The sequence below is a fragment of the Parasaccharibacter apium genome, from assembly GCF_002917995.1.
Taxonomy (GTDB): Bacteria; Pseudomonadota; Alphaproteobacteria; order Acetobacterales; family Acetobacteraceae; genus Bombella; species Bombella apis.
Genome location: NZ_LMYH01000002.1, coordinates 1 through 56,132, shown reverse-complemented (window position 1 = coordinate 56,132; position 56,132 = coordinate 1). Strand labels below are relative to the sequence as shown.

48 protein-coding genes, 1 rRNA gene, 1 other RNA gene and 2 pseudogenes are annotated in these 56,132 nt (G+C 59.5%); 24 read left to right on the top strand and 28 right to left on the bottom strand.

Annotated features, from left to right (window positions below; genetic code table 11):
- The first annotated feature begins 37 nt into the window (after positions 1 to 37).
- The 7 genes and pseudogenes from ASO19_RS00685 (at position 38) to ASO19_RS09200 (ending at position 11,392) form a co-directional block, all read left to right on the top strand.
- A complete protein-coding gene (locus ASO19_RS00685; protein WP_219811878.1) occupies positions 38 to 8,758 on the top strand; it encodes a hemagglutinin repeat-containing protein in 8,721 nt (2,906 codons plus the stop codon).
- A gap of 51 nt (positions 8,759 to 8,809) precedes the next feature.
- Positions 8,810 to 9,118, top strand: a complete 309-nt coding sequence (locus tag ASO19_RS00680) for a hypothetical protein (protein ID WP_081563278.1) — start codon at positions 8,810 to 8,812, stop codon at positions 9,116 to 9,118.
- A 42-nt stretch (positions 9,119 to 9,160) separates the two neighbouring features.
- The gene (locus tag ASO19_RS09035; RefSeq protein WP_146046895.1) at positions 9,161 to 9,472 is read left to right on the top strand and encodes a hypothetical protein; all 312 of its coding nucleotides are present in this window, start codon (positions 9,161 to 9,163) and stop codon (positions 9,470 to 9,472) included.
- Between the two features lie 57 nt (positions 9,473 to 9,529).
- Positions 9,530 to 9,682, top strand: a complete 153-nt coding sequence (locus tag ASO19_RS09100) for a hypothetical protein (RefSeq protein ID WP_181005172.1) — start codon at positions 9,530 to 9,532, stop codon at positions 9,680 to 9,682.
- Entirely contained in the window at positions 9,670 to 9,990 is a 321-nt protein-coding gene (locus ASO19_RS00675) for a hypothetical protein (protein ID WP_103765193.1), read from the top strand. Before ASO19_RS09100 ends, ASO19_RS00675 begins: the two co-directional genes overlap by 13 nt.
- Positions 9,991 to 10,067: 77 nt before the next feature.
- A complete protein-coding gene (locus ASO19_RS09205) occupies positions 10,068 to 10,472 on the top strand; it encodes a hypothetical protein (RefSeq protein WP_146047071.1) in 405 nt (134 codons plus the stop codon).
- Positions 10,439 to 11,392 (top strand): annotated as a pseudogene (locus ASO19_RS09200) (hemagglutinin repeat-containing protein). Before ASO19_RS09205 ends, ASO19_RS09200 begins: the two are co-directional and overlap by 34 nt.
- A 298-nt stretch (positions 11,393 to 11,690) precedes the next feature.
- Here the strand turns inward: ASO19_RS09200 and ASO19_RS00660 are convergent.
- From ASO19_RS00660 to ASO19_RS00630, 7 genes are all read right to left on the bottom strand, one after another.
- Entirely contained in the window at positions 11,691 to 12,548 is an 858-nt protein-coding gene (locus tag ASO19_RS00660; RefSeq protein WP_103765191.1) for an NUDIX hydrolase, read from the bottom strand.
- The gene (locus ASO19_RS00655; protein ID WP_103765190.1) at positions 12,545 to 13,732 is read right to left on the bottom strand and encodes a hypothetical protein; all 1,188 of its coding nucleotides are present in this window, start codon (positions 13,730 to 13,732) and stop codon (positions 12,545 to 12,547) included. The genes ASO19_RS00660 and ASO19_RS00655 overlap by 4 nt, the downstream gene beginning before the upstream one ends.
- Before the next feature lie 228 nt (positions 13,733 to 13,960).
- The gene (locus tag ASO19_RS00650) at positions 13,961 to 14,716 is read right to left on the bottom strand and encodes a lysophospholipid acyltransferase family protein (protein WP_103765189.1); all 756 of its coding nucleotides are present in this window, start codon (positions 14,714 to 14,716) and stop codon (positions 13,961 to 13,963) included.
- A 67-nt stretch (positions 14,717 to 14,783) separates the two neighbouring features.
- Positions 14,784 to 15,449: a YdcF family protein gene (locus tag ASO19_RS00645; protein ID WP_081563284.1), complete on the bottom strand. Its 666-nt coding sequence runs from the start codon at positions 15,447 to 15,449 to the stop codon at positions 14,784 to 14,786.
- Complete coding sequence (locus ASO19_RS00640; RefSeq protein WP_103765188.1) at positions 15,446 to 16,327, bottom strand: hypothetical protein; 882 nt, start codon at positions 16,325 to 16,327, stop codon at positions 15,446 to 15,448. The genes ASO19_RS00645 and ASO19_RS00640 overlap by 4 nt, the downstream gene beginning before the upstream one ends.
- Complete coding sequence (locus ASO19_RS00635) at positions 16,324 to 17,067, bottom strand: ATP-binding cassette domain-containing protein (protein ID WP_043557917.1); 744 nt, start codon at positions 17,065 to 17,067, stop codon at positions 16,324 to 16,326. The genes ASO19_RS00640 and ASO19_RS00635 overlap by 4 nt, the downstream gene beginning before the upstream one ends.
- Positions 17,068 to 17,090: 23 nt before the next feature.
- Positions 17,091 to 17,528, bottom strand: a complete 438-nt coding sequence (locus tag ASO19_RS00630) for a hypothetical protein (protein WP_043557919.1) — start codon at positions 17,526 to 17,528, stop codon at positions 17,091 to 17,093.
- A 131-nt stretch (positions 17,529 to 17,659) separates the two neighbouring features.
- On the opposite strand from ASO19_RS00630, the gene ASO19_RS00625 reads away from it, so the two are divergent.
- The 3 genes from ASO19_RS00625 (at position 17,660) to ASO19_RS00615 (ending at position 21,613) form a co-directional block, all read left to right on the top strand.
- Positions 17,660 to 19,576, top strand: coding sequence for an ATP-binding response regulator (locus ASO19_RS00625; protein ID WP_103765187.1), 1,917 nt, complete (start codon positions 17,660 to 17,662; stop codon positions 19,574 to 19,576).
- A complete protein-coding gene (locus ASO19_RS00620) occupies positions 19,573 to 21,072 on the top strand; it encodes an ATP-binding response regulator (RefSeq protein ID WP_103765186.1) in 1,500 nt (499 codons plus the stop codon). Before ASO19_RS00625 ends, ASO19_RS00620 begins: the two co-directional genes overlap by 4 nt.
- A gap of 94 nt (positions 21,073 to 21,166) precedes the next feature.
- On the top strand, positions 21,167 to 21,613 hold the full coding sequence (locus ASO19_RS00615) for a SufE family protein (protein ID WP_043557920.1): 447 nt from the start codon (positions 21,167 to 21,169) through the stop codon (positions 21,611 to 21,613).
- Between the two features lie 76 nt (positions 21,614 to 21,689).
- Here the strand turns inward: ASO19_RS00615 and ASO19_RS09180 are convergent, their stop codons facing one another.
- Positions 21,690 to 22,001 carry a hypothetical protein gene (locus ASO19_RS09180; RefSeq protein ID WP_197981626.1) on the bottom strand — a complete coding sequence of 104 codons (312 nt, stop codon included), beginning with the start codon at positions 21,999 to 22,001 and terminating at the stop codon, positions 21,690 to 21,692.
- A gap of 314 nt (positions 22,002 to 22,315) precedes the next feature.
- Positions 22,316 to 24,766, bottom strand: a complete 2,451-nt coding sequence (locus tag ASO19_RS00605; RefSeq protein ID WP_043557921.1) for a membrane-bound PQQ-dependent dehydrogenase, glucose/quinate/shikimate family — start codon at positions 24,764 to 24,766, stop codon at positions 22,316 to 22,318.
- A 387-nt stretch (positions 24,767 to 25,153) separates the two neighbouring features.
- On the opposite strand from ASO19_RS00605, the gene rpmI reads away from it, so the two are divergent.
- The 5 genes from rpmI (at position 25,154) to lpxB (ending at position 30,719) form a co-directional block, all read left to right on the top strand.
- On the top strand, positions 25,154 to 25,357 hold the full coding sequence (rpmI, locus tag ASO19_RS00600; RefSeq protein ID WP_043557923.1) for a 50S ribosomal protein L35: 204 nt from the start codon (positions 25,154 to 25,156) through the stop codon (positions 25,355 to 25,357).
- A 14-nt stretch (positions 25,358 to 25,371) separates the two neighbouring features.
- Positions 25,372 to 25,725, top strand: coding sequence for a 50S ribosomal protein L20 (gene rplT, locus ASO19_RS00595; protein ID WP_043557924.1), 354 nt, complete (start codon positions 25,372 to 25,374; stop codon positions 25,723 to 25,725).
- Positions 25,726 to 25,920: 195 nt separating this feature from the next.
- Positions 25,921 to 26,991 carry a phenylalanine--tRNA ligase subunit alpha gene (gene pheS, locus ASO19_RS00590; RefSeq protein ID WP_103765185.1) on the top strand — a complete coding sequence of 357 codons (1,071 nt, stop codon included), beginning with the start codon at positions 25,921 to 25,923 and terminating at the stop codon, positions 26,989 to 26,991.
- Between the two features lies 1 nt (position 26,992).
- Entirely contained in the window at positions 26,993 to 29,461 is a 2,469-nt protein-coding gene (pheT, locus tag ASO19_RS00585; RefSeq protein WP_103765184.1) for a phenylalanine--tRNA ligase subunit beta, read from the top strand.
- Positions 29,462 to 29,495: 34 nt separating this feature from the next.
- Positions 29,496 to 30,719, top strand: coding sequence for a lipid-A-disaccharide synthase (gene lpxB, locus ASO19_RS00580; protein WP_081563289.1), 1,224 nt, complete (start codon positions 29,496 to 29,498; stop codon positions 30,717 to 30,719).
- A gap of 66 nt (positions 30,720 to 30,785) precedes the next feature.
- On the opposite strand, the gene trpS is transcribed toward lpxB, so the two are convergent.
- The 17 genes and pseudogenes from trpS to ASO19_RS00495 form a co-directional block, all read right to left on the bottom strand.
- Positions 30,786 to 31,775, bottom strand: a complete 990-nt coding sequence (gene trpS / locus ASO19_RS00575; protein WP_103765197.1) for a tryptophan--tRNA ligase — start codon at positions 31,773 to 31,775, stop codon at positions 30,786 to 30,788.
- Between the two features lie 103 nt (positions 31,776 to 31,878).
- The gene (locus tag ASO19_RS00570) at positions 31,879 to 32,370 is read right to left on the bottom strand and encodes an FKBP-type peptidyl-prolyl cis-trans isomerase (protein ID WP_043558393.1); all 492 of its coding nucleotides are present in this window, start codon (positions 32,368 to 32,370) and stop codon (positions 31,879 to 31,881) included.
- A gap of 86 nt (positions 32,371 to 32,456) precedes the next feature.
- The gene (locus tag ASO19_RS00565) at positions 32,457 to 33,689 is read right to left on the bottom strand and encodes an argininosuccinate synthase (protein WP_043557929.1); all 1,233 of its coding nucleotides are present in this window, start codon (positions 33,687 to 33,689) and stop codon (positions 32,457 to 32,459) included.
- A 110-nt stretch (positions 33,690 to 33,799) separates the two neighbouring features.
- On the bottom strand, positions 33,800 to 35,011 hold the full coding sequence (gene rlmN, locus ASO19_RS00560; RefSeq protein WP_373364578.1) for a 23S rRNA (adenine(2503)-C(2))-methyltransferase RlmN: 1,212 nt from the start codon (positions 35,009 to 35,011) through the stop codon (positions 33,800 to 33,802).
- A 72-nt stretch (positions 35,012 to 35,083) separates the two neighbouring features.
- On the bottom strand, positions 35,084 to 35,839 hold the full coding sequence (locus ASO19_RS00555) for a TlyA family RNA methyltransferase (RefSeq protein ID WP_103765183.1): 756 nt from the start codon (positions 35,837 to 35,839) through the stop codon (positions 35,084 to 35,086).
- Positions 35,839 to 37,797, bottom strand: coding sequence for a 1-deoxy-D-xylulose-5-phosphate synthase (gene dxs, locus ASO19_RS00550; RefSeq protein ID WP_103765182.1), 1,959 nt, complete (start codon positions 37,795 to 37,797; stop codon positions 35,839 to 35,841). The genes ASO19_RS00555 and dxs overlap by 1 nt, the downstream gene beginning before the upstream one ends.
- A gap of 6 nt (positions 37,798 to 37,803) precedes the next feature.
- Positions 37,804 to 38,712, bottom strand: coding sequence for a polyprenyl synthetase family protein (locus ASO19_RS00545; protein WP_081563291.1), 909 nt, complete (start codon positions 38,710 to 38,712; stop codon positions 37,804 to 37,806).
- A gap of 178 nt (positions 38,713 to 38,890) precedes the next feature.
- Positions 38,891 to 39,136 (bottom strand): annotated as a pseudogene (locus ASO19_RS00540) (exodeoxyribonuclease VII small subunit); the annotation flags it as partial.
- 187 nt (positions 39,137 to 39,323) lie between these two features.
- Complete coding sequence (locus tag ASO19_RS00535) at positions 39,324 to 40,670, bottom strand: NCS2 family permease (protein WP_181005171.1); 1,347 nt, start codon at positions 40,668 to 40,670, stop codon at positions 39,324 to 39,326.
- 14 nt (positions 40,671 to 40,684) lie between these two features.
- Positions 40,685 to 42,076: a glycosyltransferase family 2 protein gene (locus ASO19_RS00530; RefSeq protein ID WP_103765181.1), complete on the bottom strand. Its 1,392-nt coding sequence runs from the start codon at positions 42,074 to 42,076 to the stop codon at positions 40,685 to 40,687.
- Between the two features lie 3 nt (positions 42,077 to 42,079).
- The gene (lepA, locus tag ASO19_RS00525; RefSeq protein ID WP_043557939.1) at positions 42,080 to 43,882 is read right to left on the bottom strand and encodes a translation elongation factor 4; all 1,803 of its coding nucleotides are present in this window, start codon (positions 43,880 to 43,882) and stop codon (positions 42,080 to 42,082) included.
- 78 nt (positions 43,883 to 43,960) lie between these two features.
- The gene (locus ASO19_RS00520; RefSeq protein ID WP_043557940.1) at positions 43,961 to 44,929 is read right to left on the bottom strand and encodes a peptidoglycan -binding protein; all 969 of its coding nucleotides are present in this window, start codon (positions 44,927 to 44,929) and stop codon (positions 43,961 to 43,963) included.
- Between the two features lie 2 nt (positions 44,930 to 44,931).
- Entirely contained in the window at positions 44,932 to 46,476 is a 1,545-nt protein-coding gene (locus ASO19_RS00515; RefSeq protein WP_103765180.1) for a MotA/TolQ/ExbB proton channel family protein, read from the bottom strand.
- Positions 46,473 to 47,198, bottom strand: coding sequence for an OmpA family protein (locus ASO19_RS00510; protein WP_052348880.1), 726 nt, complete (start codon positions 47,196 to 47,198; stop codon positions 46,473 to 46,475). Before ASO19_RS00510 ends, ASO19_RS00515 begins: the two co-directional genes overlap by 4 nt.
- Before the next feature lie 97 nt (positions 47,199 to 47,295).
- Complete coding sequence (locus tag ASO19_RS00505) at positions 47,296 to 48,123, bottom strand: inositol monophosphatase family protein (protein WP_103765179.1); 828 nt, start codon at positions 48,121 to 48,123, stop codon at positions 47,296 to 47,298.
- A 2-nt stretch (positions 48,124 to 48,125) separates the two neighbouring features.
- Positions 48,126 to 48,692 carry an elongation factor P gene (efp, locus tag ASO19_RS00500; RefSeq protein WP_043557943.1) on the bottom strand — a complete coding sequence of 189 codons (567 nt, stop codon included), beginning with the start codon at positions 48,690 to 48,692 and terminating at the stop codon, positions 48,126 to 48,128.
- Positions 48,693 to 48,838: 146 nt separating this feature from the next.
- Entirely contained in the window at positions 48,839 to 49,903 is a 1,065-nt protein-coding gene (locus ASO19_RS00495) for a lysine-2,3-aminomutase-like protein (RefSeq protein WP_043557945.1), read from the bottom strand.
- A 121-nt stretch (positions 49,904 to 50,024) separates the two neighbouring features.
- Here ASO19_RS00495 and epmA point away from each other — a divergent pair, with 121 nt between their 5' ends.
- Genes epmA through ASO19_RS00480 form a run of 3 tightly spaced genes read left to right on the top strand, consistent with a single transcriptional unit; the run spans position 50,025 to position 52,194 of the window.
- Positions 50,025 to 51,026: an EF-P lysine aminoacylase EpmA gene (gene epmA / locus ASO19_RS00490; RefSeq protein ID WP_258036096.1), complete on the top strand. Its 1,002-nt coding sequence runs from the start codon at positions 50,025 to 50,027 to the stop codon at positions 51,024 to 51,026.
- A 56-nt stretch (positions 51,027 to 51,082) separates the two neighbouring features.
- Positions 51,083 to 51,487: a hypothetical protein gene (locus ASO19_RS00485; RefSeq protein ID WP_103765178.1), complete on the top strand. Its 405-nt coding sequence runs from the start codon at positions 51,083 to 51,085 to the stop codon at positions 51,485 to 51,487.
- Between the two features lie 5 nt (positions 51,488 to 51,492).
- Positions 51,493 to 52,194: a hypothetical protein gene (locus tag ASO19_RS00480; protein ID WP_103765177.1), complete on the top strand. Its 702-nt coding sequence runs from the start codon at positions 51,493 to 51,495 to the stop codon at positions 52,192 to 52,194.
- Between the two features lie 10 nt (positions 52,195 to 52,204).
- Here the strand turns inward: ASO19_RS00480 and ASO19_RS00475 are convergent, their stop codons facing one another.
- Both ASO19_RS00475 and ASO19_RS00470 read right to left on the bottom strand, forming a co-directional pair.
- Positions 52,205 to 52,783 (bottom strand): thiamine phosphate synthase, encoded by a 579-nt coding sequence (locus ASO19_RS00475; RefSeq protein WP_081563299.1) that lies wholly within the window; start codon positions 52,781 to 52,783, stop codon positions 52,205 to 52,207.
- A complete protein-coding gene (locus ASO19_RS00470) occupies positions 52,770 to 53,201 on the bottom strand; it encodes a hypothetical protein (protein ID WP_103765176.1) in 432 nt (143 codons plus the stop codon). Before ASO19_RS00470 ends, ASO19_RS00475 begins: the two co-directional genes overlap by 14 nt.
- Before the next feature lie 128 nt (positions 53,202 to 53,329).
- Between ASO19_RS00470 and ASO19_RS00465 the strand changes: the two genes are divergently transcribed.
- From ASO19_RS00465 to ASO19_RS00440, 6 genes are all read left to right on the top strand, one after another.
- Positions 53,330 to 53,563 (top strand): hypothetical protein, encoded by a 234-nt coding sequence (locus tag ASO19_RS00465; protein WP_103765175.1) that lies wholly within the window; start codon positions 53,330 to 53,332, stop codon positions 53,561 to 53,563.
- 5 nt (positions 53,564 to 53,568) lie between these two features.
- Positions 53,569 to 53,961 carry a cell division protein ZapA gene (locus ASO19_RS00460; RefSeq protein WP_081563301.1) on the top strand — a complete coding sequence of 131 codons (393 nt, stop codon included), beginning with the start codon at positions 53,569 to 53,571 and terminating at the stop codon, positions 53,959 to 53,961.
- 97 nt (positions 53,962 to 54,058) lie between these two features.
- A non-coding RNA gene (gene ssrS, locus ASO19_RS00455) (6S RNA) lies at positions 54,059 to 54,218 on the top strand.
- 14 nt (positions 54,219 to 54,232) lie between these two features.
- On the top strand, positions 54,233 to 54,802 hold the full coding sequence (locus ASO19_RS00450; protein WP_103765194.1) for a 5-formyltetrahydrofolate cyclo-ligase: 570 nt from the start codon (positions 54,233 to 54,235) through the stop codon (positions 54,800 to 54,802).
- A 10-nt stretch (positions 54,803 to 54,812) separates the two neighbouring features.
- Positions 54,813 to 55,628 (top strand): TIGR00282 family metallophosphoesterase, encoded by an 816-nt coding sequence (locus ASO19_RS00445; RefSeq protein WP_043557959.1) that lies wholly within the window; start codon positions 54,813 to 54,815, stop codon positions 55,626 to 55,628.
- 347 nt (positions 55,629 to 55,975) lie between these two features.
- A 16S ribosomal RNA gene (locus ASO19_RS00440) occupies positions 55,976 to 56,132 on the top strand; the annotation flags it as partial.

Here is a 56,132-nt window from a genome sequence, read left to right as displayed (position 1 = left end):
GGTCGGCCTGACGGGGCTGAACCTGACGGGCGGGGGCATGCTGGCCAACAGTGGCGAGCTGGGGAGCCGACAGGGGGCGGTGTCGCTTGAGGGGACGGGGCTGAGGAATGATGGCGGGAAGCTGATCGCGGCCGATGGTCCGCTGTCCCTGACGCTGCATGGCGGTGACATCTCCAACAGCAACGGTCTGATCCAGTCCAGCGAGGGTCTGACGCTGACGGCAGGCACGCTCTCCAACCAGGGCGGTGTTATTCAGACTGACCGTAACATGTCTCTGATCATACATCAGTATGAGTCGGATGCAGGGGCATCGCTAAGCAGTCGTGGACATCTTGACGTGCAGGCTCAGGGTCGTGTGCACAATGGTGGTCTGATGGGTGGAGGGGCAGGCGTTGATATGCAGGCCACCTCCCTGGAAAATGATGCGCAGGCTAGACTTGTCAGTGTGGGAGCTCCACTGCGGATCAATCTTACAGGCCAGGATGGTCTGAAGAATGCAGGGACAGTGCAGACACAGCATTTTGCAGACCAGAATTCCGGTGCTGATCTGAACATTGTGACCCCTGTTCTGTTTGATGGCGGAACAATCATGTCCGCAGATGCCATGACCGTGATGGCTGACAGGGTCGTGACCCAGGGGGGTATCCTTCAGGCTGAAAATGGAATGACCTTTGATAGGGTGAAGGATTTTTCCAATTACGGAGGCACCGTTCTCAACAGGAATGGCAATCTGACCCTGAATGTGAACAGCCTGCGGAATGAATCGGGAAGCCTTGAGTCTGGTGGTGATCTGAAGGCTTACCTCGGTCATTATTCTTCTGACGGTTCTTCCCGTCTGGTGGCGCAGCAGACCATGTCGCTTTCTCTGTCGGGTGGGCTGGACAATGATGGTCTTCTGGGTGGGAGTGCTGGCCTGACGGTGGAGGCGGCTTCCATTCAGAATGGTGTGCATGGCCATGTGCTGTCTGATCGGGGTGATGTGAACCTGATCGCCTCCCAAGGGCTGATCAGGAATCAGGGAGTCGTGGAAGAGCGGAATGCTGATGGGAGGCTTATCCTGTCGGCTCCCATCGTAAGGAATGAAGGAACGCTACTGTCAGCCGGTTCCATCGGTCTGAATGGCACGAAGGACATGGTGAACTCCGGCACGCTGTATGGCGTGAAAGGATTGACAGGGCAGCTTTCTGGCACGTTGGACAACAGCAATGGTCTGTTGGCAGTGGGGGGACCGGAGGCCCGTCTTTCAGCCGGGCGGATCGTCAATACAGCTGGAAACATTCAGGCTCTGGATGGTGGACTGACGCTTCAGGCGGGACAGGTTGACAATAGGGGTGGTCAGATCGGAGCCGTCACTGACCTTCTGGTGCAGGGGGACAGACTGCTCAACCAGAATGGTCTGTTACAGGCGGGTGGAAACCTGGCCCTTGGCCGTCATGGAGCGGAGATTGAGAATACCCAGGGCAGCATGCAGGCCGGGCATGACGTCACCATTGCTGCGGCCCATCTGGTCAATAATGGTGGGAAAATTCTGGCTCTCGGCGGTGATCTGACGGTCAATGATGCTGTGGATGCTTTAGGTGTCAGGGTGGCTGATGATCAGGAGACGGCTCTGGAGACCGGTGCCGGGAGTCTGAAGGCAGCCGGGGCCGTTACGCTGGGACTTTCAGGTCTGAAGGATGATGCTCATTCTGTCATAGCATCATCGAAATATCTCTCCATTTCAGCCAGTTCTCCTCTGGTGGTGCAGGGGCTGCTGATGGGAGGTCAGGGGGTTGGTCTACAGTCTGCCGGCCTGTCTCTTGCGGCCGGTGGGCAGGTCGTGTCCAGCAATGGTCCGTTGACTCTGGCCTTGGGTGGGACTGGCCTGAATAATCAGGGTGTGATCGAGGCCCAGGGGCAGGATGCACGCCTGACGGTGCAATCGGCGGGTAATATCGTGACGTCTGGCACTCTGCTTTCCACGGGAAGCATGAGCCTGACCGGGCAGGGTCAGCTGACAAATGATGGGGTGGTGGGGACGCTGGGTGGTGATCTGATTATCCAGGCACAGGCTCTCCACAATCAGGGGAAGGTGGCGTCTTCCGGCTGGCTGAATGGTACGGTTTCCGGAGATATCCGGAATGGCGGTCAGATATACGGGCAGAAGGGACAGACCCTCTCCGGGAACCGGATTGATAACAGTGGTGGCGAGATCAGTTCTGGAGGCGATCTGACCGTACAGGGTCAATCTCTGACCAATGATGATGGACGCATCATCTCTGATGCAGGCCATGTGGTCGTGCGGAGCGCAGACACCGTGAGCAATCATGGGGGGCTTGTGCAGGGGCTGGGTGATGTCACTGTTGTCTCGGGGGTTTTTGACAACAGCCAGCAGGGGAAAATTCTCAGTACGCAGGGGAGTGTCCAGCTTTCCACACCGCAGCAGTCTTTTGACAATCATGGTGGTACTATTCAGGCGGCACGGAATGTGCAGCTGACGGCAGCAGGTCTTGATAATGGACGGGGTGGCCTGATCAATGCTGTTTCGGGCAGTGTGAATCTTATGGCCGCTGGCGGAAATGGCATGAATGTCCTTCATAATGAGGGCGGCACCATACAGGCCAATGGTGATCTTCACCTTTCTGCACAACATCTCGACAATGCCGGTGGGCAGATTCTCCAGCAGTCCAGCACGCACGGACTGTTTCTTGACGGAGGAACGGGGAAACTTGCTGATGTGGCCGTTGGCCCTGACGGGTCAGTGGGAACTTTCCAGACAAAAGGAAGTCTGAGCCTTGCGGTGACCAACCTGCATGGTTTCGGAACGCTCATTGCGCCGCAGGATCTGAGTGTAACAACCTATACACCCGATGCTGACACTTTTTTTCAGGCTGGACGTGACGTAACCGTAACGGTTCTGGGTGATTACCATGTTGCTTCTGGAGCTGGCGTGCTGGCCGGTCGCAATGCGACGGTGCAGGCGTCTTCCATACGGAGTGATGGGGCCTTGATGGCCAATGGTGGCACCCTGACCGTTCATTCCGGAGGTGATGTCTACAATACTGGCCTGCTGTATGGGGCGACAGGGCTGGTCACGACACTGCCCGGCACGTTGACCAACCATCAGGGAGCTATTCTTACGGGGAATGGCAGCATGGTCCTGAGTGGTCCGAATGGTGGGACCATGTCGTCGCTGTTGAATCAGTCAGGTCAGATTACGGCTGCCGGATCAGACAGCGACATGGATATCGTCGCAAGTAGACTGACGAACGATATTGTCGGTGGAGTCGTCCAGAAAGATACGGGTGAAAAGAGTGAATGGCACTACAAGCGGGGTGAGTGGCAAGAGAAGGGTAGAGTAGCCCGTATTCCCATCCCGGACGGTTTTCTGGATGAAAAAGGTGAGCAGGCGACAGGCACCTTAACCATGACCGTGGTGAACACCACACATCGTAAGGGACACCGCGGAGAAGCAGAGGTTACCAGACAAGACATATACACCGTCGCCAACAATGCAGCTCCTCTTCTGTCTGCAGGGCGGGATATACATGTCAGCGCAGCTGGTGGGGTTCTGAATGATGGTGGGCATATTGCAGCAGGGAGGGACATAGCTCTTTCTGGCGGTACCCTGCAGAATGTTGGGTATACAAATGAGCGAATTTTCAGGACCCGGTGCGAGGATCATCGGGGCTGTATATGGGCCACAGAGGGTGGGACGGTTCCCAGTTTCAGTCATACAGATGGATATGTATCCACCGGGGACAGACTTGGACCATTTACGTGGGCAACGTTTTATTTGCCAGGTGTGAGCGGAACTATTGCTGCAGGAAGGAATATTTCAGGTAATCTCAGTGGTGCCATCGCTAATCAGACCAGAACCGCTGCGGGAGAACAGGTACAGTTCTCGGGAAGGCGACCTGACGGGTTAAAGGGAAAACAGCTTCCGAAGAATGGTTCGTCTGTGGCGGCGGTTTCTGCTGGAACTTCGGGGGGGATTGCACAGATGCAGCCTGACAGGGCGGCACCTGTGATGGTGACATCATCGCAGGCTCAGCCTCTGTCTCTGCCCGGCTTCGGAGGGACTACGGTGGCGGTTTCGGCTTCCGGTGCATCCACGGCAGCCTGGAAGCCGATGGATCAGTCTTCATCCAGCCAAGCCTTGGTTGGTAGTGCCCCGGTTCCTCATGGTGCGGCAGGGTCTCTCCCTTCCAGCTCTGTTCGTCAGATCAATGGTGGTGTATTGGTCGGATCCCCTGGCCCGGCCATGACATCTGGCGGGACATTGGCGGGTGAGGCTGCTGTTCCTCATGATGGGGCTGGGAGTCTGTCTCCTTCATCCGTCCACCGGACGGAGAATGGTGGCACATTGGCCGGGGTTTCTGATCCGTCCATGACGTCTGGCGGGACGTTGGAGGGGAAAGCCTCCGTTTCTCATGGTGAGGCTGCTGCACTGTCTGAATCGTCCAATCCGTTGATGGCCTCTGGAGGACGGATGACAGCGGGAGATGTTTCCAGACGCAGTCCGGTCAATACCGTGCTTCATGTGCCTTCTGCGGACCTGAAAGCAGTCGTGGCGTCCATTCCGGGTGGTGGGACGCTCTTCGTGCCCAATCCGTCGCCTTCGGTGCATTATCTGCTGGAGACCAACCCACGCTATGCGACCTTTGTGGGGCTTTACGGGTCGGACTATCTGCTGGGGCGGCTGGGCCATTCCATGGGAGATTACCGCTTCCTGGGGGATAGCGGGTTCGATACGCAGTACGTGCAGCAGCAGATCGTTTCTGCCACGGGCCAGACCTTCCTGGGTGGAAGCTATCAGGCAGCCAATGAGCAGATGCAGACACTGCTGGACAATGCGTCCCGGCAGTCTGACCAGCTGGGGCTGACCTTCGGGCAGGCCCTGACATCGGATGAGCAGTCCAGGCTGACGGACAACATCGTCTGGTATGTTCCCGTCTCGGTGAATGGACAGACGGTTCTGGTGCCGAAGCTTTATCTGGCTCCCGGCAAGGTGAAGCTGGCCAATGGCGGCGTCATTTCCGCAGGGAATGACCTGTCTCTTCAGGGGGGCAGCATAAGCAACAGCGGAGCGGTGGCATCCGGCAAGGCCCTGAATCTCGTGGCCACTCAGGGTGATCTCGTGAATGATGGCGGGAGCATTTCGGGTGGCGATGTGACCCTTGCCAGCCTTGCAGGATCTGTCGTGAATGACAGCCAGCTGAGAACAGACCAGATTGTCGGAGGGACGCAGCAGACACTGGGCCAGCAGGGTACGATCACGGCCAGTGGCAATGCCCGGTTGAGTGCTGCGAAGGACATCCTCTTCAAGGGGGCTTTGCTCAAGGCTGGTGGGGACGCCACCCTTGTGGCCGGACAGAACATCAATCTTGACGCCCTCTCGACACATGGGGCGGGTGGGGTGTCCAGGCGTCATTTCACACAGACGGGCAGCTTTGTCCGTAACATCGGGTCCAGCGTCATGGGTGATGGAACGGTCACTCTGGCGGCTCTGGGAGGCGACATAAATCTTGCCGGGTCTGGCGTCATGGCAGGAAAGGACGCTTTCCTTCAGGCCAAGGGAAATCTGGCCCTGAAGGCCATGACGGATGGGGATCACAGTTACAGTAGGGTCGTCAAGAAGGGCTTCCTGAATAAAAAAACCGTCACGACCAGCAAGGACAGCACGACCGGGATTGGCAGCCTTGTCGGTGCGAATGACAACATCCTGATGAGTGCCGGTGGCGATCTGTCCGTGAAAGGCACTGTCAGTGGTGGGCAGGATGTGACGTTGACGTCTGGTGGTTCATTGAGCGTTGATGCGTTCCAGAATACGGCGGCCTCCTATTACCAGAAGAAGAAAAGTGGTCTGTCCTTCCATACCGGGAGCCGTACTTCCATCGGTTATGGCAAATCCAACAATACCGATACGGGAACTGGTACGAACTGGACATCCAGCACTGTCAGTGCGGGCAGGGGTGATCTGACCCTGAAAGCCGGGAGCGCAGCCACGATCACAGGGTCCAACCTGAGTGCGGGGCATGACATCGGTATTGATGCGTCTTCGGTTGCCTTCAAGACGGTTGAGCAGACGCTTAAGCAGACGCAGGATCAGAAGCAGTTTTTTGTCGGTGTTTCTGTCGGTCTGACGTCTGATTCCATCGTGGGGCAGGTCGTGCAGTCTGCCCTGGCTGCGAGCAAGGCCAAGGGGCAGGGCAGCAGCATGGTTGCAGCCATGAATGGTGGTCAGGCCCTTTATACGTTGCAGCAGGGTGCTGATAACCTGCAGCATGTTGGCAGCCTTGATGCGATGAACATGGCACTGATCGGGGTGGAGGCCAGTGTCGGTTTCAACAAGAGCAAGAGTCATGCGGTTCAGGATCAGAGCACCGTAGTGGGCAGCGCGGCCACTGCAGGAAATGGTCTTTCGATCATTGCCCGGGGAGATCATCCCGGGGCTGCGGATGACGGGTCGATCAGTGCGACCGCAGCCCGCTTTTCGGCGAAGGATATCACGTTCGATGCAAAGAAAGACATCAATCTTCTGGCTGGTTGGGACCATGTAAATACCTATTCGAAGAAGACACAGACCAGTGCTTCCATTGGCGTGAAATATGAGATTGGAGGCCCCCAGACAGGCTTTGGTGTCACGGCGGGGGCGAGCCATCAGAGCCAGGAACAGCAGAGCCATCAGTCTACGGCGGTTGATACGACGCTGAATGGCACAAACAGTGTTACGCTGCATTCTGGTGCCAGGACCCTGCTGAATGGGGCGGAAGTCCGTGCCCCCCGGATTGACGTGAAGGCTGCGGAACTTGAGATCATCAGCCCGCAGAACACGTATGACTACCGCAGCGTGAGCACATCTGCGGGGGTTCAGGTTTCTGTACCACTGAACAATCCTGCTGGAGCTGCGGGCGGGGCCAGTTTTCAGCATCAGGTCGTGACGGATCATTTTGCCTCCACCGGGAAGGTGCTCTCCGGTCTGTATGCGGGGGAACAGGGTGTCGGGATTGATGTTGCCGGGAACACGACGCTGACGGCTGGCGTGATCTCCAGTGTGGCGTCCCGTGAGAAGAATCATTTCAGTACGGGCAGCCTGATCTCTCGGAATCTGGAGAACGTGTCCCGCTGGCAGCTTGAGAGTTCGGGCTTTCAGGCGAGCTTTGGTGGAGCGGGTCAGGGTGATGCCACGGGCTGGCTTGGTCAGGTTGGCCAGGGGATGGCGGCGAATTCCATGTCTCTTCTGGGAGGTGGACAGAACCACAATGAGAAGACGACCAGCCATTCTGCCGTCGGTGACAACATCACCATCAATGCGAAGACGGTTGATGGCGATCTGAGCCGTGACGTTGCCCATGCGAACGGGGCGATAGACAACAAATTCAACGCACAGAAGCTCCAGAACCAGATGCAGGCCCGCACTCTGGGGACACAGCTCGTTGGCGAGATTGTTGGCACGGTTTTCCAGAAGGATCAGGAGAGGGATGACAAGGCCCGTGCTGCGGAGGGTCTTCCGCCAGAGGAGGCTGGCAGTGCCTTTTCTCCCCGGGAGGTGGCCCGTGACCTGATCGAGGCTGGTGGGGCAGCCGGTATTGCGGCCCTGACGGGAGGGAGCCCGGCTGCTGCTGGTCTGGGTACGCTGGCTGGGAAAGTGACGGCAGCGACGACCCGTCCATTGGCGGAGGCCGTGGCGACGGGGCTGACGGGCAGCAGCGACGGTACGCTGCATGACAGTATTGCCAACATGTTCAGCAGTGCTGCCGCAGCGGCTGGTGGGGCTGTTGGAGGACTGGTTGCAGGTAAGGGCAGTGCCTCAGTCAGTGCGCTGACTGGTGCAGCGGCGGCAGCGGCCATCGAGCAGTATAATGATAGTGCTCATCGTGGGAAGGAGGCAGAACAGAAGGAAGAGCAGCAGAAAGAAGAAACGAAGGCGGTCGTGGATGCAGTTCTTGATGGTGCATTAACCGCTGGTTCCATGATCCCAGGCCCACCTGGAACTGCCTTTGGTTATACATTGGCTGGCAGGTTGGAGCAGGAAGGACACCCATATCTTGCTGCTATCCAGGCGGGATCAGCAGGTTTGGATACCTTTGGTATCGATACATCTGTTGTTGTGTCTCCTGCGATTACCGGTTCGCTCTGGCTTGCGAAGAGTGCTGTGGTGGGGGCGATCCTCAAGTTTGGTGGAGATGCTTTCGAAAGGCTTGCTCAGGCCCAGTTTATGGCTGTGACTGGGGAGGAGTTTGGGGCTGCTTTGGTAGGACATGCAGCAGAAGGTGCTGCCAATCTTGGCAAAAAAGAAACTGCAGCTGGTCAGGTTGTAAAAAGTGTCAGGCAGGATGACCCTGCATTTAAAAATATAGGAAAAAATTCCTCTCTATCATTAGAGGCTATAGAGGCAAGTAAAGGTGGTAATTCAGATTTAGAGGAAATTGACAGACAGTTTTTAGAATTTAACGAGAAAGCAGCAGGAAAAGGTATTCATGATGGAAAGCAGGGGAAGCATATTGTAGGTCATAATGATTACATTCCAGGTAGATCTATAATGTCTTCGGATGTAGACCCAGTGGAACTGTTGGAAGGAGCATTGTCGAGGAAATATGATTTTTTAGGTATGGGTCCTAGGGACTCTATATATAAGTTTGATTTTAATAAAAAAATCGGGGAATATACACAGGGGGAAGGAAAATTCTATGACACTACTATAGGTAGTATACATGTGTCTAAGAAAGGTGCACATATTGTTCCAGCAGCCCCAAAGGGATGGGAAAATAAATAAAAAGTATTATGAATTTTTCTGTCTTTGTAAAGGCTAAGAAGAGAGGAATCTATGTCTATAGAAATGATACCGGATATTTATTTATGTATTATGACAGCATTTTTAGGAGAGATATATCCTGAAATTCGTTTAATATCTGCGGATTACGGTGAGGATTTAGTTATTAGAGTACATATGGTTTTAGATAGACCTGTGAATGATGAGGATATTGAGGAGATGGATTGCGTGATTACAGAAATTGATGCTGCATTTAATTTGGAAGATGCATCAGATATAGAAGATAGAATTTTTTTCTCGGAGGAACCTCTTTGTGAAATAGAGACTCTCCCATATATCATTTATATGAGGTATGAAGAATAGTATGTTTGTATTGGATTTATAAGTTTACACAGTGAGGGTAGAATGCAGATTTCACAACGTGAAAGGAATATGAGGCTTGTAGGGGTATCACAAGCTTTACTTGGGGAGGTTCATAGAAATTTAAGATTTGTATCGGTTAATTTTATCGGGAATGATATACATGTAACATTCGCTTTTGATGAAAGTTCGAAGGGTAAGGTAAAAATGAATTTCTATAGGATTAAGAAAAAAATAGCCACAAGCTCTTTCTTAAAAGATGTTGGAGATATTATATTTTTAGCTATTTTATCAAATGAAAAATTTAACTCGGTGGGTAAGTTTGGGAGAATTATTTATGCTAGAAAAGAGTGTTAGTAGATGATATTTATATTTTTCCGATTAAATATTAAAAATAGATATTAGGGATAGGTTATGAATGTATCTGATGCAGATTTTTTTACATTTTATCAGAATTTTTTAGCAGTCATTGTTGCTGAAGGTGATGGTGACATGCCTTTTACAGTTGATTTGTTTGGAGCGGATGTAGTTGAGGAGATATGGTTTGAAAAGCGATGGCAGCTTTGACTCGATTGGGGTTTTCAGGGCTGATTTATTATCGTAGGGATGGATTCGATATTAGAATTATTCTGAAAAAAATGTTTCTAGATAAAAGTGAAGAGAATTGGCTTAATTGTTATTTTATTCCTACCGTTCTTGGTAAGGGTTTAGCTGTGAAGTATCTTATTTCTCTCGATGAAGAGAATGATCCGCAGGTTATCAATAATATTTGCGAAGAGTTTCGTAAGGATCTGGAGCGTATTTTTGATGAGCATGGTGTAGGATTTGATGTGGATCTGCCCTATGATAATTTGCTTTCACTTGATAGTAAATGAGGGGTTTTCGTATTTTATGGTATAGGCTGGGTTCTGTAATGAGAACCCGGTTTTTTTATTGTAAATCATGATACCGATTGCCCTTCCGTATAGGGCCTTGGACGTTCGTCGGTTATGGCAAGTCTCGTGATGCTGATGCGAGGGATGGCACGAACTGGAGTTCCAGCACGGTGAATGCCGACAAGGGAGACCTGATCCTGAAGGTTGGAGGTACGGCCATGATTATCGGGTCCAGCCTGAGTGCGGGACATGACATAGGTATTGATGCGTCCTCGGTTGCGTTCAGGGCGGTGTCGCGGAGCCTGAAACAGACGCAGGACAGCATGTCCAGCTATTACGGTGTCAGCGGTGGTCTTACCGGGGATTCCGTGCTCGGGAGCGTGGTGCAGTCCGCGCTTGCGGCGAGCCACAGGGCAAGGGCAGCACCGTGCTGCGGACCTTCAATGCCATGCAGGGGGCCTATCAGCTGGGTACGGGGCTGAGTACGGCCGTGATACTGGTTTTCTCGAAACTGTTCAGTCTGTCCAGCAGCACGCAGGTCTCCAGTAGTGGGGGAAGTGACGGCAGCAGCAATGGCGGCAGCGGGTCTCTTGTCGGTGTGTCGGTCTCGTTTGACATGTCGAAGACCAGAAGCCACTCCGAACAGGAGCAGAGCACGGTTCTGGGCAGCATGGCCACAGCGGGCAACCGGCTTTCCATCGTGGCCCGTGGCGATCATCCGGGGTTGGCGGATGACGGGTCGATCAGTGCCATTGCGGCGCAGCTGGCTGCGAAGAACAATATTGATCTTGAAGCGGGCTGGAACCGTCAGAGTGCCCTGAACCACACCACGCAGAAGGGCCTTTCGGTTGGTGTTGAAGCGAGTGTGGGCACGAGCGGTGTTGGCTTCAGCCTATCTGCCTCCGGGTAGATGCAGCGGACGAACATGGAGAGCCATCAGGCGACAGCGGTTGATACGGTCCTGAATGCGACCAATAGCGTCAGCCTGACATCCGGTGGCAGGACCACGCTGAAGGGAGCGGAGGTCAATGCGCCCCGGATTGATGTAAAGGCGGCGGAACTGGAGATTACCAGCCCGCAGAACACGTCGGATTACCGCAGCACGGCCATGCAGGCGACGGCTGGGGTGAAGATACCGCTTTATGGTACTGGTGGCAGTGTCTCTGCGAGCTATCAGAACCAGAAGACGACGGATCATTTTGCGTCGACGGGGAAGGTGCTTTCCGGCCTGTATGCGGGCGATCAGGGGATCGGGATTGACGTTGCGGGCAAGACGAGCCTGACAGCAGGCGTGATCTCCAGCACGGCGTCCCGTGAGAAGAGCCACTTTAATACGGGCAGTCTGGAAGCCCACAGCCTTGGGAACAGTTTTGCATGGAAGAGCCAGAGCGTGGGCTTCTAGGCGGGTGTCGGGAGCGACACGCTTTCCGGGTCAATGACGAAGATAATGATCAGCTTCGGCACGGGCATGGCTTAGAACTCCATGAGCATGCTGGGCGGGAACCGTTCGCATGATGAGAGCAGTGAAAGCCAGTCCGCGCCCCCTGAGTGAATATGCCTTGGGGAAGTGTCGGTGGGTGTACCAGCACTTCACGAACTTATGGAAGAAGCAGGACAGGGAAATTGGGACAGTTTTGTGATGTCTTTCCCTAAAGATGGGCCTGTTTCAATGAAGTTCCATCATACGTGATAAAAATCGCTTAAAGAGTCGGCACATCAAGCGGTAAAAATGCCGCTCCCAGATAGCAGGAAGCCATAGCGGCTGGCCGGAAGCGGTATAGCTGGGCGGGGCGTCCTACGGTTGGGCGGTCGTAGGTGCCGGTTTCTTCCACAAGCTGCTGATGCAGGACAAGGCGGCGGAAGTTGGGCTTGTGCATGAGGCGGCCAGATACCGTTTCCATCGCCTGTTGCAGCTGTAGAAGAGTGAAAGACGAGGGAAGCAGTTCAAAAACGGCTGGACTGTAGCGGGTGCGGGCACGTAGCCGGGACAGGGCCGTGGCCAGAAGGCGACGGTCATCCCGGTCCGTGTTTTTCTGTTTGGGCGGGCTGCGTGGCACCAGCCCGGATTCCCACAGCAGTTCGTAACGCTCCAGAACACGGGTATCGTCCCACGGCAGGCCATCCAGCCCAAAGGCTGGAGCGATGCGGCTCTGGCGTTCCTCATTGTCGTCGGCCCATTGCCTGATGGCCGTGATGAACTCGGCCAGCTGCTTGTTGCCGCTTTCGTCCCGGCGGTCTTCCCAGGGGAAACGCTGGTAAAGCGAACCGTGACAGCCCCGTGGATGGCTGTGGCTCAGGGCCAGATAGGTGATGTGAATATGGGGCGTCTGTTCCCGTATGGGAAAGGAGCTGAATGTATAGAGCTGCTCCATGTAACCGATGGGGCAGTGTGTCAGGGTTTCCGCCCAATGGCAGAGGCGTTTCTGCAGGGAATGATGGCTTTCCTCCAGGGGGGGAGTGTCCCGGTCATGGCGCAGCAGGGCGACGTGGGGTGCATCATCGCCCAATGTCATGAGAACGGTAATCAGGTCTGTCGGGCAAAGGCTCTGGAAGGTCATTGAGGATGAGGAGCAAGCTGGCGGAAATGGCTGTACAGGGTCTGTAAATGGTCGGATGAAAGCCCCGGGGGAACGCCGTGGTCAAGAGGGATGCTGACCGTCAGGGGATGGGAGGAGAGGGACAGCATCCGGGGGCTGGTCATCATGTCGTTCAGGAGCCCCTGCATGGCGATGGGTACGTTGCGCTGGATCCATGAACTCTGAAGCAGATCATGCAGGGGCTCCTGCCAGTTGGTCAGACTGACGGACAGAATGCCAGAAAAGGCCGGGACATAAAGTTTGCCACCAAGGGAGAGATGCGGCGGTGGCGTGTCCTGTTTTCCCGGAGCCACCGGATGGATGGTGGCACTGAGCTCATGAAGCCTGAGCTGTAACGGAATGTCAGGCCAGGAGGATGTGGCATGATCGGTTTCTGGCGGCAATCTGAGGGGTGTCGTGCTGGTGCCGGGTAGCAGGGCAAAAGCAGCATGAACCTGTTCCACCCGAAAATTCTGTAGAAATGAGGAGGGATAGGTCAGCTCCCTGGCCGTGATGGCAGCGGAAAGCAGCGGCCTGTTCTGCAGGGCAGGGTCAGGTTGCGACAGGGACTGCGGTGCAAAACGGATGGTCCCGGCAGTGTGATTCAGCATGAGGCTGTGTGGCAGGCGGGAGGAGGCCAGTTCCAGTTCAGCAATGCGGAAATGTGCCCAGTACAGGGGCAGCGTGCCGTGGTCATGGCATCTGGCATCTGGTGGACAGGGAAGACTTTCCTTGCTGATGCGCAGCTTTGCCTTGCGCAGGCGCAGGGTCAGGCTTTCGCCGTTGCGGACCATGCGGAGGATGGTGCTGTCCGGCAGCTGTAGTGGAAGTTCGGTCCGTGTGGTCAGGGAATGTGCCCAGTCCAGCCAGTTCCCACCCAGGCGGAGCATGGGGGTGGCCCCGACAATATCGGCCCCGTTGAGATGGGTGTGAAAGGACACGCCGTAAAGCCGACGCCAGGCCCCGAAAGGCCATCCTCTGGCAGAGGTTTTCTGTATGGTCAGGATTGGGGTGGGACCGTCCGAAGGCAGGGACTGGACGGCCAGATGGGCCAGCTGGTTGGAAAGCAGGGCCTGCGTCCGAAGGTACAACCCCCAGCTGCCTGCCAGAAGAGCGAGGAACAGACAGGAGGTGATCAGGATGGAACGGCGGCGGAACAGGCTCAAGATTTGTCCTCCGCTGTGGAAGAAGGACAGAACGACGGGCCTGTTACTTTGTCCCCAGAAGGTTCTTCACCTTTTGTAGAGTAATCACACCAGAATGTTGATACGGGGCAAAAAGGGAGGCCTTCTGCAGTCCTCATGAAATGTGTTGTATTACAGATGGTTAGGCAGATACCCACAGGGCAGCACTTTCATGGTCTATACCTGCGTCCATTCCGTGCGGGACAGGAATTACTGGTTATCCTTCTTCACATCCACAGAGTTTTCCACAGCTTCATGGGGCAGGTCATGTTCCTGGCAGAGTGCCTCCCAGGCGCCGCTGATGGCCGGTATGAGGTCACGTCCCTTCAGGCTGGCGGCGAGAGGCTTCCCGATGGCAACCCGGAGCGTGCCGGGGTATTTCCGCCACGGGGAATGTGGCCAGAACAGGCCGGAATTCGTCACTACGGGAAGGATGGGGCAGGTGGCCTGTCGGGCCAGAGCGATGACGCCATTCTGTAGCGGAACAGCCTGACCGGGTTTCGTGCGTGTGCCCTGCGGGAAGATGATGATCTGTCGCCCGGCTCCCTGTGCTTTTGCCACGGCATCCATCATGCCCCGCAGGGCCTGAGATCCGCCGGAACGATCGACAGGAATCATGCCGCTGAGAATGAGCATGGGGCCGACCAGCGGAATGGATGTCAGTTCCTTCTTGATGACATAGGCCGGCAGCGGCACGGTATTCATCCAGACAAAACCATCAAAGAAAGACTGATGCTGTGAGGCAATGAGCGCAGGGCCATCAGGCAGGTTCTCCTGCCCGCTGATGACGATGCGGATGCCGCAGAGGCGTTCCAGCCCCCAGAGCACGGCCCTGGACCAGAGCTTGGCATAGCCCAAGGCGGCATCCCGCCGGTTGAGCAGGCGGATGGGAAAGGCGAAGACCCCCATGACGAGGGTCAGAATCAGGAGATACAGGTTGAACAGGCTGCCACGGACGAGACTCATCATAATGCTCCCTGCATGGCGCAGAATCTATCCGAAGAGCAAGGGAAAAAGATGGGCGAGCCAGAAATCAGGCGGGAGGTGTTCCTGAAGCTGGAGGAACAGGGCGGAATCCTTCCTGGGCATGGTCCGGCTGGTGGAGGACCATGAGACGGATGAAGGCCCCGATCAGCTTTCCGTACTGGCTGAACATCAGCAGCATGGTGTGTGGATGAAAGGGGGTGCTCATGGCGGGAGGCTGCACCCAGTAGGGGGTGAACTGAAGCTGCGGGGCAATATCGTGGAACTCCAGCAGGGAGCGGCGCATGTGATACCCCGCCGTGACCAGAACAAGATGATGCAGGTTTTTCTGCTTTGCCCATTGGGCGGTTTCCCATGCATTGCCGATGGTAGTGGCGGCCCGATATCCAAGGCTGATGCGCTGCGTCAGATCCGGCGGCAGCGGGCCGATTCCCGTGGCGGCCAGAATATGGTTCAGCCCCGTATGGGGGGAAACGCCGGAGATCAGGAGCAGTCGCTCCGGTTTCTGCTGGAGCAGGGCAATTCCGGCTTCTATGCGGTTTTTGCCGCCCGTCAGCGCAACGATGCCGTCGCAGTCAGCCGGGATGCTGTGCAGGTCCGGTGAGGGGCGCAGGGCATCGGCACAGAAATAAATGAAACTGGCCAGCATGAGCCATCCTGCGATGGTCACCCCACCAGAGAAGAGAGACCAGACAGTGGGGCCCGGCCGTTTCATGATGCCTGTTGCTCCTGTCTGGCACAGACCAGATGCACCATGGCCCAGCCCGCCAGTGCCATCAGGACCGGCATCAGGGAAAAGGCCAGCCAGAGCCGGACTGGCAGCAGTGATGGAGAGATGAAGGACGACATGCTTCCCTCTGCGGGTGGCAGGCGCAGCAGAGGGTGCAGAGCAGCGGTGATGAGGCCCAGTGAAGGCAGGAGCAGGACGATGCCTGCAAGGCTGCCCAGAAAGGCCATCAGGGCGACCCGCCGGGCAAAAATACGGTGAAGGACGGACAGCTTTCCGCCCAGTCTCCACAGGACGGCCTGCTGCTGCCGGTTGGCCAGAGCGACGGTTCTGGCTGCCAGATAGAGCAGGGCGGGAACGATCAGGGCTGCTGCCAGCCCAGCCATCAGGGCGACATGGCGTGCAGTCTGCTGGAGGACTGTCATGAGTGGGGTAAGCTTTGTCAGCTGGGGCGGCGGCGGAACGATGATGGCCTCTGGGGCGGTGCTGTGAACAAAGGCGGCCAGTCTGGTCATGTCCCCATGATACGAGAGGGTGAGAATCCTGGGGAGAGGCCCCTCCCACGGGGCGGACCATGCGGCCAGAAGTCGGGAAACCTCCTGCTCTGGCAGGAGGGTGGCGTGGGTTTCGGGGAATGTGGCGGTCAGGGCTTTGGGCAGGCTGTCCGCCAGGGCGGGAGCCTCCTTGCCGATCACAGGCAGGGCGATGACGATCTGGCTGTTCACCTGTCCTTCCCAGCGTTGGACAGCTCCATCCACACCATGGGGCAGGGCCAGAGCCAGCCCGGCCAGCCATGTGACGAGACAGAGGCCAAGCAGCAGGGGCCACAGGGCAGGCCGGTCTGTAGCACGGGACAGGCATGTCATGGGAGCAGCCTTTCATCTCTGGGGGACAGGATCAGCGGGGCTGCCAGATCATTCCCGGAGGCAGAAGAAATGGAGACTTCCGGTGATGGGGGGAGTCGGGGCAGGGTCAGGAGCTGGTCATCAGGGTCTGTCCCTTCTGGCTGGTGCTGCATGGCCAGAAGGGTTGTGGTGCCATTTCTGGCCAGGCCCCGCAGGGTGGAAAGAAGATGATCCCGCAGGACAGGGCAGAGGGTCAGGGCTGGTTCATCTACCAAGACGATGGAAGGCTGGGTGATCAGGGCCCGGGCACAGGCGGCCCGCATTCTCATGGTCTGACTGAGTGAGTGAGGAAGAAGCTGTGCATGGCTCTCCAGCCCGAACCAGCGGATGATGGAGTCGGTTTCCCGTTTCACATCTGCTCTGCGCAGGTGGTTCAGCTCCAGCGGCAGGGCAATATTGTCCGCCAGCGTCAGGCGGTCCATGAAAAGGGGGGCTGCCTCGATGTACCCGATGCGCTGCTGGAGCTGCCTGCGACCCCGTGCGGAAAGACCGGGTCCTGCGGCATGGTTGAGGAGGGTCATCATCCCGCCCGTGGCAGGGCGGCGCAGGGCGATGGTATCCAGCAGGGCTGTCTTGCCCGCTTCGGCAGGGCCTGTCACCCAGAGGGTGCCACCCCGTTCCAGCCGCAGGGACAGGTGCTGCACGCCACCCGGCACGAGAGACGTGCCGACAGGCAGCGGAAGCGTCTCCAGGGCGATCATGCAGGGTTCCGCATGGCTGTGCCTCAGAGCCTCCGGGCCAGCCAGGCCGCCGCCGTGGAGGAGGCTGCTGCCAGAGCCATGAGGAGCAGACCATCCTTTATCAGCCCGTGCGGTGTAAGGGTGTGACCGGCTACCATGAGCTGTTCGGGGATGGTATGGGCGATGTGGTTGACGATCTCATGCGTCTGCTGGTCTTCCGTGAGGGACCCGAGATTGGCCGTGGCAACGGTGACAAGGTGCGGCAGCAGGGACCAGCCGACGCCAAGGATGAGCAGGATGGGAGCAAACAGTTCTGTCAGCTGAATGAGAAAGCTGAACACGAAATGCGCCACGGCCCATATGAGGTTGAGCAGGACCCGCCCCATGATGGCTCCGCCCTGCTGCTGGCGTGATGGCGTGGCCGAGAGCAGGCGTTCGCCCCGTGCCGGGGAGGAATGGGAGGAAGAGGGCGATGTATCCATGAATGTTTCAGACCTTCCTGCAAGACAGCCGGGCTGGCAATGGCATAGTAATGGCGAGGGAGACGGAAAGCAGGGCGGAGGGGCCTCTGTTCTGTCCTCCTGCTTCTGCACCTAGCTTCAAGAGAGGCGTAATGCAAATCTTACCCACGCTGGATGAAAAAGATGTCCATGTTCTTCTTCTGGATCCAGCCGGTCCTGCTCACAGTCGGGTCCATGAGCTTCTGCGCAGGGAGGGGATGGATGTTGTCTGCCGGCAGAGTGCTGAAATGATGCTGGAAGTGCTGGAGGCCCGCTGTCGTATCAATCAGGTGGACATGGTCATCTGCTGCACTCTCCAGAAAGGCATGAGCGCCGGGCAGTTCGTTCGCCGTGCCAAGGCGACTCCTGCCATGCAGGGCGTACCGGTGCTGATGCTGACGGAGGATGTATCCTCACGGGTTGAGCTGGACTGCTTTGAAAGCGGGGCCGATGCCTACCTTTCCAGCTCTGCCCATTCTGACCTGCTGTTGCTGCGGATACGCACGCTCCTGCATCTGGCGGAAGAAAAGCGCCAGCTTCATCCCCAATGGCACATGCGGCGGGCCAGGGTTGTCATCGTCCGTGCCCCTGATGATGAGACCCTGCTGGATTTCTGGAATGACCCCAGCATCATGGATCATGAAAACAGCCGGGACGGCACGGAGGAGGCTGGGCTGGGGGAGCTTCTCTGGCGGGATGGACACACGGTGACCTCTGTCACCCGCTCCAGTGATCTGCTGAATGGCGGCTGGCTGACAGGCCCGGACGGGCCGGACTGCATCGTGCTGGAGGACATACAGGATAACGAGACAGACCTCGCTTTCTGCCGTCTGCTGGACCAGCGCCGCCAGGCCCTGCGGGAGCAGGGGGGTACACCGTTCCGCATTCTCTGCATCATACAGGCAGCCCGCTTCCGGGGTGAATCCTGCGTGGCTTTTCTGGAAGCTGGCCTGGAGGACCTTGTTCCGAGTGACATGACGCCCATGGTGCTGGCTCTGCGCATCCGGGCCATGGTCCGGCGGCGGCGGGAGAATGAGGCGTTTCATCAGCGGGAGATGGAACGCCAGCAGTCGGCTCTGGCGCTGGAGGCTGCACAGGCGCAGGCCTCGCTGGCGGAGGCTCTGGCCAGAGCCAACAAGGAGCTGGCCAAGGCGAATGAGGAGCTGGTGCAGACACAGGCCCGACTGGTCCAGACGGCCAAGATGGCTTCATTGGGAGAGCTGGTGGCCGGCATTGCCCATGAGATCAATAATCCTCTGGCGTTCACTCTGGGTCATGCCGATACGGTCGAGCGATGCCTGCACTGGATGGATACTGTCGTGCAGGATGAGGATGGTCAGACCCGCATTCGGCGGGCCAGGGACCGTCTGGCTGCGATGAAGACAGGGCTGGGGCGTATCCGGGACCTGGTCGTGCGTCTGCGCCGTTTCTCCCGTCTGGAAGAAGGAGAGTGGCGCATGGTGGATGTGGGCGAGGCGATAGAGACAGGGCTGGCCTTGGTCCGCCATAGGCTTGGCAGGTCCATTGCCGTGGACTGCCAGCTTGAGGCACCCCGGCAGCTGGTCTGCCAGGAAACACTGTTCCATCAGGCTGTCATGAATCTCATTGCCAATGCTGCCGATGCGCTGAATGATATGCGGCGGGAAGGGCAGAAGCATCATGATGGGCTGATACGGATTGCGACCCGTCTTTACGATGATGTTTATGAAATTACGGTAAGTGACAATGGTCCAGGCATAAAAGAGTCGATCCGCCCCTGGATTTTTGACCCGTTCTTCACCACGAAGGCGCAGGGGGAAGGGACAGGGTTGGGCCTTTCCATCGTTCATGGCATCGTGCAGGCCCATGGTGGAACCATCGACGTGACAGACGCCTGTGAGGCTGGAGATGGCTGCCAGAAAGATGGGCAGACCAATGGCGGGCGTGGTGCATATTTCGTGATTCGCCTTCCTGTCCACGAGACGGCAGAAGGCTGGGCTGTGCGGGAGCCTGAACGGTACAGGGCACAGGAGGAAGTAAAAACGGCATGAACGAGCCTTACAGTATCGAGGCCCAACCTTGTGTTCTTCTGGTGGATGATGAGGAAGAGATTCTCGTGGCACTCGGGGATCTGCTGGAGGAAAGCTGCACGGTTCTGACAGCGGCCGAGCCTGGCAGGGCCCTTGCCCTGCTGGCCGCCCATCCGGAGATTTCGGTCATCATTTCAGACCAGAGGATGCCGGGCATGACAGGGGACCAGTTTCTCAGCCGTGCCAGTGCCTGCTCCGACGCCCGGGCTATTCTGCTGACAGGATATGCGGATCTGGATGCCGTTGTGGCAGCCCTGAATCACGGCAGGATCGTTGCCTATGTGCACAAGCCGTGGGAGGCGGACCATGTGCTGTCCCTCGTCCATGAGGCACACAGGACATGGCAGGCCCAGAGGGCCCTGAAGGTGGAGCAGGCCCTGTTGCATGGCCTCATGGAGAGCCTGCCGTTCGGTCTGGTTTTTTCCGATGCGCAAGGCCGTTGTATCCGCAGCAACCGGCATCATCAGGGGACGTGCGAGAGTGACCATTACACGGCCATTCTTCAGCCTGTGATTGCCCGTCTGCGGGAAAAGGTCTGGGAGGACGGGCAGGCAGAGGAGCTTCTGGAGGTCGTGGCGGAAGATGGGCAGAGACGCTGGCACGAGATTGTCCGCCTGGCGCTGAAATGGCCGGAGGATGTCCCGCTGAAAGAGGCCTGGCAGGTCAGCATGGATCGGGACGTGACCCAGCGTGTGATGGTGGAAGACCGGCTGAACCGGGGTGAGCGGCTGGAAGCCCTGGGTCGTCTGGCCGGTGGTGTCGCGCATGATTTCAACAACCTGCTCACCATTCTGGGTAATTGTCTGGAGGCTCTTTCCGGGCAGTTGCAGGGAGATGAAGCGGCCCGTGCCACCCAGAAGAAATGGCTGGCCCGGGCGTTGGAGACCGTGGAACGGGGGGAAGGGCTGACCCGCCGTCTGCTTCAGTTTGGCCGGGCGGGGCGGAATGGTGGGACGGTGCGCCCGTTTGACATCGCGGCTTTTCTGGAGGAGCGGGCCAGCCTGTTCCGGCATGGTTTTTATGGAGCCGTCCCGGCCATCCGTTTTGTGCTGGACCTCCCGGAAGGGACTGTTCCCCCTGTATTGACCTGCCCGGAACAGCTGGAAATGGCCCTGCTCAATCTGTGTGTGAATGCCCGGGATGCGATGCCTGATGGCGGGACCGTGACTCTTTCTGCCAGCCGGATACGCCATGTCCTGCCTGCTGCCCCATCCAGTTGCGAGCAGGATCATGCGCTGGCCCTTGATGTCCGGGACGAAGGGGAAGGCATGAGTGAAGAGGTCCAGCGCCATATTTTTGAGCCTTTTTTCACCACCAAGCAGGCGGGGAAAGGCACAGGGCTGGGGCTGGCTGGCATTTACAGTTTCGTTCTGGCCCATCATGGGGATGTTGTTGTGCAGAGCCAGCCCGGAGAGGGAACGGTGATGCGTCTTCTGTTACCCTTGCTGAAACAGTGAGCCGAAGACATTTCGGAGGGGAGCGGTTCCCATTTTGGTGCCTCCAGTTATGATGGATCGCACGAACATAAATTGATGAAGGAAGGGGGATGGCATGGCCGATAGGGAAGCCTGTTTTGTTCAGCCGCAGGAAGATGATGCAGCACAGGCCATCACGGCCATCGGGGATGAACTGGCGCTGTTCGATGACTGGATGGAGCGTTATCAGTACATCATCGAGATGGGGAGGAAACTGCCGGACTTTCCGCAGGATTGGCAGGATGACGCTCACCGGGTGCCGGGTTGCCAGAGCCAGGTCTGGCTTGAAGCTGAGGAAAAAAACGGATGTCTGTTTTTTGCTGGTGCGTCTGACGCCGCTATCGTTCAGGGGCTGGTGGCGTTGCTGCTGCGTGTCTATTCCGGTCGTACACGGGATGAGATTCTGGCGACTGACCCGGTTTTTCTGCATGAGCTGGGATTGGTGAAGGCGCTTTCAGCCAATCGGGGCAATGGCGTGGAGGCCATGGCAAAAGCCATCCGGCAAAGAGCCGCCGCAGTCTGAGCCGTTGGCCGGAACAGAAAATGCCCTCTGGCGGTAAAACCAGAGGGCCTTTTCATGCAGGGGCTGTCCCCGTGTCTCAGTGCGTGGCCGGAGCCGCAGCATCGGTGGCAGGCATGTCGGACTTCATCGGGTTGGAGCTGTCCTTCACGCTGTCAGCTGTAGCTTCAGCCTTTTCGGCCGGCTTGGCGCTGGCGGCATCCTGAGTGTTGCACTTGCTGAATTTGCCGTTCTTGTCGCGGCAGGGCTTGGCCTTCGGCTTTTCACACTTTGTGAACTGACCTTTCTCATTGCGGCAGTGGTGAGCCTTGCCATGAGAGGCGGCAAAGGCAACCTGGCTGGTCAGGGCACTGGCAATGAGGGCGAATGTGGCCATGCGACGGAACATCATGGGGGTTTTCCTTCTGTCAGAACAGGGAACGAATAGGCTGGCATTATCCTATACAGGAAATTCAGGCTGGTGATAGTGAAGTCTATGTTATTTTTAAAGAATAACGGCCAGTCATTACCAAATATTATCAATTGAGGTTGGGTGGGGGACAGGGCTCTGGAATTGTCTCCATCGTCCCGGGTTACTGATAGTGCTGCACGGGAAGGATATTGGCTGCTGGCCTGTATGGTCCGGGATCAGTCGCATGATGAAAAAAGGGGAGGCCCGGCTGGACCTCCCCTTTTCTGTTTTGTGACAACCTGTTTGTCAGGGTCTCACTTCTTCTCGGCCTGTTCCGGCAGAGCATAGGCGATCAGATAATCACCCATCCGGCTCAGGAAGGAGCCATGCCCACCAGCGTAGGTCACGATGTACTGGCGACCGTTGATGCTGTAGGTCATCGGTGCAGACTGTGCCCCGGCAGGGAGACGGTCTTTCCAGATGACATGGCCGGTCGTCAGGTCATAGGCCCGGATGTAGTAGTCCTGCGATGATGTCAGGAAGGCTACATTGCCAGCCGTTGCCAGCGGGCCACCAAGGCTCGGGACACCGATCTTGATGGGTGGCAGCTGGATCGGGAGGGACGAGCCATGCAGGGAGTCACGCAGCGTACCATTGCGGTGCTGCCAGACAACCTTGTTGGTGCGCAGGTCGATCCCGGCGACAGCCCCCCACGGTGGCGTGCGGCACGGCACGAAAAGGCCGAACTTGGCAAACAGCGGGTCCAGGAAGGGATGCAGGTTGACGGCGTACGGGATGCCGTAATTCGGCTGGAGACCCGTCTCACCGCCGCTGCCACCCTTGTCACCATTCGGGTCGGGCCAGCGCGGGTTGCCCGGGCCACGGGGAACCAGAGTGGAGACGAACGGAATGGAGATGGGGTTGGAGAAGGCTACCTGGCGGCGAGGATCAACCGCAAGGCCGCCCCACTCGAACATGCCCAGATCGCCAGGGAAAACCAGCGTCCCCTGCGTGGAAGGCGGCGTATAGGGCCCCTCGTAACGCAGGCTGTGGAAGTAGATGCTGCACACCATCTGGTCAAGGATCGTGGCCCCCCAGATGTCACGGTCGGACAGCGGATCTTTCGGGCGCAGGCTCAGCTCGGAATGGGGCTGGGTCGGGCTTGTATGGTCACCCGTGGCAGCGCCACCCGGGGCAGGAACCTCCGGTGCCGGAACGATCGGCTTGCCGGTGCGGCGGTCCAGAACAAAAATGTCACCACTCTTGGTCGGGATGTAGATGGCCGGAACCAGGCTGCCATCCTTCTGGGTGATGTCCACAAGGTTGGGCTGTGCGGAGGCATCCATGTCCCAGAGGTCATGATGGACGGTCTGGTAGAACCAGACGAGCTTGCCCGTGTCCGCATTCAGCGCAATGACACCCGGCGGATAGCGTTCGGCATCCTTGTCACGGTAGCCACCCCACTGGTCAGGCGTGCCAACCCCCATGGGGATGTACACCATGTTCAGGTTCTTGTCGTAAGACGAGACGGACCAGGAGTTGGGGGAGTTCGGATGGAAATGCGGATGCTCTTCGCTCGGCATTTCATTCGGGTCAGGATTGGCGGCGTCGAATACCCAGACAAGCTTGCCCGTGTAGACGTCATAGGCCCGTGTTGCCCCGGAAGGCTGGTGGACGGAGCCGTTGTCCTTCACTGCACTGTTGACGATGATCAGCTTGTCGGTAACGACGGGCGGTGATGTCGGGGCATACTCCCCAGCCGTCGTGTAAGGCTGGTGGGAGAAGCGCAGATCGACCTGGCCGTTGTCCCCAAAGCCCTGGCAGACCTTGCCTGTCTGTGCGTCGATCTCGACCATGCGGCCGTCATTGACCATGGCAATGATGCGCTTGGTGCAGTCTGTCGTGGTGACAGGCTGGCCGCTGCTGTCGACGGCATTTTCAGGCTTCGTGTGGGCACTGACGCCACGGCATGTCAGATGCTGGAAGCCAGGATTGACGTTCAGCTTGGGGTCGAACACCCATTTCGTCTTCCCGGTCACGGCATCGACGGCAAAGACCTTCTGATGCAGGGAGCAGAAATAGAGTGTGTTGTCGAACTCCAGCGGCGTGGCCTCGTTGGTGGCCTCACCCGGGTCGCGGGACTTGTCCGGCAGGTCACCGGTCCGCATGACCCAGGCAACCTTCAGCTGGTTGACGTTCTGGCTGTTGACCTGTGTCAGAGGGGACCAGTGATTGCCATCCTGCGTGCGTGCGTAGGAGGTCCAGTCACCATCCGGCACGTTGTCCGGGTTTGCCGGGCTGGCATTGACCTGCTCTGTAGGCAGCGAACCACCGATGTCATACGGGTCCATGAAGGCGGAAACCACCAGTGCCAGGGCACTGAGGACCACGCCGATGCCCAGAGGAATGGTGGCCAGCCGGTTGGCGGCCAGCGGACGGCGGATGAAAGGAAGCAGCAGGACGATGCCGATGACGATGACCACATCCAGCCGGGGCACGAGGCTCCAGAGGTTGAGGCCTACGAGGCAGAGAGCCCAGATGAGCGTGCCAAGCAGGACGACCGCATAGACAGCAAGGCCGATCGGCTTCCGTTTATGGACGAAGAACGCGCTGAGCAGCGTGCCCAGCCCGCTGATGAGATAATAGAAGGGACCGCCTTCGCTGATGGCATAGATACCACCGGCAACCAGCAGCAGGCCGACGATCGCCATGAGGATGGCAACCAGCGAGACCCAGATTCCCCCCGTACGGGAAGTGGAGGACATGGATAAGCCTCAGTGTTGTTAAACTCGATCACTCAACCTGGATAAGCGTTGCCCTGACAGGAATGTCCCGTCATGGATGATGATCTCTTGCCTTTAAGCACAGGGAAGGGGCCATGGGTCAAGCATCAGGGGGTAATAATTCGGACTGGATGAGTGCCTCTATCATCATATTCACAACCATGTGATAGTTACTTCACAATGGTTAATGTTCACTGCTCAAAAAACATGCCGTTCTGATGCGGTTTTTGCTTGAGGCCGTCCCCCGTTGTCCCTATAAGCGCCAACAGGTCGTGCACGCGCCCGGGCCATATGATGTGGCATGCCCGGCCGTGCGGTTTCCGTTGTCCGCCAGGGGAATGGGAACTTCAGAACTGTAAGGAGATGAAAATGCCCAAATTGAAGACGAAGTCTTCGGTCAAGAAGCGGTTCAAGATCACCGCGACTGGCAAGGTGACCTGTGGTCCCGGCAACAAACGCCATGGCCTGATTAACCGTCCGCAGAAGATGAAGCGCAGCAACCGTGGTCCGCAGACAATGACGGACATGGATGCCCGTACCGTCAAACAGTGGGCACCCTACGGGCTGTCATAAGGAGTTAAGAAACCATGGCACGTGTTAAACGGGGTACGACCACCCACGCCCGTCACAAGAAGGTCCTTGATCTGGCCAAAGGCTATCGCGGGCGTTCTTCCACAAACTATCGCATCGCTCTGGAGCGCGTCGAGAAGGCACTGCGTTATGCCTATCGCGACCGCCGCAACAAGAAGCGTGATTTCCGCTCCCTGTGGATCCAGCGCATCAGCGCTGCCGTGCGTGAGCATGGCCTGACCTACAGCCGTTTCATCAACGGTCTGAACAAGGCCGGGATCGAGATCGACCGTAAGGTTCTGGCTGCCATCGCCTATGACGATGCAGCGGCCTTTGCCGAGATCGTACGCAAGGCTCAGGCAGCCCTGTAAGGGGATTCCTCATGCTTCATGGTCTGTTCCTGATGGACCGTGAGGAATGGGACTGATGATTGGCGGGCTGTTCTGGCAACGGAGCAGCCCGTTTTTCTTTGAGGCTGCTTCAGAAACGTTTCAACATCCGGACCTTCAGGGGCCGGGGCAGGAAGCGTTCCTGAAACAGGCTCATGAGATGATGGAAGACAGGCTATGGCCAATGACCTCGACACTCTGAAGGATGAGACACTGGCGGCCCTGAAACAGGCCAGCACCCATGGGGAATGGGATGCTGTCCGTGTGGGGACGCTGGGACGCTCAGGCAAACTGACCGGCCTGCTCCGGCAGCTCGGTTCGTTCTCGCACGAGGAGCGGAAAGAGCGGGGGCAGGCCCTCAACCGCCTGCGTGACGAGCTGACGGCCCTGATCGAGCAGCGTGGCAGGGAGATCGAGGAGCTGGCCCTCCAGCAGCGTCTGGCGGAGGAGACGGTGGACATCACCCAGCCCCCCGCCCCGGCACCGGCCGGTCTCATCCATCCCGTCAGCCGGACGATCGAGGAAATCACGACCATCTTCGGGGCGATGGATTTCCATGTGGCGGAAGGGCCGGACATTGAAAGCCAGTGGCACAATTTTTCCGCCCTGAACACGCCGGAACATCATCCGGCCCGGACAGAGCAGGACACGTTCTACCTTCCGGCAGCCGGAGAAGGCGAGGACCTGCGGGTGCTGCGGACGCAGACATCCGGCGTGCAGGTCCGCACCATGCTGGGTGAGAAGCCCCCCATCCGCATCATCGCACCGGGCCGGACCTACCGGGCCGATCATGACGCCACCCATTCCCCCATGTTCCACCAGTGCGAGGGGCTGGTCATCGAGAAAGGCATCACGCTGGGCCATCTGAAGGGCTGCCTGACCGAATTCCTGCGGGCCTTCTTTGGTCAGCCGGACCTGCCTGTCCGGTTCCGTGCCTCCTACTTCCCCTTTACCGAACCATCCATGGAAATTGACATCGGCTGGTCCCGGGAGACAGGCGTGATCGGTGCCGGGGCGGACTGGCTGGAAGTGCTGGGTGCCGGCATGGTCCATGCCCGGGTGCTGAGCAACTGCGGGCTGGACCCGGCAGAGTGGCAGGGCTTTGCCTTCGGCATGGGGATCGAACGTCTGGCCATGCTGAAGAATGGCATCACGGACCTGCGGTCCTTCTATGAAAGTGACCTGCGCTGGCTGCGTCATTACGGTTTTTCATCACTGTCCCCGGCAACGCTGACGGAGGGTTTCTGACATGAAATTTTCACTCTCATGGCTGCGGGATCACCTCGATTTTACCGCCTCTCTGGACGAGATATGCACGACGCTGAACCGCATCGGCCTTGAGGTCGAAAGCGTGGATGACCCGACGGAACGTCTGGCCGGGTTCCGTACGGCAAAGATTCTGGAGGCTTCCCCCCATCCGGATGCAGACCGCCTTCAGCTCTGCCGTGTCTCAGCCGGTCAGGGCTTCGAGGACGTTCAGGTCGTCTGTGGTGCGCCGAATGCCCGCACGGGGCTGCATGTCATTTTCGCTCCGCCGGGGACCTACATTCCCGGCAGTGACATGACGATCAAGCCCGGCAAGATTCGGGGACAGGCCAGCAACGGGATGCTCTGCTCCCTGCGGGAGCTCGGGATCGGTGAGGAGTCCAATGGCATTGCTGAACTGCCTGATGGTTCTCCGCTGGGTGAGGATTATGTCCGCCATGCCCGGCTGGATGACCCCGTCATCGAGATTGCCATCACGCCCAACCGTGGCGATGCGCTGAGCGTCCGGGGCATTGCCCGTGACCTCGCCGCTGCGGGGCTGGGCACCCTGAAGCCGTGGCTGACGGAGACGGTGGAGGGGCAGGGTGAAAGCCCGATCCAGTGGGAGATCAGCCACCCGGCCTGCCGTTATGTTACGGGGCGGCTGATCCGTGGCGTGAAGAATGGCCCCAGCCCGGCCTGGCTGAAGCGTCGTCTGGAGAGCGTGGGGCTGCGGCCGCAATCCGCCCTAGTGGATGTGACCAACTATCTGATGATGCATGTCGGGCGGCCGCTGCATGTTTTTGATGCCGCCCGCCTGACCGGTGACAGGCTTTCCCTGACATCCGGCACGGGGGAGCATTTCCGTGCGCTGGATGGGCAGGAGCTGGTTTTGGGCACGGATGATCTCGTCATTGCGGATGAGGCCGGGGTGCAGTCGCTGGCGGGCATCATTGGCGGTGAGGCCAGTGCGGTGACCGATGAGACGGTCGATGTCTTCGTGGAATCCGCCCTGTTTGACCCGGTGCGTATTGCCCTGACAGGCCGCCGCCTTGGGGTGCAGACGGATGCCCGTTACCGTTTCGAGCGTGGTGTGGATCAGGCTCTCGTACGTTCCGGTCTGGAAGCCGCCACGGCCCTGATCGTGGAGCTGTGTGGCGGCACGCCAAGTGAGGTGACCGAGGCGGGGGCGGAACCGGCATGGCAGAGAACCGCCAGCCTGCGTTTCGAGCGTCTGGCCTCGCTGGGCGGTCTGGAGATCGAGGCGGACAGGGCCGTGGACATCCTCGAGGCCCTGGGGTTTGAGGTGCAGGAGCGCACGGCAGAGAAGGCCGTGTTCTCCGTGCCGTCATGGCGGAATGACGTGGCGGCAGGGCATGGTCTGGCACAGGCTGTCACGCTCGATGCCGCTGTGGCCGAACGGGCTGCCGCCAGTGTGGAGGTCATGGAAGCCGAGGCCGATCTGGTCGAGGAGGTTCTGCGCATCCGTGGTCTGGATGAAGTTCCGGCCCTGTCCCTGCCCCGTGCCCATATGGTGCCTGCTCCAGCGGTGACACCACAGCAGGCCCGGGTAGCCCTTCTGCGCCGCCTGTGTGCGGGGCGTGGCCTGATGGAGACCGTTGGTTTTTCCTTCGTGTCCGATCAGGATGCGGCCCTGTTTGAAGAAGGACGGGAGCAGGACCGGTTGCTGAACCCGATTGCAACGGACCTGAACCAGCTGCGGCCGACACCAATCATCAACCTGCTGCGTGCCCTTGGGCGGAATCTGGCTCACGGGCAGGGCTTCAGCGGGGATGCCTCCTTCTTCGAGCTTGGCCCCTGCTTCGGGCAGCAGGGCACCCGTATGGTGCTGGCTGGTGTGCGGGGTGGCGTGAGTGGCCGAGCTCCGGGTCAGTCTGCCGAGGAACCATCATGGATGGATGCCAAGGCCGATCTCATGGCGGCTCTTGCAGCTCTCGGTGTGGCCGAGGCTTCCCTGAGCAGCACGGCGGATGCGCCGGGCTATTACCATCCGGGGCGTTCCGGTGTCGTGCGGCAGGGGCCCAAGCTGGTGCTGGGCAGCTTCGGTGAGCTGCACCCCCGTGTGGCCCGTCACTTCGGCCTGAGCGGCACAGTGGCGCTCTTTGAGATGACGCTGGACAGGGTTCCGCTGCCCAAGGTGAAGCGGAAGGCTGCCCCGACGCTGTCGGTCCTTCAGCCTGTCCGTCGTGACTTTGCCTTCCTGGCTGATGAAAAGGTGCAGATACAGGATGTGCTGAAGGCTGTCCGTATGGCAGACCGCAAGTTGATCACGGATGTGCGTCTTTTCGACATCTTTGAAGGTGGCTCCGTTCCGGCAGGGCATCGCTCTCTGGGAGTGGAGGTGACCCTCCAGCCGCAGAAAGACAGCCTGACGGATACTCAGCTTGATGCGCTGATGACGGCTGTAGAAAGTGCCGTCCAGAAGGCGACGGGGGCAACGCTGCGGCGTTGAGCCCTGCAACGGCGGGAAAGAAGGAGAGGCTGCCATGGTGGATGAGAGTGCCCCTGTAGAGGGTGAGGTTCCCCTTCATCACCATGGCCGGGTGATCTGGATTCTGGCCGGTGAGCCCAGTGGGGACAGTATCGGGGCCCGTCTGATGCAGGCCCTGCACCGCATTGACCCGATGCTGGTCTTTGCTGGTGTTGGCGGAGGGCGGATGGAGGCCCGGGGCCTGCGGAGCCTCTTCCCGATGGAAGACCTGACGGTCATGGGGTTCATGGAAGTCCTGCCCCGGTTGCGCCTTCTGTCACAGAGGCTGCTGGAAGCTGAGCAGGATATTGAGCTGCGCCGTCCTGATATTGTCATCACCATTGATAGCCCGGGTTTTTCGTTCCGGCTTCTGCGGCGCATCCGCAAGCTGAATGTCCGGCGCCTGCATTATGTAGCGCCGCAGACATGGGCCTGGCGGGAGAGTCGGGTCAAAGGGTATCGGGGGTTGTGGGACAGGCTGCTCTGCCTTTTCCCGTTTGAGGAAGCATGGTTTGCTGAACGGGGCCTGCCCGAGGCCCGGTTTGTCGGCCATCCCATCCTGCAATCGGGCGTGGCGCATGGTCAGGCACAGCGTTTCCATAAACGGCATGACATTCGGTCGGACAGCCCTATTCTGATCCTCATGCCGGGCAGCCGGTCCTCCGAGGTCCCAAAGCTGCTGCCTGTTTTTGAGAAGACTCTCGGAATTCTTCATGAACGTTTCCCCGATCTTCAGCCCGTCATTCCGGCTACGTCGGGCATGGCCCCACTCGTGAAAAAGATGGTGCGGCACTGGGCGGTTCACCCCTCCATCCTGACGGATACGGAGGACAAGCACGATGCTATCCGGGCTGCTGACTGTGCCCTGACCAAATCGGGTACATCCATTCTGGAGCTGGCCATAGGGCAGGTACCCATGGTGGTCACCTACAGGGTCAATCCGCTTTCAGCCCTGCTGGGGCGGCTTTTCCTGCGGCTTCCCTTCATTTCCATGATCAATATTCTGGCAGGGCGTGAAGTCGTGCCAGAACTGGTCCAGCATGACTGTACTCCCCAGAAACTGGCGGATGAAATTACTTCTCTCCTGACAGATGGGGCAAAGCGGCAGGCCCAGCAGGAGGCTTTTGCCGATATTCTGGCCATGCTGGAAGCTCCGGGCGGGGAGCTGCCTGCCATGTCAGCGGCCAGAGAGGTATTGGCACTGATGGAAACGCCATTGTCTGAATTGCGGCGCTCATGAAAAAAGCCTGTCCTTGTCAGGGGACAGGCTTTTTTCATGCCGAAGGATGGCAACCTGGGAGTGCTTTCAGCGCAGGAAGCCAACCAGCTTTTCTGCCTCGCTCACAATCGGTTCCGAGACGGCACGGGCCCGTTCGGCTCCCTGGCGCAGGACCTGCATGAGGTAAGCTTTGTCATCCATCAGGCGGCGGGTTTCATCGGCCACGGGGGCCAGTGTTTCGACCAGCAGGTCAGCCAGAGCCTGCTTGAAGGTGCCGAAGCCTTGGCCGGCAAACTGGCTCAGCACGTCAGCCAACGTCCTGTTGGACATGGCAGCGTAGATGGTCAGCAGATTGCGGGCCTCCGGGCGGCCTTCCAACCCGGCTTCCTCGGAGGGCAGAGGTTCGGCATCCGTGCGGGCCTTGCGGATCTTCTGGGCGATATCGTCTGCCGTATCATTCAGGATGATGCGACTCTGGGCAGACGGGTCGGACTTGGACATCTTCTTGCTGCCGTCCCGCAGGCTCATCACACGGGCAGCATGAGGCGGAATGAGCGGTTCAATCAGCGGGAAGAACTCGACACCCATATCGTGGTTGAACTTCTGTGCGATGTCATTGGCCAGCTCAAGATGCTGCCGCTGGTCGTCACCCACGGGCACCCGTGTGGCGTGGAAGGCCAGAATGTCCGCCGCCATGAGGTTGGGATAGACATACAGGCCAGCGGAATGGTTTTCCCGGTTCTTGCCTGCCTTGTCCTTGAACTGTGTCATGCGGTTCAGCCAGCCCAGACGGGACACGCAGTTGAAAATCCAGCCGAGGCGGGCATGGGCACTGACGGCGGACTGGTTGTACAGGCGGGTCGGGTCGATGCCGGAGGCCAGAAGGCAGGCAGTGGAGGCCAGTGTCTGTTCACGCAGGGCCTCCGGGGACCACGGCATGGTCAGGGAGTGCATGTCCACAAGGCAGAACAGGCAGTCATGGTCCTTCTGCAAGGTGACCCAGTTGCGGATGGCTCCGAGATAATTGCCCAGATGGGGAATGCCTGTTGGCTGGATTCCTGAAAAAACACGCTGCATGAACATGGTCCTGACAGAAGGAAAAGACAAAAGCCGCCCCGCTCAGAGGTGAGGGGACGGCGGAAAACCCTGCTGGCTGGGCAGATGGCAGAAGGCTATGCCCTTATTGAAGGGAATTGTCATCCTCGACACCCAGAAGCTGGATCTTGAAGATCAGCGGGCTGTTGGGCGGGATGATCCCCATGGACCGTTTGCCATACCCCAGCTGGGGCGGGACATAGAGCTCCCACGTATCGCCAACACGCATCAGGGGCAGCCCTTCCATCCAGCCGTCGATGACACCATCAAGAGGCATCTCCATGTAGGCGGCGCCGGTGTGCATTTCCGAGGCATCAAAAATGCCCCCGTCTGGCAGGCGGCCCTCATAGATGACCATCATGGTGGCTCCCTTCTGTGGGTGGGGCGCATCCTTGGGGCCAGATTTCAGGACCTTGTAGGCCAGACCATCAGGCAGTTTCTGCACTCCGGGCTGTTTGTAGACCTGATCCATGAACTGCTGGGGTGTCAGGTCCGGTTTCTGGTCGCCAGAGCAGCCTGTCAGGCCGAGCAGACCAGCCAGAGCGCAGACCGGCAGATAACGGAAGAAAGAACGCAGACAACGGGACATGGAAATGCCTCTTTGCAAGCTGGGAGGAAAAGGCGGGCACCACCGGGCCGTCAGACCCGGTGGAGACGGCAGGCTCAGGGTGTGCCGCCGCGGCGTCCTTTGTTGGCACCCAGCCGCAGCCGCAGGGCGTTCAGACGGATGAAGCCCTGTGCATCCACCTGATTGTAGGCACCTTCGTCATCCTCGAAGGTCACGACACGGGCATCATACAGGCTGTCGGGGCTTTCGCGGCCCACGCAGATGACATTGCCCTTGTAGAGCTTCAGGCGCACACGGCCATTGACGGATTTCTGGCTGCTGTCGATCAGGGCCTGAAGCATGTGACGCTCCGGGGAGAACCACAGGCCGTTATAGATCAGCTCGGCATAGCGGGGCATGATGCTGTCCTTGAGGTGGGCAGCTTCACGGTCCAGCGTGATGGACTCCATGGAGCGGTGCGCCTGGAGCAGGATGGTACCGCCGGGCGTCTCGTAAATGCCGCGGGACTTCATGCCGACGAAGCGGTTCTCCACGATGTCGAGACGGCCGATGCCGTTGGCTTTGCCCAGCTCGTTCAGGCGGGCCAGCAGATTGGCCGGGGAGAGGGCCTCACCATTGATGGCCACCGGGTCACCATGCTTGAAGTCGATGGTGATCTCGGTTGCCTTGTCTGGGGCAGCTTCCGGGGAGATGGTGCGCTGGAAGACGATCTCATCCGGCGGCAGGGAGGGATCCTCCAGAATCTTCCCTTCGGAGGAAGAGTGCAGCAGGTTGGCATCGACGGAGAACGGAGCCTCGCCCCGCTTGTCCTTGGTGACAGGAATCTGGTTCTTCTCGGCAAAGTCCAGCAGCTTGGTGCGGGAGGTCAGGTCCCATTCACGCCATGGGGCGATAACCTTCACGTCCGGTTTCAGGGCGTAATAGGCCAGCTCGAAGCGGACCTGATCGTTCCCCTTGCCTGTCGCACCATGCGCCACGGCGTCCGCACCGACGGCCTCGGCAATCTCGATCTGGCGTTTGGAGATCAGCGGGCGGGCGATGGAGGTGCCCAGCAGGTACTGGCCTTCATAAACCGTGTTGGCACGGAACATCGGGAAGACGTAGTCCTTGACGAAGGTTTCCCGCAGGTCTTCGACAAAGATTTCCTTCACGCCAAGGGATTCAGCCTTGCGGCGTGCGGGTTCCAGCTCTTCCCCCTGACCGAGATCAGCCGTGAAGGTGACAACCTCGCAGCCATAATGCTCCTGAAGCCAGCGGAGAATGACGGACGTATCCAGCCCACCGGAATAGGCCAGAACGACTTTCTTGATGCCTGAGGCTTTGCTCATGATCGTTATATACCTCTGCTGAAAGACAGAACCAGATATCGTTAAGTTATTATGGTCTTGTAACAGCTGTCAGGCCATTGGGCCAGAGGCCCATATCCGCAAGGGAAGGCTCAGGCCTCGTTTTTGCGGGATTCGGCCTGCCGTTTCCGCTCGCTCTGTGTCTTGAGCTGCCCGCAGGCGGCGAGGATATCCTTGCCACGGGGCATGCGGATGGGGGCGGCATAACCGGCATCCATGACGATCTGGGCAAAACTGGCCAGCCGCTCCCGTGTGGAGGGGCGGAAGTCCGATCCCGGCCATGGATTGAAGGGGATGAGATTGACCTTGGCGGGCAGGCCACGGATCAGCCGCACCAGCTCCCGGGCTTCGGCATCACTGTCATTCACGTCCCGGATCATGATGTATTCAAAGGTGATGCGGCGGGAGTTGGAGGCGGCCGGATAGCGGTGGCAGGCGGCCATCAGCTCCTCGATCGGGTATTTCCGGTTCAGCGGTACGAGCTGGTCCCGCAGGTCGTTGCGGACGGCATGGAGGGAAATGGCCAGATTGATACCCAGCTCGTCACCGCAGCGGTCCATCATGGGCACGACGCCGGAGGTGGAGAGCGTGATCCGGCGGCGGGAGAGGGCGATGCCTTCGCCATCCATGATGATCTTCATGGCCTTGGCGACGTTCTCATAATTGTAGAGCGGCTCTCCCATGCCCATCAGCACGATGGTGGAGAGCAGGCGGGGCGTGTCCCCCTTGGGGCTGGGCCATTCGCCATAGCTGTCCCGTGCTGCCATGAACTGCCCGACAATTTCGGCTGCTCCCAGATTGCGGACGAGCTTCTGCGTTCCCGTATGGCAGAAGGTGCAGGACAGGGTGCAGCCCACCTGGGAGGAGATGCAGACGGCTCCACGGTCTTCCCGCCTGTCTGGAATATAGACAGTCTCTGCCTCCTGCCCGTCCCGGAAGCGGAAGAGGAACTTGCGCGTGTCGTCCTTGGATGTCTGCTGCGTCGTCAGGCTGGGGCGGCCGACGATGAAGTGCTTTTCCAGCTTGGCCTGCAAGGGCTTGGCGATGGTGGACATGCGGGAGAAGTCCGTCACACCCTGATGATAGATCCAGTGCCAGAGCTGCTTGGCCCGGAAGGGCTTCTCGCCAATCTCGGTCAGGACCCCTGCCAGCTCTTCCCGGGAGAGGCCGACCAGCTCACGGCGTCCATCCTCCGTGACCGGTGTTGGCGGTGCGAACAGGGCTGACTTGGCCTCGATGCGTTTGCGCTCGCTCTCGTTGAGGGCATTCACGGCATCGGAGGAAATGGGAGCTGAAGAAGGCATCGGATGTGTCATGTGGTGGCTATAGCATGGGAACCCGTTTCCGGGTCAGAAAAGTGAGGGGCGAGGGTGGGCTTACCCGATGGCGTCCTTGCGGGCGGCGATGAGGAACTCCCTGTTGCCTTCGGGCCCGGTGATCGGGCTGGGAACCAGGCCAAGGATGGTCCAGCCGGGGAGGCTGGCAAACCAGTCCCGGATTTCCTCGCAGACACGTTCATGCACGGCGGGGTCCCGTACGACCCCCTTGGGGCCGATGTCGGTCCGGCCTGCCTCGAACTGCGGCTTGATGAGGGCCACGGCCCAAGCCCCATTTTTTGCCATGCCAAGGGCCGGAGCCAGAACGGTTTTCAGGCTGATGAAGCTGGCATCGCAGACGACGATGTCCGGGGCCTCGGGTATGTGTTCGGCATTCAGGTGGCGGGCGTTGGTTTTCTCCAGCACCACCACACGGCCATCGGAGCGTATCTTCCAGGCCAGCTGGCCGTGTCCGACATCCACGGCATAGACTTTTGCCGCTCCATTCTGGAGCAGCACGTCGGTAAAGCCGCCCGTTGAGGCTCCGACATCCACGGCGATCTTTCCCTCCGCAGAGAGGGGGAAATGTTCCAGTGCATGGGCCAGTTTCAGCCCACCACGGGAGACCCAGGGATGGTCCTGCCCTTTCAGGGTCAGGGGCATGTCTTCAGCGAGCTGATCCCCTGCTTTTTTGACGGGCCTGTCACCATGCGGGCCGGCATAGACCAGCCCGGCCATGATGAGGGCCTGTGCCCGGCTGCGTGTCTCCACCAGCCCCCTGTCCACAAGGAGCTGGTCCGCACGGCGTTTGGCCATCAGGCCCCAGCCTTGCCATCAAAGGCCTTGCGGGCCAGATCGGCAATGTGACGGGCTGTCAGGCCCGCTTCTTCGTACTGGGCCGCAGGAGTGTTGTGGTCGATCCACGTATCCGGCAGGGCCATGGGGCGGAAACGGACCTGATCAAGCAGGCCAGTTTCGGCCAGATGCTGCACTACCTGCGTGCTGAACCCACCCGGTGCGCCATCCTCAATGGTGATGAAGACCCTGTGCTGGCGGGCGAGGGATTCGATCAGCGCACCGTCAACGGGCTTGGCGAAGCGGGCATCGGCCACGGTGACGGCAATACCGTCCCTGGCCAGCGTTTCGGCGGCCTTCAGGGCCTCGTGCAGGCGGGGGCCGAGAGCAAGGATGGCCACGCCTTCTCCTTCGGAGGAGCGGATGATGCGGCCTTTGCCGATTTCCAGAATTTCCCCTTCATCGGGGAGTTTCTGGCCCAGACCAGCCCCACGGGGATAACGCAGGGCGATTGGTCCGCTGTCATGCGCCCATGCCGTGGCCGTCATGTGAAGCAGCTCCACCTCATCAGAGGGAGCCATGACCGTCATGTTGGGCAGACAGCAGAGATAGTTCAGGTCAAAGGAGCCTGCATGGGTTGCGCCGTCCGCACCGACAAGCCCGGCCCGGTCCACGGCAAAGCGGACAGGCAGGTTCTGGAGGGCCACGTCATGCATGACCTGATCATAGGCCCGCTGGAGGAACGTGGAGTAGATGGCGCAGAAGGGGCGCATCCCTTCGCTGGCGATCCCGGCGGCAAAGGTCACGGCATGCTGCTCGGCAATGCCGACATCAAAATAGCGGTCAGGATGCTGCTGGGCCATTTTGTCCAGCCCGGTGCCGGACGGCATGGCTGCCGTGATGGCAACCACCCTGTCATCCTGGTTGGCCCGGTGGAGCAGCTCGCGGGAGAAGACATCCGTGTAGGTGGGGGGACCAGCAGGCCCTTTTTTCTGCTTGCCGGTTTCCACGTCGAAGCGGGCGACGGCATGATATTTGTCCCCGGCGGCCTCGGCCGGTTTGTAGCCACGGCCCTTTTCCGTGATGACGTGCAGCAGGACGGGTCCCTTGTCCTCGGCATCCCGCAGGTTGCGGAGGATGGGGACGAGCTGGTGCATGTCGTGTCCATCTACCGGGCCGATGTAATAGAAGCCCAGCTCCTCGAACAGCGTGCCGCCGGTGATCATGCCACGGGCATATTCCTCGGCCCGCTTGGCTGTGCGCTCAATGCGGGAGGGCAGCCGTTTGGCAAGCTTGCCCGCCATGTCCCGCAGGGTGAGGAAGCGGCGGGAGGACATCAGGCGGCTGAGATAGTTGGACATGGCCCCGACAGGCGGCGCAATGGACATCTCATTGTCATTCAGGATGACGATGAGCCGTTCCGCCCCCTTGCCACCCATGGCCCCGGCATTGTTCATGGCCTCATAGGCCATGCCGGCGGAGATGGACCCGTCCCCGATGACGGAGATGACATTCCGTTCCCGGTAGGAAGGATGGTCCTCCGCATAGAGGTGATGGGCAACAGCCATGCCCAGTCCAGCAGAGATGGACGTGGAGGAATGGGCCGCACCGAAGGGGTCGTAGGGGCTTTCCGACCGGCGGGTGAAGCCGGAGAGACCGCCCGGCTGGCGCAGCGTGCGGATCTGCTCACGGCGGCCGGTCAGGATCTTGTGCGGATAGGCCTGGTGGCCGACATCCCAGATCACCCGGTCATCCGGTGTGTTGAACACTGCATGGAGGGCGACCGTCAGCTCGACCACGCCGAGGGAGGCACCCAGATGCCCACCCGTGGTGGAAACCGCATTGATGGTCTCCGAGCGGAGTTCTTCGGCCAGGGTGGTGAGCTGCTCGATGGACAGGTTTTTCATGTCCGCCGGTACGCTTACCCGATCCAGAAGAGGATAACGGCCCAGAGTAGGGATGGAGGAAGACGTGCTCATGAACAATCAGTTCCTGCGTTCAACGAAATAATCAGCGAGGGCACGGAGCGTATCCGCACGGGGGCCGAAAAAGGAAAGGGACTGGCGGGCCTGCTCGCTCAGGCGCAGGGCCTCCTTGCGGGCCCCTTCGATGCCAAGCAGCGAGACGTAGTTGGACTTGCAGGCATCTTCATCTTTCCCTGCCGTTTTGCCCAGTTCTTCGGTGCTGGCGGTAGTGTCCAGAATGTCATCAGCCACCTGGAAGGCCGTGCCGAGGTCGGTTCCGTAGCGGACGATGGCTTGGCGGCGTGGGTCATCGGCCTTGAGCCCTGCCAGAATGGCCCCGGCTTCTGCTGCATAGCGGATGAGGGCACCTGTCTTCATGGCATGAAGGCGTTTGACCTTCTCGAGAGGAAGAGCCTTGCCTTCCCCGCGGATGTCGATGACCTGACCGCCCACCATGCCTGCACTGCCGGAGGCACGGGCCAGTGCCAGCGCCAGCTCGGCCCGGATGGTGGGGTCTGCACTTGTGGCGTCTTCCAGCAGGACTTCGAAGGCACTGGTCTGGAGGGCATCACCAGCGAGGATGGCGAAGGCCTCATTGAATTTCTTGTGGGTGGAAGGCTGGCCCCGGCGGAGGTCATCATCATCCATGGCAGGCAGGTCATCATGGACGAGAGAATAGGCGTGCAGGAACTCGACGGAGGCAGCCACACGCAGGGCGGCTTCACGGGATGCCCCGAAAAGGGCTGCGATCTCCAGCACGAGGAATCCTCGCAGCCGTTTGCCGCCATTCAGGGCGGCATAGCGCATGGCGTCGATCAGCAGGGATTCATCACCCGGCACTGGCGGCAGGAGAGCATCAATGCTGGCCTCGATCTCACGACAGGCCTGGCGGAGGGCATCCTTGAGGGGAAGGGCGTGGCTGTCGGTCATCGGGAAGTCTCCTTGCGGAAGGTGGCTGTCGTAAGTGTGTGCAGGCAATGATTCATCAGAATGGAATCTCATCATCCAGATGAGGCGGCGGGGAAGACCAGCCTTCCTTTGGGGCGGGTGATGGCCTCCTGGGGCTGGCGTTGGCCCTTCTGCGTGGGGCAGGCTGTTCTGCCTTTTCCAGAGGTTCTTCCGACAGGGAGCCATCAGCCTTCTGGACGATGGCCTTCACACGCATTTCTGCCTCTCCCAGCTTTTCCTCACAATGGCGGCGCAGGGCAGCACCGCGCTCATAAGCGGAGATTGCGTCTTCCAGCTTCATCTGGCCGCTTTCCAGCCCGCGGACGATCTGCTCAAGTTCGGCCAGGGCGTTTTCAAAAGAAAGCTGGTGCAGCGGTGTTGTCTGTGTCGTCGTAGGGTCGGGCATGAACTATCCAGCCGGGGTTCAGATCATGAAACTTACAGGGCATTACAGGGATGGAGAGATTTTTTCCAGCCCTCATCCTGCCCGTCGGGGAACATCACGGAGCGCCGTGATGTTTTTCCGGGAGAGTGGCAACCCTGTTTTAACGTTTTTTATCGAGGAACATCAGGGCTTTTGTCTTACAGTTTCATTAAAACCGCCCCTGCAGAATCATGTAACAGAGAAAAATTATATCAAGACAAATTATGACAGGTGTAACTTTGTGAAATGCCCGTCTGATGAGTAGCATGGCCGTATAGAGCAGCATTCCGCAGGCAAGGGCCAGCATGAAACTGCCCGTAACGACCGTCAGCAGAACCATGCAGAGGGGTGGGAAGGACTCTTCCAGATTGTCGGGCAGTTCGGTCAGGTTGCTGAGCATGATGATTCCGACAAAGACCAGTACAGGGGCTGTTGCCAGAGCGGGGATGGCTGTTATCAGGGGCCAGAAGAAACAGGAGAGGGCAAACAGCAGGGCGACCACAAGGGCGCTGAGGCCTGTACGGCCACCGGCTTCGGCGCCTGTCAGGCTTTCCAGATAGGCGGAAACGGTACAGGTTCCAAGCAGGGCCCCGATGATGCTGGCTGCTCCGTCCGCTGCAAAGGCGCGGGGAGGCAGGTCGGGTTGTTCTCGGGTGCCGCAGAGCCCAGCCTGTCGTGTCACTGTCAGCATCGTTCCTGTGGCATCGAAGAAATCGCTGAGCAGGATATAGAGCGTGATGGGCAGCAGCAGCCCGAGATGCTGAAAGAATTCATGGAAGTCGAAGGGCGCAAGCATGTTGACCGGATAATGGGGCCAGTCAATCAGGTGGCCGGGAAGCTGGGTCAGGGGCTGCCCATCAGGGCCGGGGACGACAAGGCCGGCAAGGGTCAGGACCATGATGGTGACAAGCAGCCCTGCGGGAATACGGAGAAGCTGGAGCAGCAGGCAGAACATCACCCCAGCTAGGGCAAGGATCACGGCCGGGTGCGAGAGGGAGGCAAAACCAAGCCCGCCTGCGGATGGGACGGCGATTCCGGCGGAGATGAGACCGATCCGGGCGATGAAAGCGCCAATGGCTGTCTGGATGCCCAGTATGATGCAGGGTGGAAAGCTCTGTATGATTTTCAGGCGAAGCCGTGTGAGCGAGAGGAGCGTGAAACACATCCCGCTGAAGAGGACGACCGTGAAGGCCGTGGAGGGTGAGACATGGGCCTGCTGAACGACCACCTGGGCAAACAGGACATTGCTGCTCATGGCGGGGGCCAGGGCTATGGGCAGCCGTGCCCATAGGGCCATGAGCAGTGTTCCGGCTACGGCACCGGCGATGGTGGTCATGATCATGTCATGGCGGGCCAGTCCGGCACCTGCCAGAACAGCCGGATTGACGGCCATGATATAGGCCATGGAGCCAAAAATGGTCAGTCCGGCACTGATTTCACGGGGGATTGTTGAGTGACGCCGGGTGATCTGGAAGAAATGGTCAAGGGAAGAGCGGATCACGGCGTCATGTTTCATGAAAGAGGGGATGTCTAGCGGGGCCAGTCGTGGAAGAGCCGGTAGAGCAGGGGGGTAAAGAGTGTAAGGGCCTCCTGCTCTGGCAGCTGGGCATAGAGAGCCCCGATGACGGATGGTGAGAGCCACCGGCCCTGCCGTATGGCTTCATGGAGTCCAGCGGCTGAAAAACCATGGAGTGTAAAGTGCTGGAGAGCGTTTTCCACGGGGTCCAGCCTGGAGAATGAGGAGGTCTCTGCGGGGACGAGGGTTATGGGGGCGTCATCGGGGAAAGCCAACGCTGTCGGGCGGAGCGAGAGCCTGACAGCTTCGTCATCCTGTTGGAGATGGAGTGGCAGGCAGTCCAGCAGGGTCGGGAAACAGGTGGAGGCAGGGGCTGCTGCGGGCAGGTATGGGAGGCCAGACGGACGGTCTGCATACAGCCATGCCCGATTTTCCATTCCCGGTACGGGGCTTTCCGGCTTGATGAGGCAGAGCGGTATCAGCGTGGGACTGTCCCGGAGTTCCTCAAGGGGGTGGAAGCCTGTCATGCGGCTGTCCCTGTTCAGGGCAAGCCGCTGTCCGTCGCGGTGCAGATGGAACCGGTTGAAGCGGCAGGCGGTCTCGGGGGGAGGTGCCCCGGTGGAGGAGGTAGGGGCCTGTCCATTCTGTATGGCGTAACAGGCACCGAGGATCAGGCCCTGAAGGAGATGGGCGCTGATATCCAGCGTCTGGGGCAGGAGAGCCTGCCCTTTGTCGTAGAACTGTTCGCTGCGGTCGAAGTGGCGGCGCATCTGCGGTGTGTGGCTGCTGGTGGCAGCATCATGCAGGATGCGGGCAGCGGACCAGTCCGGCGCTGCATGGATATGGGCAAACGGGTCTGGCAGGCCCTGTCTGCTGGAAGGACGGAAAAAAGACCGTGTGACCCGGCTGTCCGGGAAATTGCTGTCGGCGTGGGTCTGAAAGAGGGCCCGTGGATGGGGCATCTGCCCATCAAGGGTTTTGTGGGCCCATTGGCCAAGGCCGGTCAGGCACCAGTTGACAGGGAGATGACTGGTTTTCTGGAAGGTCTCTGCCCCCAGTTCTGCCTCCATCCCGGTCAGGAACGCCTTCACGGAGCCGCCATCAGGCGTGAAATATTCATCCACGGCCAGCTGGATGATCCAGTCGAAATGGTCGCCCTCCTGCTGGAGCATGGTCAGCAGGGCATCCTGATGGCGGTGCAGGCTGTCTGTTTCCTGGCGGTCCGTTGTCAGCAGGCGGATGTCGTAGTTGCGGGCTGCCTGGGTCAGGATGTCCTGCGTACCATCGGTGGAATGGTCGTCACAGATGAGCAGGGCCGAAAAACCCGCCGCCATATGGTGGGCGATCCACCAGCCAAGCCTGTTGGCTTCATTGTGGACGCAGAGAAGGGCGGCGGTCCGGGGCATGGGTCAGTCCATCTTCAAGGCGGCGAGGAAGGCGCTCTGCGGGATTTCGACCTTGCCGAACTGCCGCATGCGTTTCTTGCCCTCTTTCTGCTTTTCCAGCAGCTTGCGTTTACGGGAGATGTCACCACCATAACATTTGGCCGTGACATCCTTGGAGAGAGCCCCCAGCGTCTCACGGGCGATCACCTTGGAGCCGATGGAGGCCTGGATGGCGATCTTGAAGAGCTGGCGGGGGATGAGGTCTTTCAGCTTGGCGCAGATGGCCCGGCCCCGTGTCTCGGCCACGGTACGGTGGGCGATGAAAGCCAGGGCATCCACTGGCTCGTGATTGACGAGGATGGAGATGCGGACCAGATCGCTCTCCTCGTAACCATCCATCTGATACTCGAAGGAGGCATAACCCCGCGTGAGGGATTTCAGACGGTCATAGAAGTCGAACACCACCTCGTTGAGGGGCAGGCGGTACACGACCATGGCCCGGTCTCCAACATAGGTCAGGTCGATCTGGACGCCACGACGTTCCGTGCAGAGGGTGAGGACGGACCCCAGATACTCGTCCCGCACGAGGATGGAGGCCTTGATCCACGGCTCTTCGATATAGTCGATCTTGCTGATCTCCGGCATGTCGGCCGGGTTGTGCAGCTCTTCGACCTCGCCGTTGTTCATGTGCATCTTGTACACGACGGAGGGAGCGGTGGCGATGAGGTCCAGATTGAACTCACGGGAGAGACGCTCCTGGATGATCTCCAGATGCAGCAGCCCGAGGAACCCGCAGCGGAACCCGAAGCCGAGGGCAGCCGATGTTTCCGCTTCGAAGTGGAAGGAGGCGTCATTGAGCCGCAGCTTGCCGAGGCTGGTGCGCAGCTTGTCGAAATCGTCGGCATCGACAGGGAAGAGACCACACCAGACGACCGGTATGGAGGGCTTGAAGCCGGGCAGGGCCTTTTCCGCCGGGCGGTTGTCCAGCGTGATGGTGTCACCGACATTGCAGTCCGCCACGGTCTTGATGGCGGCATTGATGTAGCCCATTTCCCCCGGGCCAAGGGAATCGACCGGCTGCATCTTGGGCAGGAACACGCCGACCTGGTCGACATGATAGGTTGCCCCGGTCTGCATCATGCGGATCTTGTCGCCCCGCTTCAGGCGGCCTTCCTTGATGCGGACAAGGATGATGACGCCGAGATAGCTGTCGTACCAGCTGTCCACTAGCAGCCCCTGGAGGGGAGCCTCGGCATCACCCTTGGGGGCAGGCAGGCGCTGGACGAGGGCTTCCAGCACGCCTTCGATGTTCAGGCCCGTCTTGGCACTGATCTCCACGGCATCATCTGCCGGGATGCCGACCACTTCCTCGATCTGGGCACGGACACGTTCCGGCTCAGCGGCCGGGAGGTCAATCTTGTTGAGAACGGGGACGATCTCATGGTTGGCGTCAATTGCCTGATAGACGTTGGCCAGAGTCTGCGCCTCGACGCCCTGTGAGGCATCCACGACCAGCAGGGACCCTTCGCAGGCGGCGAGGGAACGGCTGACCTCGTAGGCGAAGTCCACATGGCCGGGCGTGTCCATGAGGTTGAGCGTATAGACGTTGCCATCCTTGGCGGGATAGGTCAGCCGGACAGTCTGGGCTTTGATGGTGATGCCCCGCTCCTGCTCCAGCTCCATGGAATCGAGAACCTGCCCCTTCATTTCACGGGCAGTCAGGGCGCCGCAGGCTTCGATCAGCCGGTCGGCCAGGGTGGATTTGCCATGGTCGATATGGGCGATGATGGAAAAATTGCGGATGAGGTGAAGCGGTGTGTCGGTCATGACGCCCTAATTAGGTGATTCTGAAAGTTCTGTCAGCATGTGTGGTGGCGGGGAGGCCCCCGCCACGGGTGAAGGGGGCTAGCGGTCTGTCAGGCGGAACTCGATCCGTCGGTTGCGGGCCAGAGCTTCCGGGCTTGAGCCATTGTCCAGTGGCTGATAGCCGGAGAATGCCGTGGCAGCAATGTGATGCGGGTCCACCCCATTGGTGATCAGTGTTTTGACGACCGTAATGGCACGGGCGGATGACAGCTCCCAGTTGCTTGGGAAAGTGGAGCGGATCGGCTTGCGGTCCGCATGGCCATCAACACGGAGAATCCATGGGACATCAGACGGAATGGTGGCCGCCACCTCACGGAACGTACGGGCCAGGGTGAGGAGCTGTTTCTGGCCTGTCGGGGTGAGAGTTGCGCTGCCACTGGGGAAGAGAATCTCGGACTGGAAGACAAAGCGGTCGCCCACAATGGAGATTCCCGGCTGATTTTTGAGAATATCCCTCAGTCTGCCAAAGAACTCGGAACGGTAACGCTGAAGCTGGTTGACCTTGTCAGCGAGGGCGATGTTGAGCTTCTGCCCCAGCTCGGCGATGCGGGCATCCTTGTCCACCTCGTTCTTTTTTTCAATCTCCAGGGCACTGGAGACGGCCTGGAGCTGGCGGGTCAGCTCGGTGATCTGCGATGAGAGATCGGCAATGCTGCCAAGCTGGGCGCTTTCGACCTCTTTTGAGTGGGTCTGCATGTCGTCCAGCTGATGCTGTCGCTCATCAAGCTGGCTCTTCAGCGTGGCGACCATGGCACGCTGTTCCTGCTCGGCACTGCTCAGCGTTTTGACCTTTGCCTCACTGAGGGAGAGCATGTCACTGAGATGGGTGAGCTCCTGCTTCAGGTTTTCCAGAGCGTGTTCTCTCTGGGTGATGGTCGCAGAGAGGAATTCCTGCCCGAGGACGAAGACGAGCAGGACGAACGTGACCACCATCAGCAGGGAGGAGAGGGCGTCCACATAGCCCGGCCAGGCATTGATGGAGCCGGAGCGGTGACGGCGGCGGGCCATGGTCAGCCCTCCCCACGCCGGGAGATGAAGGGGCTTTTCTCACTTCTGGCAAGGGAAACGATATCGGTACGCAGGCCGAGCAGCTGCCTTTCCATGTCCTGAAGCAGCTGGGTGATGGCCGGATCCTCGAAGTGACGCTGGCTGACGCTGCTGCTCAGGGCCTTCATGGTCCGCAGTGTGGCCTGGTTCCCTTCTTCGATCTGCTGAAGGATCTGCTGGAGCTGCGAGAGGTCCTGCGCAGGGGCGGCAGGGGGTGCCTGATGGCTGCGGAGGGTCTCGTTGATTTCTGTCAGCTTCTCAATGATGTGCGTCTGTCCAGCCCGGATGGCCTCATCATGCTGATGGGATGTGGTTTCACGTTCATGAGGCAGGGCTTCACGGATCTCCGCCAGCTTCTCGATGATGGCGGCCTGCCCTTCACGGAGGACTTTATCATGAGGCTGAGCGGCTGCTTCACGATGATGCAGGAGATTCTCGCTGATGCGCGTCAGTCTCTCAATGAGAGACCCCTGATTTTCACGGGATGTGTCATGTTGCGTCGCTGGAGCTCCCTTGCGGAAGGTCTCATTCATGCTGGTCAGCTGGCCGAGAATGGCGGACTGGTCCTTGTGGAAGGCACCATCGGCATAGAGCTTGTGCATGGTTTCGTTCAGGGCGCGCAGGCCAAGAATGATCTTGGCGTTGTCCTCTCCGTCCACCTCCAGGATGCGGCGCAGGATGGTGATGTTCTGCTGGAGCAGGGCCACATTTTCCGTCGTGAGCCGCATGAAGTCCTGCACACGTGGCAGCCAGGCTTCCATGGTGGCCAGTCTGTCTTCTGCGGGGCTCTCAGGTCCTGTTTCCGGGTTTTCGAGAAAGGTCTGGTCAGCCAGCCATTCCTCGATCTCATTGGCAAAACGGTTCTGCGCCTGTCCTGATGTCAGGTCGAGGAAGCCGAGAATGAGCGACCCCGCCAGACCGAACATGGAGGCAGAGAAGGCCGTGGACATGCCACCGAGCGGTTTGACCAGTCCTGTTTTGACGTGCTCGAACATGGTGGATATGTCCGCCCCGCCGGAAGGCATGGCGCTGATGACATCTGCCACGGAACGTACGGTGAGAATCAGCCCATAGAACGTGCCCAGCAGCCCGAGAAAGACCAGAAGCTGCGTGATGTAGCGGGAAATCTCCCGGCCTTCATCCATGCGGGCTTCCAGGCTTTCCAGCATGGCCCGTGTGGTCTGGGTGGAGAGGGAGAGACCGGGATTCTCATCCCGCCGTGCCCGCAGGACACGGGCCATGGGGGAGAGAAGCCGGGGCGGCTCCGGCACTTTCAGCCCGGCTCGTGGCTGGCGCAGGATGTTGACCCAGCGGACTTCAGGAAAGAGCCGGATGGTCAGATGGAGGTTCCAGAGAATGCCCAGCAGCAGGATGGCGATGATGACACCGTCCAGTCCCGGATTGACCATGAAGGCATGGACCAGCACATCCCGCAGGGCAAAGGCCAGCCCCATGATGATTAGCAGAAAAACAACGATACGGACGAGATAACGGGTCGGGCGCGTCATGGTGCCGTGTTTCCTTTTTCAGGACTGTCTGAAGGAGAGGGGTTGGCTTCGGGGAGGATGTCCAGCCTGTCCGCAGGGGCGGTGTCGGTACTGTCTGGCCGCCCTTGGGCGATGGGATAGATGCGTGTCGTGGCAATGCCGCTCCGTACCAGCAGGCCACGCACGGCCAGGGCACGGGAGAGGGCCAGACGGCGGGGTGCAGAGATGTCGCTGCCGGGCACCGTGGCATAACTGCGGAGTACGAAGCGTGTGTCTGCTTTCGGGGCCATGGTCTCCGCATAATGGCGGATGGACTCGATGGTTGTGGCGTTCAGGCCGGTGCTGCCGGTGTCGAACAGGATGCGCAGGGCGTCCGCCTCCTGCGGCTCGGTATGGCTGTGGCTGCTTCCGTCGGGCTGGACGTCCGCTGCGGGAACGGCAGGGTGCAGGATGACAGGGAATTCTGGTGGGGTGATGACTGTCGGTTTGGGAGCCTCAGCAGCAATGCTGGGAACCCGGGTATATCCCGGCGGTACGGGCGGGGCCTGCGGTACGGGGGCAGGATGGGTCACCGTGCGATTTTCCTGCCGGGCGGATTGCCGGGGTGTCTGGGTTGCTGGTGCAGCCTCGGGGAGGGCATCCAGATTCGTGGAAACCTGGGCCCGCACCGCCGGGGCGCACAGAAGCCCCGCCACGAGAGGCGTGCAAAGCAGAGGGAAGAGGGAAGCCAGCCGGTTTTTCATGCCTGCATCCTATGCGGAGGAGCCGCATCCTGCAATCTTTATGGCGGTACCATAGCAGAGAACACGGCTCCATCCCCGGTCATGGTGGAATGATGTTTCAGTCCTGCGTGAGGGCGCTGTGCACCAGTTCACGCAGGGGGGCATGGAAGTGCTGGTTGCCAGCGACGACATGGACATCATCATCAAGGGTACCGAGGTCGTTGCCCTCAACATCCGTGGCATGGCCACCGGCCTCCCGGACAATCAGCAGCCCTGCGGCACAGTCCCACGGCTTCAGGCCCAGCTCCCAGTAACCTTCATAGCGGCCGGCAGCCAGCCAGGCGAGGTCCAGGGCGGCAGCGCCGCAGCGGCGGATGCCAGCGACCTTGGGCATCAGGCTGCTCAGCACGCGGCCAAAAGGCATGCGGTACTGGGCCGGTACCTTGGCGAAAGGAATCCCCGTGGCAAACATGGCTTCCGAAAGCTTGCGCCGGGCAGAGACACGGATGCGCCGGTCATTGAGGAAGGCACCAATGCCTTTCTCGGCCCAGAACATCTCATGAGAGGCCGGGTTGTAAACGACGGCGGCCACCAGCTCGACGTCCCCATTCGGATGACGACGCTGGAGGGCGATGGAAATGGCCCAGTGCGGAATGCCGTGGAGGAAGTTGGAGGTGCCGTCCAGCGGGTCGACAATCCAGCGCCATGTCCAGTTGTCACCGCCAGAGGCCCCGCTCTCTTCCATAAGGAAGGCATAGCCGGGACGGGCACGGGCCAGTTCTTCACGGATGGTCTTCTCGGCCCGCATGTCGGCCTGGGAGACGAAGTCTCCCGGACCCTTGATGCTGACCTGGAGCTGCTCGACCTCGGCAAAGTCACGCAGGAGAGACCGCGCCGCTTTCTGCGCGGTGTTCTGCATGACAGCCATATGGGGAGAAAGACGCATGATCAGTCCTTGGCACGCTCGACGTAGGTGGCGTCTTCCGTGCGGACGACTATGCGCTCACCGGCCTCGATGAAAGGAGGCACCATCACCTTCACGCCGTTGGAGAGCACGGCAGGCTTGTAGGAGGAGCTGGCCGTCTGGCCCTTGACGACCGGGTCGGCCTCGGCAATCTCCAGCGTGACCTGCGGCGGCAGGGTGACGGCCACCGGGTCGCCCTCGACCAGCTTGACGCTGATGGTCATGTTGTCCTGAAGGAAGGGGAGCTGATCGCCAAGGATGTCCTTCGGCAGCATGGTCTGCTCGAACGTCTCGGGGTCCATGAGGACGATGTTGTCGCCATCCATGTAGGAATAGATGTAGTCGTTGTCCTCTGTGACGAGACGCTCGACGGTGTCGGCCGTACGCCACCGCTCGTTGCTCTTGTTGCCGCTGGCGAGGTCGCGCATCTCCACCTGGATGAAGGCACCGCCCTTGCCGGGGGTCAGAATCTGCTGCTTGAGGACGGTCCAGCGGCGGCCGTTATGTTCGATGACCTGCCCGGCCCGGATGAGGTTGGCTTGCTGTTTCATGTCAGCTCCTGATGTACATGCAAAAGATCGGGTATTGCTCAAGGCTTCTGGCCATGCAGGCAGGGCAGAAGCGGAAACTCTCTGATGAACTTCAGGGAGACTTCTAGCCGCGTCGGTGGGGCGGGCGCAAGCTCCCTCTGTACACTCTAGGTAAAAGGGTAAGGCTTTCCGTCCGGTCCCCGTGCCTGCGAGGAGCCGGAGCTTTCATCGGCCGGGGTGGAGACGAGATAATCCGGCCCGAGTGGAACCTTGCCTTTCCCGCCCGGTATGTCCACGACATAGGTCGGCCAGACCAGCCCGGAGACCCGGCCCCGCAGGCTTTCCAGCAGGGCACGGCCTTCCTCCACCGGCACATGGAAATGCGCCGTGCCGGGGGCGGAATCGAGGTGATGCAGGTAGTAGGGCTTGATGCGGGCGGCGATCAGGGCACGGAGGAGGGCCTCCAGCGATTCCGTCGTGTCATTCACGCCCCGCAGCAGGACGGACTGGGACAGGACGGGGATGCCCCGGCCCAGCATCTGCCGGACAGCCACACGGGCCTCGTCCGTCAGCTCCCGGGCATGGTTGATGTGGGCAACCATCCAGAGGGCACGGTCAGTCTCCATGGCGTCGAGAAGCGCCGTGGTCAGGCGTTCCGGGGCGGCGACGGGAACACGGCTGTGGATGCGGATGATGTCGATGTGACTGATGGAGGACAGGCGCTGGATGATGTGTTGCATCCGGCGGGGGGAGAGCATCAGCGGGTCGCCCCCGGTCAGGATGATTTCCCGTATCTGCGGATGTGTCTCTATCCAGTGGAAGGCGGTTTCCAGAGCCTCTTCTCCCAGCAGGCCGCCATCGGGCCCTACATGCTCCCGCCGGAAGCAGAAGCGGCAGTAGAGCGGGCAGACCAGCAGGGGCTTGAGCAGGGCCCTGTCTTCATAGCGATGCACGATGCCTGGGACAGGGGAGAGGGCCTCATCACCGATCGGGTCTTCGCTTTCATGGGGCATGGTCCGCAGCTCCCGGGCATCGGGAATGACCTGCCGGGCGATCGGGTCATCCGGGCTGGTGATGAGCCGCTGGAAGGCGGGGGGAATGGCCGTGGCATAATGCCTGGCCACCTCCTCCAGTGCCGGGGCCTGTTCCGGCGTGATGAGCTTCGCCTCGAGAAGCGATTGTGTGCTGCGGAGGGTTCTGCCTGACGGGGAGGATGAGGCGGTATCGTGCATGAGGTTGCTCTAGCGAAAGGCCGCGTCGTCCTGCAAGAAAACTCTGCCTATGGTGCCGTGCGGGGCCTCTGGCCTATAGGGAGGGAACGGCATCGCCGGATGAGGGTGGAAGGAAACGGTCATGGAGAGTTCCAGCGCAACACAGATGACAGCCCGGATACAGGAGCGCCTGCCCCTGCTGCGCCGGCGTGCCAGGATGGTGCAGGCCGTGCGGGCCTTCTTTGAGGGCAGGGGGTATCTGGAGGTCGAGACACCCTATGCCGTTCCTGCCCCGGGGGAAGAGGTGCATCTGCGCTGTTTCCGCACGGTTCTGGAACGTCCTGATGGCACGGACGAGGTCCGTTACCTCCATACCAGTCCTGAATTTGCCATGAAGCGTCTGGTGGCGGCCACGGGGCAGCCCCTGTTCCAGCTGGCCCGTGTCTGGCGCAACGGGGAGCGGAGTGCGACCCACATGCCGGAATTCACCATGCTGGAATGGTATCGTCCCGGTGCCGGGCTGTCGTCCCTCATGGATGAGACGGAGGACCTGCTGCGTCGTGTCCTGCCGCCCCGTCTCTCTCATGGGGATGTCATGCTGGAGCTGGACCGGCCTTTTGAACGCCTGACGATGCAGGAGGCTTTTGCCCGCCATGTCGGGGTGGACCTGCTGGCCAGTGCCGGGGATGCCGACCGTCTGGCCCGTGAGGCCGGGGTGGCGCTGCGGGAGGGAGAAAGCTGGGAGGACCTGTTCTTCCGCCTGCTTCTGGAAAGGATCGAGCCGCATATAGGGCGGGAGCGACCGACCTTTCTGACGCATTGGCCTGCCGAACAGGCGGCTCTGGCAAAGCGTGATCCGGCTGATCCTCGGGTGGCCCTGCGTTTCGAGCTGTATGCTGCCGGGCTGGAGCTGGCCAATGCCTTCGAGGAGCTGACGGACCCGCAGGAGCAGCGCCAGCGTTTTGAAACGGACCGGGCACGGCGGATGCAGATCACACCAGAGCAGGACTGGCCGCTGGATGAAGCTTTTCTTGAGGCATTGGCCGACATGCCGCCGACTTCTGGCATTGCACTGGGCTTCGACAGGCTCGTGATGCTGGCAACGGGTGCCCCTCGTCTTGAGGAGATTCTTTGGTTAAGCTGAGGCGGAGCGGAATTTTCTGTTTTCAGGGTGCAGGCGTGCGGAACAGGGGGAGGAATATGGAACGAGATGTGAATGGTTCGGGAAAGCGCCGGGCATGGCTGGTCCTTGGGGCTGTCATGCTGCTGGGCGGGTGTACGGTCCCGGCCCTTCAGCGGCCAAAGGTTCTGGATTCCATGGTTGGTCAGTCAACCGTTGAACTGCTGCGGCGGTTTGGGGTTCCGGCCCGTACCTACGATGTACAGGGGCACAATTTCCTCTCTTATATCGAGACACAGACGCAGGTTTCGCCGGGCTATTCCAGCTGGGATTGGGGCTGGGGCGGTGGATACGGGTACGGCTATGGTGGCGGCTGGGGGGGCATCAACATTCCCCCGAGCTATTACAGCGCTACCTGTCAGACGACATTTGAGGTTGTGGGAGACAAGGTTGTGGGATGGAAGCTGTATGGGGGAGGATGTTGAGCCTGATGCGTAGCTCTTTTGGAGGACAGGCTCTGTCCGTGAGGCTGGGTCTGTCCTGTATGGTTCTTGCCGTTCTGGTGGGTTGTTCTGGCCATCGGGTGGTCCGGCAGGATCCTGTTGACGTACATGGCTCAACCCATGCGGAGGCCTTGCCCGAGGCGAAAAGCATTCAGGCGACATACCGGCCTGCCGCACCGGATGCGCCTCCCAATCCGCAGGTCCGGTACCACATGCCGCCTGCTTTCTCTTTTGAGGACAGGCCGTTGAGCGACAATCTGGCCAGTGCCATTGAGCTGGCCGATTTTGAGGCTGCCGTCATAAGGGCGGGATACTGGTCCATTCTTGAGGGAGAGAAGGATCATACCGTGCTGGCTGTTCCCAATGGGCCGTTTGAAGCCTTCAAGCATGAGGTCAGGCCGGACCTCATGAGGGCAACGGGGCATGGTTATCTGACAGGCTTCATTGGCCAGATGATTCTTGTGGGGCACTGGGACATGCCGACAATCCGGCGCAAGGCGGCGAAGAGGGGCGGGAGCATACAGGTGCGGACATTGGCCGGCCCCGGCTATGACGTGATCCTGAAGCCCACGGCCTTCGGGAATGTGGAAGTCATCGGCAAAGATGGCACCGTGACATTGGCCGGTGATGGCTATCCGCAGTCCAACGGGGTTCTGTATATGGTGGATTCAATCCTTCCCTACCAGTAACAGGGTTTCGTCAGGGGATGGCTGCACTTATGGCCGTGAAATGGTCCAGGCCATTCTCTGCCGGGTCCAGCGTGATGGCCAGAAAGTCAGCTCCGGCCTGGGTGGCCGCCAAGGCTTCTTCCGTGGTGCAGACATGCTCGGCCACGACAGGCAGTTCCGCAAACAGGCTCCACTGCTTCAGGGCTGTCAGCCCGATGGCGGGCAGGCTGACATAATCGGCTCCCTGTTCCCCGGCCAGCATGGCGTCATCCAGTGTCAGGCAATGGCAGCCGATCTGGAACGCTTCCGGTCTGTCTCTGCGTCCGGCAAAGGTTTTGACATCTTTCGGGCTGGAAAGATGGACGCCATCGCTCTCCTTGAGGGAGAGACCATGGAGCAGATCAAGGTTGGCGGGAGCCAGAATCAGGGCGACATCTCTTTCCCAGGCCATCTGACGAACGGCATCCAGCTGTTTCCGCTCTGGTGGCCTGTCGAAGCAGAGCCGCAGAGCCGTGACGGCCTCTTGCGCCAGCAGGGGAGGAAGCTGCGCCTGAAGCTGTGTCAGGGCGGGAAGTGAGGGGATGACAGGGTAGAGGTCACAGTGATTCATGAGGGTCAGATGTGACAGATTGTTGGCTGGTTGACCAGCATTTCGTCTCCTGGAAGAGAGGCAGGTCCAGCATGACGTCACCTTCTGGGCGGCTGGAGAAAAGGCGATGTTTCATGTCGTCGGGGAGTCCAGCACGGAAATCGCGGCAAACGACTCCGTCAATCCCTTCATGCAGGGCGCTGATGGCCAGTGAGGCGCTGGCACCGCAATCAAGAATGGAAGGGGCTTCAGATCCTCTGGTGAGGTGGAGCCACCAGTCTACGCCCAGGCTTGCCCCGGCATGGAGGGGCGAGAGGATGGTGAAGGGCCGTGTGGCGAAATGTTGATGAGCCTTCAGGAGGGCAGGGCGGGTGGAAATGGTGATGAAGGGGCGTGGAAAGGGTGGAAAGGTGCTTGACGCACTGTAAAGATCGGTCATTCTGGCTTTATCTGGGAAATCAGCTGGATGGTCATGTTGGGAGTGCAGGGGAATCCTGCCATGGCAGACGTGCATCATAGGCCATGAAGGTGGGGGTGTCAGTGCAGGAGAACAGGCAGTTGAGTGTCATGCAGAAAAATCCGGATCTTGAACGGTTGGAAATTGCCCTTGTCCAGCTTGGTTTTGCTCTGGAGCAGCAGGAAATCCAGGCCGAAGCCGAGCGTACGGAACAGAAGGAAATGAGGCAGGCCCTGCTGGACAGGATCGATGCTCTTGAGGCCCGCCTGCGGACAATTCTCGAGATGGATGCCGGGGCGCTCGGGGCTGCTGCGTCTCCTGAAACAGAAGAAGAGGAAAGATAAGGGTCATGGCGCAGGTAACGCTTTCGGTCGGTGGCCTCAGCTACACGGTTGGCTGTCAGGATGGTGAGGAAGACCATCTGAAGGCGCTTGCCGCCTCCATTTCGCAGCGTCTTGAGGAAGTACGCAGAACATTGGGGCCGCGTGGTGATGGCGAGGCCATGTTTCTGGTATCGCTTCTCATGGCGGATGATCTTTACGAGGCTCGAAAGAAGCAGATGACGGATGAGGAGCGCAGTCTGGTAGAGCGTAGCCGCCAGATCGAAGCCTCCTACAAGCAGACGGCAGGGCGTCTGGCTGATGCTGCCGATATTGCGGCCAGTCTGCTCAGCAGGGTGGAAGAAGGTCTTCGGCCTTCTGGTAGTGCAGCGGCTGCGGGTGAGGCGGCGGCCGGTGAATGAGATTCTGTAGAGGCTATCGGTTCTGTCTGTGGCTGTAATCCGCAGAAAGCATGGCTCCAGTGCTTGTCTATCGCCGGGCAGGGGTGCAATATGAGAGGCGGAGCTGCCTGGTGCGTCAGGCAAGATCAACCTCTGGGCCGATAAGCACTTCCAAGGGAACTGGCTCTGTCGTGGCTGTGGTCACGTTATTACCGGTGCCCACCTGCCCTAGCAGGTCCGGGAGGGCTGATGAGACCAACGGCCAAGGCGGCTTCACTAGGTGATGGATTCCATGGCATTGCTTTCCCTTCCTTCCGATCAGACCAAGGCGATGATCCGTCAGGAAGTCTTGGCCCGTCGCCGTTCTGTCCTGCCCCGGCAGAACCGCCAGCTTGTTTCCAATCTTCTGGCCTATCTCCGTCGGATGCAACCAGCTGTCATTGCTGCTACTTGGCCCCTTCCTGGAGAGGCGGACCTGCGTCCGTTGTGTCGGCAGCTTGGTCGGGCGGGATATCGTGTGGTTCTGCCGGAAACTCCCCCCAGGGGTCAGCCACTCGTCTTTCGGGAGTGGCGGCATGACCGGCCGATGCGGAAAGGTCGTTTCGGGACGCAGCACCCTACAGGTAGGCGGTGGGCGCCGGATGTCATTCTGGTCCCCCTTGTGGCGTTCGACAGACAGGGAGGGCGGCTTGGTTATGGGGGGGGCTATTATGACAGGACATTGCCGCTCCACTCACAGGCTGCTCTTGTGGGGTATGGTCTGTCCTCGCAGGAAAGGGAGGCCCTGCCCATGGATGAACATGACCATCGATTGCCAGTCATCGTGACGGAGCGTGAGGTCATTCATATCAGTAAAGAATGAAGGATAGACATTGAGACTGCTATTTCTGGGAGACATTGTTGGCCGATCAGGGCGTGAGGCTGTTCTTGGTGGGCTGAAAGGCTGGCGGGAAGAGCTGTCGCTGGATGTGGTTGTGGCGAATGCAGAGAATGCCTCTCATGGATTCGGCCTGTCTCCCCAGATCGCGCGGGATCTGCTTGATGGTGGCGTGGATGCGATCACGCTGGGCAATCATGCCTGGGATCGCAAAGACCTCATCGGTCAGCTTGACCAGCTTCCAGCTGTTGTCCGCCCGGCCAATTATCCTGAAGGAACCCCGGGGCATGGGAGCTGTGTCGTCACCTTGCCCTGTGGACGGAAGGTTCTGGTCATCAATGTAATGGGACGTGTTTTCATGGATGCGCTGGATGATCCATTCCGGGCGGTGGAGGCGATTCTCTCCCGGCATCGTCTCGGGGGAACCGTCCATGCGGCCATTCTGGATGTCCATGCAGAAACAACCAGTGAAAAGATGGGATTCGGCCATCTTTATGATGGAAGGGTCTCTCTCGTGGTCGGGACACACACGCACGTACCAACGGCCGATCACCGTATTCTGAGAGGCGGGACTGCCTATCAGACGGATGCAGGCATGTGTGGCGACTATGATAGTGTGATTGGCATGGAAAAAGAGAACGCCATTCGCAAGATGCTCAAGAAGGTGCCGACGGAACGGTTCCAGCCTGCGAGTGGAAAGGCCACTGTCTCTGGCCTGATGGTGGAGACAGATGATGCGACGGGCCTTGCCATCAGGGTCTGTCCGTTCCGGCAGGGGGGAGATTTGTTACCTTCCATGCCGAATTTCTGAGGTTGGATGATCCTATTGTTTGGGTCGTCAGAGGGAGTGGATCGCAGGGTCCATTCCCTCTGCTGTTTTTTGGGGTGTAACTTTTTTTGATTTTTTTGGTGTGATGGGGTTGTGCGGTGAGGGGGATCTGCGTATAAGCCCATTCACCGGCGGCGCTGGAGCGGAAGTTTCGGGGCGGCTGGGGTGGTCATTGACAAGAGAATATGGGTTATAAAGTAGAGACTGGAAGGGATATGTTGGCGGCGTTTTCGTTAGTGAAGGCTGATGGAAGACGGAAGCTGATGTATCTGACTTTAAGTTTGATGCGTTGAATTAAGCTGGATGTTTTATTTCTGTTGGTCTGGATTGAACCTGAGAGTTTGATCCTGGCTCAGAGCGAACGCTGGCGGCATGCTTAACACATGCAAGTCGCACGAACCTTTCGGGGTTAGTGGCGGACGGGTGAGTAACGCGTAGGAACCTATCTGGAGGTGGGGGATAACATCGGGAAACTGGTGCTAATAC

Coding starts and splice junctions, on each gene's coding strand:
- ASO19_RS00675 (WP_103765193.1), top strand. CDS start 9,670: ATGGCAGCTTTGACTCGATTGGGGTTTTCAGGGCTGATTTATTATCGT.
- ASO19_RS00450 (WP_103765194.1), top strand. CDS start 54,233: ATGGCATTGCTTTCCCTTCCTTCCGATCAGACCAAGGCGATGATCCGT.
- ASO19_RS00685 (WP_219811878.1), top strand. CDS start 38: ATGCTGGCCAACAGTGGCGAGCTGGGGAGCCGACAGGGGGCGGTGTCG.
- pheT (WP_103765184.1), top strand. CDS start 26,993: ATGAAATTTTCACTCTCATGGCTGCGGGATCACCTCGATTTTACCGCC.
- ASO19_RS00565 (WP_043557929.1), bottom strand. CDS start 33,689: ATGAGCAAAGCCTCAGGCATCAAGAAAGTCGTTCTGGCCTATTCCGGT.
- ASO19_RS00515 (WP_103765180.1), bottom strand. CDS start 46,476: ATGACGCGCCCGACCCGTTATCTCGTCCGTATCGTTGTTTTTCTGCTA.
- ASO19_RS09035 (WP_146046895.1), top strand. CDS start 9,161: ATGCAGATTTCACAACGTGAAAGGAATATGAGGCTTGTAGGGGTATCA.
- ASO19_RS00545 (WP_081563291.1), bottom strand. CDS start 38,712: ATGACCGACAGCCACGCCCTTCCCCTCAAGGATGCCCTCCGCCAGGCC.
- ASO19_RS00615 (WP_043557920.1), top strand. CDS start 21,167: ATGGCCGATAGGGAAGCCTGTTTTGTTCAGCCGCAGGAAGATGATGCA.
- ASO19_RS00465 (WP_103765175.1), top strand. CDS start 53,330: ATGCAGAAAAATCCGGATCTTGAACGGTTGGAAATTGCCCTTGTCCAG.
- ASO19_RS00660 (WP_103765191.1), bottom strand. CDS start 12,548: ATGACCTTCCAGAGCCTTTGCCCGACAGACCTGATTACCGTTCTCATG.
- dxs (WP_103765182.1), bottom strand. CDS start 37,797: ATGAGCACGTCTTCCTCCATCCCTACTCTGGGCCGTTATCCTCTTCTG.
- ASO19_RS00470 (WP_103765176.1), bottom strand. CDS start 53,201: ATGACCGATCTTTACAGTGCGTCAAGCACCTTTCCACCCTTTCCACGC.
- ASO19_RS00495 (WP_043557945.1), bottom strand. CDS start 49,903: ATGCACGATACCGCCTCATCCTCCCCGTCAGGCAGAACCCTCCGCAGC.
- ASO19_RS00460 (WP_081563301.1), top strand. CDS start 53,569: ATGGCGCAGGTAACGCTTTCGGTCGGTGGCCTCAGCTACACGGTTGGC.
- rpmI (WP_043557923.1), top strand. CDS start 25,154: ATGCCCAAATTGAAGACGAAGTCTTCGGTCAAGAAGCGGTTCAAGATC.
- ASO19_RS00475 (WP_081563299.1), bottom strand. CDS start 52,783: ATGAATCACTGTGACCTCTACCCTGTCATCCCCTCACTTCCCGCCCTG.
- trpS (WP_103765197.1), bottom strand. CDS start 31,775: ATGCAGCGTGTTTTTTCAGGAATCCAGCCAACAGGCATTCCCCATCTG.
- ASO19_RS00505 (WP_103765179.1), bottom strand. CDS start 48,123: ATGCGTCTTTCTCCCCATATGGCTGTCATGCAGAACACCGCGCAGAAA.
- ASO19_RS00620 (WP_103765186.1), top strand. CDS start 19,573: ATGAACGAGCCTTACAGTATCGAGGCCCAACCTTGTGTTCTTCTGGTG.
- efp (WP_043557943.1), bottom strand. CDS start 48,692: ATGAAACAGCAAGCCAACCTCATCCGGGCCGGGCAGGTCATCGAACAT.
- rlmN (WP_373364578.1), bottom strand. CDS start 35,011: ATGCCTTCTTCAGCTCCCATTTCCTCCGATGCCGTGAATGCCCTCAAC.
- ASO19_RS00510 (WP_052348880.1), bottom strand. CDS start 47,198: ATGAAAAACCGGCTGGCTTCCCTCTTCCCTCTGCTTTGCACGCCTCTC.
- ASO19_RS09100 (WP_181005172.1), top strand. CDS start 9,530: ATGAATGTATCTGATGCAGATTTTTTTACATTTTATCAGAATTTTTTA.
- rplT (WP_043557924.1), top strand. CDS start 25,372: ATGGCACGTGTTAAACGGGGTACGACCACCCACGCCCGTCACAAGAAG.
- ASO19_RS09180 (WP_197981626.1), bottom strand. CDS start 22,001: ATGATGTTCCGTCGCATGGCCACATTCGCCCTCATTGCCAGTGCCCTG.
- ASO19_RS00645 (WP_081563284.1), bottom strand. CDS start 15,449: ATGAAACGGCCGGGCCCCACTGTCTGGTCTCTCTTCTCTGGTGGGGTG.
- ASO19_RS00625 (WP_103765187.1), top strand. CDS start 17,660: ATGCAAATCTTACCCACGCTGGATGAAAAAGATGTCCATGTTCTTCTT.
- epmA (WP_258036096.1), top strand. CDS start 50,025: ATGGAGAGTTCCAGCGCAACACAGATGACAGCCCGGATACAGGAGCGC.
- pheS (WP_103765185.1), top strand. CDS start 25,921: ATGGCCAATGACCTCGACACTCTGAAGGATGAGACACTGGCGGCCCTG.
- ASO19_RS00680 (WP_081563278.1), top strand. CDS start 8,810: ATGTCTATAGAAATGATACCGGATATTTATTTATGTATTATGACAGCA.
- ASO19_RS00555 (WP_103765183.1), bottom strand. CDS start 35,839: ATGGCCAAACGCCGTGCGGACCAGCTCCTTGTGGACAGGGGGCTGGTG.
- ASO19_RS00640 (WP_103765188.1), bottom strand. CDS start 16,327: ATGACATGCCTGTCCCGTGCTACAGACCGGCCTGCCCTGTGGCCCCTG.
- ASO19_RS00485 (WP_103765178.1), top strand. CDS start 51,083: ATGGAACGAGATGTGAATGGTTCGGGAAAGCGCCGGGCATGGCTGGTC.
- ASO19_RS00530 (WP_103765181.1), bottom strand. CDS start 42,076: ATGCCCCGGACCGCCGCCCTTCTCTGCGTCCACAATGAAGCCAACAGG.
- lepA (WP_043557939.1), bottom strand. CDS start 43,882: ATGACCGACACACCGCTTCACCTCATCCGCAATTTTTCCATCATCGCC.
- ASO19_RS00630 (WP_043557919.1), bottom strand. CDS start 17,528: ATGGATACATCGCCCTCTTCCTCCCATTCCTCCCCGGCACGGGGCGAA.
- ASO19_RS00480 (WP_103765177.1), top strand. CDS start 51,493: ATGCGTAGCTCTTTTGGAGGACAGGCTCTGTCCGTGAGGCTGGGTCTG.
- ASO19_RS00635 (WP_043557917.1), bottom strand. CDS start 17,067: ATGATCGCCCTGGAGACGCTTCCGCTGCCTGTCGGCACGTCTCTCGTG.
- lpxB (WP_081563289.1), top strand. CDS start 29,496: ATGGTGGATGAGAGTGCCCCTGTAGAGGGTGAGGTTCCCCTTCATCAC.
- ASO19_RS00535 (WP_181005171.1), bottom strand. CDS start 40,670: ATGAAACATGACGCCGTGATCCGCTCTTCCCTTGACCATTTCTTCCAG.
- ASO19_RS00605 (WP_043557921.1), bottom strand. CDS start 24,766: ATGTCCTCCACTTCCCGTACGGGGGGAATCTGGGTCTCGCTGGTTGCC.
- ASO19_RS00650 (WP_103765189.1), bottom strand. CDS start 14,716: ATGAGTCTCGTCCGTGGCAGCCTGTTCAACCTGTATCTCCTGATTCTG.
- ASO19_RS00520 (WP_043557940.1), bottom strand. CDS start 44,929: ATGGCCCGCCGCCGTCACCGCTCCGGCTCCATCAATGCCTGGCCGGGC.